Genomic DNA, 57,671 nt, shown 5'->3' with positions numbered 1-57,671 from the left:
ACTGGTCGAACGTCGAACTGGTAAAGGCCGAGGTCGAAAGCGCGGCACGCGCGCAAAAAGCTCGCACTAGAAATCGAGAAGCTGACAGCCGACGCCGAGCGCCAAAGCGCCAAAGTCGTGCGGATGCCACGGCAGAGCAACGTATACGGGCGGTCGCCCTCAGGAGATGCGAGCGTTGGTGCAAGGGAAGCCCGGCACTGAGGTCGTGTTTAGCAAGGGCAGGTGGTATCGCACGCCTCGCTATGCGCGACGGCAGGGGGGCGGTGGTCCTTCCTGGCTGTTCCTGCTCCTGGTCGGCGCGGCGGTGGTTTGGTGGGCGCTTCGTTGATAGGGGCGGAGGTTCTGCAGCATTCCGACCTACTGATAGCTGTCCAAGGCGACCATCGGCAGATGGGTGTCATTTCTCTGGCTTCGGGCCATCATGGACACTATTCAGATGCCTTCATCATCTGTCAACTAGCAGCTGGTTTGCTCGCGGCTGAATAGGCCTGACGCCCCTCCTCGCAACACGCGGAGTAGTAGGAATTGAGGTCCTGAGGCAAGTGCCTACATTGAGGTGAATCAAGCATTTCCTGTCCCACCTTCGAACGAACGTGCTCATAAAGTAATAATGTGGATACCAGTGCCACTTGCATACGAGGGATATTCATCACGCTGTGCGTATCCAAGTGAGCAACGAATTTGTCGCGATAAACACGCATCTCGTCTAAGTATCGCTTCCAGTTACTCTCGCTTAATTCGACCCGGCTCAACAGGGTGCCAAGAAACTGCTTTTGGTCCGAGTTGCCCCTCACGAAGCGTTTCCAGTGATGATGCGCTTTTCCGTCAGCAAACATCTTGCACCATTCAAGCACCGCAATATCGATCATATTGCCGTTCACAGTGGCGCCAAACTGAGATGCCTGCTTCAGCGCTCCGGTCCCTTCCTCGTTCGCGTATCCCATACGGTAGTAGGCGATGTTGCGAACACAGTGACAGCATAGGAGCATGAGTCGCCTTATAAAGCGGGCGTCAGGTTGTTCAGAAGCCATATTTCACCAATTTCTTATTCGTCACCAATATGACTCGCGTCCGCTCCAAGACAAGCGCGATGGAAAAGTTGGCCAAAACCGTTCAACCGGATAAACCAAAAATCAACTTCTGGCATGCCGGTCGTCACGGTTCCGTATTTCGAAGCCCATCGATGTTCGTTTGTGTAGGCGACGAGTCCGAGAGAAACAAGATGCTCGATATACGTATACAGTAAAGCCGGCTGTTGCAGGTCCTCGGGACGCACAAACAGCGTCTTCAACAACTCCTTCGAATCGTCCGCGCAATGCGCTTGCTCCACTGCCGCGTCGCGGTCCGCCCGCTTCATTACATTGTTGTTTCCCTTCCACCGTATGTAGGCTGATGGATCGTTTCGTGAGAGTTGCTCAATCAATCGAGCCTCGTCTGGTGCCAACTGGCCAATAATTTGCACAAACGCAGGATGCGCCTCCGAAACCCGCTCCTTGTCCATGGCGCGCGCCAACAAGTTGAGATACATCTCTGTCAACGGCGATCCATCCTCCTGAAATCTTAGCTTCTCTGCCACTTGAAGCGCCATCGATTCGACGGGAGCGATACGCCGCTCTTGCGGCACGCGTTCGAGTGAACTACGTAGATGACGCGCGAGCCGGTCCTGCAACATCGCGCCATATTGAATTGGAAAGAGCGCTAGACGTAGTGTCTTGACCAAATCGACGCCAAGCTTGCTGGCCTCCTTCAAGGTGTCGGCGACCGCATCGCTATAGACTTCTTTGACCACCTTCAGAAGGTACCACTTTGATCAATTCGTTCGCGTCCATTCTCGCATCTATCCTTCTGAGATCAGTTTTAGAACTGCGGCCATATCAACTCCGAACCGTTCGCGATTGCCTGGATCAAGATCAATCATGAACATCTCATCCCACACACGCTGCATCTCGTCCGAAGATCGGAACAGGGGTAACTCTATCAATCGACGTTCTATTTCGGCTGCTGCCAACTGCCCTTCTGCCAGCAATTGCTGCCGCAGCCTCTCTACCCGGCGCCGCTGTTCGTCAGGACGCCTGGAGATCATGAGGTGCTTCATCAATGCCTCAAAGGCAAGCACCACGAATGGCTCCCATTCAAATGCAACTGTCGTGGCCTCTTGAGACGCGCTTGCCGCTATGGCCCTAAGCGTGGGCTCTTGATCCATCCAGCGCCTATAAAACTCCTTGGTCCCTTGAAGCAAATTGGTTGGCGTCACTTCGGCATCAGGGCCAACCAGCGCAACGGCTGGGGCACGGGGTCCTTGACGGAAAGCTTTGATCCCGGCGAAACCAGTACAGGCTGCGACTACGACCACCAGATTGCAATGCGTCACCAGATTCAGCTGTTGCAAAGGGATGGTCAACTCCTCCCAGCTTAGCAATTCTCGCCCTCCGGTACCGTCCGGTCCTTCGAGGCCGGTGTCATCACCATGGGCTTCGAGATGGAGAACGGGGATCATTCCGGTTTGCTGCGTGCGCACGGTTGCGCAGTCAATTGCCGCGATGACTTCGGCCTTGTTCTTACAAGAGCGGTATGCAGACCAGCCCGGTCGGCGCTCCTCCATCCACTCGTGCAGAAGTCGCCCGGTACATTTCTCATCGGGATGCAGCCACTCGACAATCCAAACGTTGGTCGCTCGGATTGTCGCTACTGCGGGGGGGCCAGGTAGTCTCTCGAGGAGTTCCTGTTCCGCATCTGTGAGATCGTCTTCTTTCACACCCTCACCTCCATCCCTATCCATTGGCTTCCGAATGATCGCTCGTCGTCAATGGACGGTGAGGGTACGCACGAAGAGTTCCGCCCATTTCAGCGCATCGAACACCAGCGGTTTTAGGATGGGCTTGGTGCCATGCACGTCGCCCATCTTTGAGCGTAGGACCTGCATGACGTAGGCGCCCTGGTTCAAGGCTCCCTTGAAATTCTGTAAGAACGGCTTGAGGGTGCCGTCATCCCAGCCCAGCGCGCGCAAGGGGGCGTCAAAGTTAGCCACAGCCCCGAGTGCGACGTTGCATCCCTCTTGGAACGAGGCCTTGCTAGGGTCTCCCAAGCCGTGCTGGCGGTAGACGAGCGCCACCGCGCTGTCCACCGCACCGCAGGCGGCCGAGATCGCGCCGCCCAAGTCACCGTCCCGGAAGCGCTGTGCGGCCTTCACCAAATCAGCGCGAGGGATTTCCGGCAACGCGCCCAACTCGGCGGGGTCAAACAGTTCCAGCGGAATGAGCCGGTTGTCGGCTAGACCCCAGCCGTGCCGTCTGAGGTCATCTGCCAAGGCAGACTGCAACTCGGGCGCCCGGCGCAGCAATTCTTCCGCAATCAGGACAACGCTGTGTCGGCGCTGCTCGGGCATCATGCTGCCAAGTTCGCCTTCGATGGCCGCCATCAGCTGGCCCTTGGAAGCGCCGTTCTCCTGCTTCTGCACCAGCCGCGCCAGCGCAGGCGCGTACAGGTTCACACCGCCCAAACCGACGATGTCCTTGATAGTGTCAAATTTCTGGGCCCGTAGGTGAGCATGGAGCGTGCCCCATGCGGCTTCCAGCGTTGGTATCGTCGTCATCGCGTTTTCTCCTTGTTGGACTTCGCTCTGGACAAGTCCGAATGGGCCATTTTATGTCGGGGGCGCAGCGTCGCCGTTCCCAGCACTAGCTACACAAGACCTAGACTTACTTACACACGCGCACGTGCTAGAACCTCCAGAGTGTTCAGACTGGGGTGGCCCCATACGTGCGTTGGAGGCGAACCCACGTCGACTTGGAGACTTGAAACGCGTTGTCGGCGCGCATGGTCGCGATCATCCGCAGTTCACCCAATAAGTCCCGCGCTCCGTCCTCGACGACGATCAGCACTTCATTGCTGGCGACAAATCGGATCCAGAGTGAGCCGTCAGGGGTTCTAAAACGCGTCGCGTCTGCAGGCACAGTTCGCACGAGCTGCGCAACGTGACGCCGGGCGACACGTTTCGCCTCTTCACGCGCGGCGTATTCGCGCACCTGCTCCTGGAACGCTGTCTCGCACGCCTGCTCGAGTCGCTCGCGCTCCAGATCCAGCTTCCCGTTGACCAGCCACTGCTTTCGGGAATCATCACCGAAAAGGATGGCCGCGAGATCGCCGACGGTCTCAGGCCGCTCCCGTGTCAGGTCAATTTCGACTGCTGCATACCCGCGTGCTGTCAGTTGCGCCCGTTTTCCGCTGCTGACCTTGCTTCGAACGGCGATCTCGACCAATAGGCGGCGCTCTCCGATCCGCAGAACAATGTCCGGGCGATGCTTGAAGAGGATGTTTTCGAGCCCCACTGAATCCGGTCTTATGATTGCGGCGGCGCTCCTCGTCTCTTGTACGATTGGCCGGATGGGGCCTTCGCGACGCACGACTACGTGGCGCGGAGGCACCGCAAACACGCCCCCTTTTTCGATTAGGTGTTTGGCGATGTGATGAAGGATCGCCTCATGCGCCCACCGGCACTCAGCGCCGGAATCATGGGCGAAGGAGTGAGCCAGGATCTGCCCATGCCGCGCTATCAATGGTTCTCTGCACGCCGGGCAGAAGCAGCCGCACGCTTTGCCATTGGGGACGTGGTCAACGTAGCGAAGCCTGCCGCCAGCATCAAGCGCCCACACGAGCATGTCGCCGCGATGCAGGAACAGTTCGGGCGGGTACTCCAGATCGGCTTGTAACGCGGAAGGTCGAGTCGTTTCGGATTCCATGCGGCAGAGGAGTTTGCCAGTGCAGAGATTCTATTGGCTTGCGGGCATGTCTAGCAGCAAGAGCGCTGCGAACAAGTTGAACAACATACCCCACCAACGTGGGGTATGCGCGGCCTCAGCCCGGCAGACAGTATGGGGCGAAGACACAAATGCCTTCTCGGAACCACCAGGAACTGAGGGACGTGTCAACCACCACTATGAGCAATTCGACCCTCCTCGACATCGCCCGTCACTTCTGCGTGAGCGACATCGCCGGCGCGACCATCCCGGCAACCCGCCTCAGCAATATCTTAAACAGCATGCATCATGGGCGTCCGCTCACGGAACGGTCCCTGAAGTTCCTGCAGGACCAGAACCTAATCGGATTGCACCTATTGGCGACCGGCCAGATCACCTATGAGGCCTTCATTGCGGCCTCAAGCCTCGAACTGCAAGCCCGGATTCAAGCCGCCGAAGCAGCACGCCAGACCAAGGAAGCCGAACTTGTGGCTCGAGAGGCGGAGTGGGCGGCGAGATACAAGCGCGAGTGCGAGGCAGCGGAACTCGCCCGCAAAGTCCGCGAGAGCGATCCCAAGTACATAGCTAAGATGGAGAACCAAGCCCTACGGAGAAGGTACGGGATGGACTTCATTGAACAGCCACTGTTCGGACGGATGATGGACATCCTCAAGCGTATCGACTCTGGCAGTCGCCTGACCGTCGACGACTTTATCTGGCTCACGACCGCGGCAAGGGAGCACTTCACGGAAGAGTTGCAGTTTGCCTACCACCTGCGCGAGGCCGAGTTCTTCGCTGACGAGTACCGTCGCACCCAAGACCCTTGGAACGCGGTCAATGCCAGCGGCCACTATCGTAAATGCAATCAGACGGATGCGGCGCTCAAACTGCTCGACAGCGTGCCGGCCAACCGTCTCAAAGACCCCAAGACGAAGGCGGCCATGTGCACCACGCGCGGCGGCGTCATGCGCGACATGGGCCGGCTGAACGACGCTTGCCAGTTGGGCGAGCAGGGACATGCGTTCCAGCCGCGGGACTTCCGACCATGTACGCTGCTCGGCGCTGTGCATATGGAAATGGGTAACTTTGGCGAAGCTCGTAACTGGTATGCCCAGGCTGAGGAGCGCGGCGCTAGCGCGCGAACCATTGACTCAGAACTGCGAGGCATCTTCCTACGAGGGGACAAAGCAAGGCGCGAAGCCATGAAGGCTTTCTTGCTGACAGAAGATCCGAACCGATACCGCTGGGTGAATGACAACTGTATCTGAGCACTCGGTGACTCGCGGTCAGCTTGGAAGCTGTTGCACTGGCGAGCCTCAATCGTTCGATAACTGCTGGCCGGGCGGGTAGCTTCGGCCATTGAATTGGCAAAGTAGCGGCGGTCGCATGGCCGTGCCGGCTACCAAGGTAAAATGCCGCAACAATTTTTTCGCTGCAGGATCCCTTCTGATTGGCTCCCATCTGCACGTCCGAACGGCTCGGAATCCAGCGATAGGCACATCCACTGAAGTCATGAACCACCAAGCTCTCTCATCTTTCATCTGGTCCGTAGCTGACCTGCTGCGTGGCGACTACAAACAATCCGAGTACGGCCGAGTCATCCTTCCTTTTACCGTGCTACGTCGCCTGGACTGTGTTCTCGAGTCCACCAAGGCGGCAGTACTAGCCGAGTCCGATGCCAAAACCAAGGCCGGCCTGAATCCAGACCCATTCCTGACCCGTAAGGCCGGTCAGTCGTTCTACAACACATCCCCGCTCGACCTTGTCAAACTGTTGGGTGACCAGGACCACATCCGGCAGAACCTTTACGCCTATATCCAGGCGTTCTCGCCAGCCGCGCGTGACATCTTTGAGCGCTTTGACTTCGCCACCCAGATTGAGCGGCTCGCCAAGGCAAACCTGCTCTATCTAGTGACGGAAAAGTTCGCCAATGTCGACCTCCATCCGGCCACGGTGGACAATGCCCAAATGGGCCTGGTCTTCGAAGAGCTGATTCGCAAATTTGCCGAAATCTCGAACGAGACAGCTGGGGAGCACTTCACCCCACGAGAGGTCATCAGGCTGATGGTGAACCTGCTGTTCATTGAGGACGATGATGTGCTGACGCCCGGTAATGCCGTGGTACGCACCATCTACGACCCCACGGCAGGCACCGGCGGCATGCTCTCGGTGGCCGGCGAGTACCTGCTGGAACACAACCCGGCCGCCCGCCTGACCATGTTTGGCCAAGAACTCAACGACGAGTCCTACGCCATCTGCAAGGCCGACATGCTCATCAAGGGCCAAGACGTCGCGAACATTGTCGCAGGCAACACGCTATCGGATGACGGCCATGGAGGGCGCAAGTTCGACTACATGCTCTCCAACCCGCCGTTTGGCGTCGAGTGGAAGAAAGTCGAGAAGCCCGTACGCCAGGAGCACGAACAGAAAGGGTTCGACGGGCGCTTCGGGCCCGGCCTGCCACGCGTGTCCGACGGCTCGATGCTATTCCTGATGCACCTGCTTTCAAAGATGCGACCCGCGCAGGAGGGCGGTAGCCGCTTTGGCATCGTGCTGAACGGCTCCCCGCTGTTCACTGGCGGCGCCGGCAGCGGGGAGAGTGAAATCCGTCGTTACGTGCTGGAAAACGACCTGGTGGAGGCCATCGTCGGCTTGCCGACTGACATGTTCTACAACACGGGCATTGCTACCTATGTGTGGATTCTGTCGAACAAGAAGCCGGATGACCGCAAGGGCTACGTGCAACTCATCGATGCCTCAAGTTTCTGGCAGAAGATGCGAAAGAGCCTGGGCAGCAAGCGAAAGGAAATGAGCGACGAGCATATCGCCATGGTGACTCGGCTTTTTGGCGGTTTTCTCGAGGCGGATGATGCAACTGTGCTGGACGCTGAGGGCAAGGAAGTCGGTCGTTACGTAGTTGCCGCCACGGCAAACGCGCCTGATGTGCCTGCTGGCGGCCAAGTCAAGCTCACGCCTATCTCGCGCATCTTTAAGAACGAGGACTTTGGCTATACCACGATTACGGTCGAACGCCCGCTGCGCGACGAGCAAGGCCGGGTAGTACTCGGCCTGAAAGGTAAGCAGAAGGGCAAACCGCAGGCCGACAGCGCCCTGCGTGATACCGAAAGCGTGCCTCTCTCAGAGGACACTGGCGCCTATTTCAAACGGGAAGTGTTGCCGCACGCACCGGATGCCTGGATAGACGAAGAGAAGACCAAAGTCGGCTACGAAATCCCATTCAACCGGCATTTCTACGTTTTTGAGCCGCCGCGCGACCTGCATACGATTGACGAAGAGCTGAAGGCTGTGTCAGCCAACATCATGAAGATGCTCGAGGAGTTGGCGGAATGAGACTGCCCAAATACTCACTATACAAGGACAGCAGGGTGGCGTGGTTGGGAGACGTGCCGCAGCATTGGGAGGTTCTCAGCCTCAAGAGAATCGCCACACTCAAGAGTGGAGAAAGTATTACTGCTGAGAACATTGAAGAGGAAGGCGCATATCCCGTATATGGTGGAAACGGCTTGCGGGGATTCACCACATCCTTTACACACGATGGCCGCTTCGCTCTCATTGGGCGCCAAGGCGCTTTGTGCGGGAATGTCAATTATTCGAGCGGGAAGTTCTGGGCATCGGAGCATGCGGTAGTCGCCACACCAATCAGAGCCGTCTCGGCTACTTGGTTGGGCGAGTTGTTGCGGGCAATGAACCTGAACCAGTACTCCGTGTCTGCTGCTCAGCCTGGCCTGTCTGTTGAAATCATTTCGAATCTTGGCATTCCCTATCCGCCAATTGACGAGCAATTCGCCATTGCGACCTTCCTCGACCGCGAAGCGGGCAAGATCGATGTTCTGATTGCAGCGCAGGAGAGCCTCCTCAAGCTGCTGGCCGAAAAGCGCCAGGCGACCATCTCGCATGCCGTCACACGAGGCCTCAATCCCAGTGCCCCGATGAAGGACACCGGCGTGACGTGGCTGGGCGAGGTGCCGGCGCATTGGGAGACGCTCGCAACGAAGCGACTGTTTCGCCTAGTTGCGGAACCCGCCCCTGATGACAATAACGAGGAACTCTTGTCAATCTACACCGACATTGGCGTGCGTCCACGGAAGTCGTTGGAAGAGAGGGGCAACAAAGCTACAACAACAGATGGGTATTGGATAGTACGCAAAGGGGACATCATTGTTAACAAGTTGCTCGCTTGGATGGGGGCAATCGGTCTTTCGAATTATGACGGTGTAACGAGTCCAGCTTACGACATTCTGAGACAAACAAAGCCGCTTAATCCGCAGTACTACGACTATCTGTTCCGCTGCGGCGTTATGTTTACCGAATTCAGGCGACATTCGAGAGGAATTATGGATATGCGCCTTAGACTCTATTTCGAAGATTTTGGGCAAATCTACGTTCCATTTCCCTCAGAAGAAGAGCAGACGGAGATCGTTCGATTTTTGGAAAGTGAGACGGCAAAGCTCGACGCTCTAAGCGCCGACGCAGAGCGCGCCATTGGCCTGCTCAAGGAGCGCCGCAGCGCCCTGATTGCCGCGGCCGTCACTGGCAAAATCGACGTGCGCGAAGCGGTACCGGAGGAGCTGGCCGCATGAGCAATATCCAGCTGTTCCGCTTGGCCAACGCGTCGCAAGCGAGCTCCCCGGTCCCGCCACAAGGCTGGAATGACAGTAATTGGCGGACCTCGAGAGAGCCAAAACGCTTATAGAGCGCAGTTACGCTGAAGGCTAGGAGGCATCCGCCGCCTGCCCCCCTGTAAAGAACAATATCGAACGCATACGGGTCAACCATGGACCAGCTGCACCAAGAATACCACTTCGAAGCAGAAATCTGTCAATCCCTGGCGGCCAACGGTTGGCTCTATGCCGAAGGCGATGCCTCGCACTATGACCGCGCCAGTGGGCTCTTTTTGCCCGATCTACTGGCATGGATTGAGGCAACCCAGCTGGACTCATGGCAACGCCTGACCAAGACTCATGGCCCCACCCTTAAGGAGCGCCTGGCCGAGCGGGTGCGCAAGAACCTGAACGAACGCGGCACACTCGATGTGCTGCGCCGTGGCATAGAAATGCTTGGGTTGAAGGAGCCGCTTTCACTGGTGCAGTTCAAGCCCGCACTGGCCATCAACCCCGTCATCCAGGAGCACTACGCCGCCAACCGGCTGCGCGTGGTACGCCAGGTGCGGCACTCTCCAAACAACCCGCAGGACGCACTGGACTTGGTCCTGTTCGTCAATGGTATCCCTGTCGCCACAGCCGAGCTGAAGTCGGACTTCACGCAGAGCGTGCAGGATGCGGTGGACCAATACCGCTTCGACCGTCATCCGCAGCCCAAGGGCGGGCAGATGGAGCAGTTACTAAGCTTTCCTGGCGGGGCTCTCGTGCACTTCGCCGTGAGTCAAGCCGAGGTCATGATGACCACGAGGCTAGCCGGTTCGACCACGCAATTCCTGCCGTTCAACCGGGGCAACTTCGGTGCGGCAGGCAATGCGCCGAACCCGGACGGCTTTGCCACCGGCTACCTGTGGGAAGAGGTGTGGGCGCGCGAGAGCTGGCTTGACATCCTCCACCGTTACCTGATTGGCAAGCGCGACGAGAAGAAGCAGCCAAAGACCGTTATCTTCCCGCGTTATCACCAGCTCGATGCGACACGCAAGCTAGTGGCCGATGTACTGGCGCAAGGCTCTGGCCAGCGTTACCTGATACAGCATTCGGCGGGCTCGGGCAAGACCAATTCGATTGCCTGGACGGCACACTTCCTCGCCGACCTGCACAATGCCGAACACCAGAAGATTTTCGACAGCGTGCTAGTGGTGTCGGACCGCACGGTGCTCGACGCGCAGCTGCAGGAAGCGATCTTCGATTTCGAGCGGACCACCGGTGTGGTGGCTACCATCACCAACGAACACGGGAGCAAGAGCGCACAACTAGGCCAGGCGCTCAAGGATGGCAAGAAAATCATCGTTTGCACCATCCAGACGTTTCCGTTCGCCTTGCAGGCGGTGCAGGAGCTGGCGGCAACCGAAGGCAAGCGTTTCGCCGTCATCGCCGACGAAGCGCACAGCTCGCAGACGGGCGAGGCGGCGGCCAAGCTCAAGCAGCTGCTATCGGCCGAAGAATGGGCCGAGCTTCAGGATGGTGGTGAAATCGACAGCGAGGTGGTATTGGCCGCCCAGATGGAGGCCCGCACGGGCGCCAAGGGCCTGACCTATGTGGCCTTCACCGCTACCCCCAAGCAAAAGACACTGGAATTGTTCGGCCGAGTCGGCCCCGACGGACTGCCGCAGCCCTTTCACGTCTATTCGATGCGCCAGGCCATCGAGGAAGGTTTCATTCTCGATGTGCTGAAGAACTACACAACTTACAAGCTCGCATTCAAGCTGGCCCATGACGGCCAAGAATACGACGAACAGCAGGTCGAAAGTAGTGCCGCGACGAAGGGCATCATGCAGTGGGTGCGGCTGCATCCATACAACATCGCGCAGAAGGTACAAATCGTCGTCGAGCACTACCGCGAGAACGTCCTACCCTTGCTCGACGGCAAGGCCAAGGCCATGGTCGTCACAGCAAGCCGCAGGGAGGCAGTGCGATGGCAGAAGGCCATTCGCGCCTATATCGAAAGGCGGAACTATCCGCTAGGCGTCCTGGTGGCGTTCTCCGGCGAAATTAACGATACCGAGAGCTACCCAGCGCCGGTCACCGAGACCAGCAAGGAGCTGAATCCCGGTCTCAAAGGTCGCGACATCCGCGACGCGTTCGCCGAGCCCGAGTATCACCTCCTGCTCGTTGCCAACAAATTCCAAACCGGCTTTGATCAGCCCTTGCTGTGCGGCATGTATGTCGACAAGATGCTCGGCGGCATCCAGGCGGTCCAGACGTTGTCGCGCCTGAATCGAGCCCATCCCAGCAAGGACACCACCTACATCCTCGACTTCGTCAACGACCCCGTTGAAGTCCTGAAGGCGTTCAAGACCTACTACGAGACCGCCCAATTAGAGGCCACTACCGACCCACATCACGTCTACGACCTGCGCTCCAAGCTCGATGCTACCGGCTACTATGACGAATTCGAGGTAGATCATGTGGCAAAAGTTGAACTGGACCCGAAAGGCACACAGGCGCAGCTTAGCACCGCAATCGCGCCGGTGGCGGATCGTCTGCTCAAGCGTTACAAGGCAGCGCAGCAGGACAAGGCCGCCGCTGAAGCGCAACACGCCAACAAGGACGCGCAGGCGGCCAAGGATGCGCTCGAAGCCTTGGTGCTCTTCAAGAACGACATGGGAGCGTTTGTGCGGCTGTATGCCTTCTTGTCGCAGATTTTCGATTACGGCAATACCGGTATCGAAAAGCGATTCCTGTTCTATAAGCGTCTCATCCCGCTGCTGGAGTTCGGCCGTGAGCGCGATACTGTCGATCTGTCCAAAGTGGTGCTGACCCATCACAGCCTGAGGAATACGGGCCGCCAGCCGTTGAGCCTGAATTATGGCGAGGCGCCCAAGCTGCCGCCGATGGATGCCGTCGGCAGTGGCGCCGTGCAGGACAAACAGAAGGCCTTCCTTGACGAGATCATCCAGAAGGTCAATGGCCTGTTTGAGGGCGACCTCACCGATGACGACCAGCTCGTATACGTGAATGGCGTGCTCAAGGGTAAGTTGCTGGAGAACGATATGCTAGTGCAGCAGGCCATGAGCAATAGCAAGGAGCAGTTTGCCAACTCCCCCGACCTGAAGGATGCGTTGATGCACGCCATTATGGACGCATTGGATGCACACACCGCCATGAGTACACAGGCACTCGGCTCGGAACGAGTCCGCGAAGGACTGAGAGATATTCTGCTCGGGCCCGCACAGCTATATGAGGCGCTGCGTGCCAGGTCTAGTGGATCGCCGACAGCGCAGGCATAGGATTGATGGCTGAGGAGCAGAAGCGCACTGCCAGGAATAGGAAGGCTCTCGCAGAAGGGGCAGTCGACGGCCGCGAGACACACGTCGTCAGTTGATGGCCGTTGTACCAGCCATTGGCATATCGTGCTGCTCAAGGACGGCAATTGGTCAACTGCAGCCACTTCGCTTTATTCGTCTGCCTGGTACATGCGCAGCGGAGGCTAGTTAGATTGGAGGCTGTGTCAGCGTCGGGGGCCAGGTTGCCCTGCCACGCCACTCGTTCGGTCGCGCAGGAGCGGAAAAAATTCCGAGAGAGAAACGCTCACGGGACTGATGGGCGTAAAGCTCTTTCACCCTCGGTCTGCCTGCGGCATATCTCTCGGAGAGCACGCTACGAACAGCGTCAACGGTAGATGGTGTGACCTTGCATCCATAGATAACGTGGGTTAAGGCTTGAGGAAGGAATGGCAGAAATTTGCCGGCCCCGTTTGTGACCACGAAGCGCCGCTCTCGCTCATATAGCCAATGCGGCGATTTGGTGAGAAGGGCTCGTATAGTGTTCTGTGCGTAATCCGTAGATATCCAATCAATCACCGGGAACTGCTCGGAGTACTGTACCGCCAAAGCATGCAGAAACGTATCGGCATCCAGCGCGATTTCGAATCGCAGGCAGATTCCATTGTGAGACGAGGCATAATGAGACCACATCAGGATGTCCCGAGGATCTCCAGCAAATGAGAAAACTCCGGAACTATCGAGGTTGGAATTCAAGGTGAATAGCGCGCGCCTCTCAGCAAAAGCAGGGTCGGTCATCTGCTTCACAAAACGCTTCCTATCCTTATAAGTGACATTTTGTCCCTTGGCCAGATCGTGTGCCCAACGCATCCGCTTCGGCCCGTTGCTGGTGACGAACGGTACTGCCGTTGCATCAAATGGGTCGTTGAACTGTTTGCGAGATGAGAGGTAGAACTCAGAATCTACCAGGATGGTTCGGAGGCGAGCGACATCGACATCGGAGCCGACCGATCGGTACTTGTACAGGGCCAAAGGATAAAAATTCTTTGGCCCACGAGAGACAAGGCGTCTGACTTGACGGGGATCGTGCCTGGCAAGGGCCGATAGCCGGATATCAGGGTCGAAGAATACATACTCTTTTTGTTGTGTGCTCATTTCTTTGCGGCATTCTAATTGAGTTGTTCAATGCAAAATAGAGGGGCATTCCTGTCCTGAAATCGGCGCACACCGACGCGGCATATCGGTTGCGTCGCCCTACCGTCATGACAGCATTCTGCTTGCAGATGTAGGCGACCTTTTCGCTTCGATGACATAACGGATGAATGCAGTGGCGATATGCAGCACTAATTCCGCGTCCAACTCTGCGACCTTCGGCGTATGTCTGCTGCCATGGCGCACCCCTGGTTCATCGTTGGCGTAGTCGTACAGCTTCTGAAGAACCGTTAGGAGACGGGCCGGGAAGCCCGGATCCGCCTTCATGAAATCTAACGCCTTCCCGAGACTTGCTGCCTTCGGATAGAAGACGCGGCAAACGCTTTCGATTGCGCTAATCGATTCCTTGATCGAATTCTCAGGGTCCTTTCCCGTTCCTAGGATGTAAGTTCTGGCCTTGCTGTAGTGGATCCGCGCGGGTTCGAAGTCGTCGCTAAGCTTTTTTTCGACAGATGCGACTCGATCAGCCAGATCTTTTGGGAGCGCTGTCTCCAAATTCCCTTTCGAACTCATGCGCCAGCCAACGACGTGCTTTTGGAAAAGATCATTGACCGCCTCGCGATAATGACCGAAGGAAAAGTGCTCGTACGAAGGCTCGCCAAGAAAGTCGTTCAAGTCTTTGTCGATCTCATACTTTGATTCCGTATCCCGCAGCATTTCTCCGACAGTCTCGACGCTGTCATAGAACTGGTACCACTCACATGCCAATATCGTATTCTCTAGTGCTTCGTTGCAGTGCCAAGAGTCCCAATCGTTGTCATCCATGGTCCGCCGAGTATCGATGCTGATCCTCTCATGTAGAGCCTTTATGCCGAGCGGAGCCTTCTCTTCGTTCTTATAGCGGCTGTCCATGTCAACATAAGTCAACTTTGACAGAATCTTGACGAGATACTCACGCCGCAGCCAATCCGGCGCATCCTGCACGATTGGGCCGGCCGCGCGAGTCGGATCGAAACCATGACGCTGTGAAAACTTCATCCTTGGACCCCTGAGTATGATGGTGACAGATTCGGCGCCAGTGAGACCATATTGCGACTGGGGCGTGTGCATGAAACGCGCCGTCGCTGGTTGACCACCTCGACGGTGGAAGTCAAAGGGAAATATTGTAGGTGGAATGTGGGTGTGCCATAGCGTTGGCCCAAGCGGCGACGCCTGATACATGGTCGACCAGGCGTCGGTGGGGTTGCCTCGCAGCTTCGTACTAGACGGCCCGACTCGGCTGTTTCAGGCATGCCGAACCTAGTTGGTCCGGGCTACTCCCATGAATGCCCGCCTGGGCGTTTTGTTGGGGGCCATTTCCGCATGGCTATGCCAGGCTACCCCTTCAGTAGGGGGCAGCTTCACTCTGATCTCGATAACTCTGGAACAGTTTGGCGAGCAATCAGTAAAGTCTCGAACCTTGTGGCGAACGGCCTGCCGGCCAAGATGGCGAGAGTTTTCCTAAGCCATTGGCTGCAAAGAAGTTCCACTCTACGATGTGGTGGCAAAGGACATGAGGTGGCAACCGTCTGTTGCGCAAACAGGCAGGATTCGGAATGAGCGGGATTACGTTCCAGACTCGTTGCTGGACTGGCGTGCAGTCCGCACTACCGCGGCCCAGTTTCTTGGCGCGCGCGATGGTGGCATGCTTCAGTTTGGCCCGATGGACTTTCATAGATGGCTGAGGATTATTCTCATGACCTTCTGAACCAACTATGGTTTTTCACGAGGGGCACATAAAAAAAAGCTCCGGCACAAGGGCCGGAGAAAATTTCCCCGTCAGAGCACCACCAATGACGGACTGGAGACAATGTTTTCGCCCGTATTTATTGGACGATTGCTGCGTTAGAGCCATGACGGTAGCTGCTCATAATGAACACCGCCTGATGAGCCATCAGTTGTAGCCAAGGATTGGCGACCTTAGCTACATCCGCGCGGAGGTTCGAGTTCTCCACCAGCACTTGTTTTTAACGCTCCCCCGGATCAAGTCACCACCTAACGAGGAACCGTTGGTGGTGCTCATCCGCACGCGCGCACCGATGTCGTACCGCCCACAATACGGCGCGCACAGCTTTGCCACCGTCACGTTGAACCGTACGAGTACAGCGCTCGAACGTCTGATCGTCGGGAAAACAGCGCAACTCTGCGGCGCTGCCAAGAATTACTGCGATGTCGAGCGCCGACTCTTGCTGAATGGCCAAGGCCAGCAAGCGGCTGAGATGCCGCGTGACCGCATTGCAGTCGCCTGGACCCTGCCGCTTTGCCTCAAACAGTATGGCGCGCGCGGCTGCCCGGATGTGGTGAAGCATGTCTGCCACACCAATGGCACCCTGCGTTGACCGTACAGACTGAATCTCCCATCCCAAGTTTGATTCCTTTTCTGTTTCCCTTGCCTCCGAATTCGGCCCAAGGTCCAAATTATTTCTGGAGATGGCTAGCATCCCGCATGCAAAACCGATCGGCTGGCCCGCTCCCTGCACCATAGAAAATCAACAGCCGGTGAAGGCTCGTCATAAGAAGCGCTTATATTGCACACTACTTTTCGTAGCCTTAACAATTGGCTTTACGCTAAGGTGGAGCTAGTCATCCTGTCGTGTGGTTAGCACCCTTGGTCCTCCAGGATCAAATCCGCACCTTTCTCTGCCACCATCATCACCGCCCCCTGGATATTGCCGGACACCATCTTCGGCATAACCGACGCGTCCACTACGCGCAGGCCAGATAAGCCGCGCAGCCGCAGCCGCGAATCGACGACTGCCCCTTCGTCTTCTCCCATACGGCAGGTACCCAATGGGTGGTAGATCGTCTGACAGCGCGTGGCAGCGGCGCAAGTCCGCGCGCAATGCGTCGGGCGACGCGAACGAGCGCGCCGTGATGAAGCCCATCGCGCCCGCATTGACCACGGCTGCCACGAGGCCAGCCTCGCCAAGGATGTGCATGCCGCCGAGCAGCAACGGATGACGGATACCGAACAGGGCGGTGATGCGCGTGTGGATCGAGGGCGCGTGCTGCGAAGGGTGCATCAGCGCTCTCCTACGTGCCGGTCATCGTGACCGGATAGCGGAAGAAAGCCGCCTCGCCATCGGTACGGATCAGCCGGCGCTCGACGGCGTGACCGGAGGCGCGCAGTTCCGACGGTACCACGACTCGCGCTGCGGGAACGTCCGCCTCGTCGAGCAAGGCAAGCAACGTGTCGGCCTCGAACGTCGCCACCCGGGCGGCAATTGCGGCATTGATGCGCGGCGCATCGTGGACCCGTGCGGCGAGCCGCTCGTAGCCGGCAAGCGGCAGGTCCAGCGCAAGCACCGTTGCCAGCCGGCTCCAGAAGTGGTCCTCCAGCGCACCGAGCGAAACATTGCTGCCGTCCGCCGTGCGGAACACGCCGTAGGCCGGCTTGACGAGGATATCGTTGCGCTGCGCCGCCAGCTCGTCGAGGCCCGCCTCGTCGAAATGGCCGAGGCGGGGGTTCATCCAGTGCATCACGCAATCCGTCAGCGACACGTCCAGGTACTGTCCGACGCCTGTGGTCTGGCGCTGGAACAGGGCAGCAAGCGTGCTGGATAGTGCATACATCGCACCGCACAGGTCAGCCAGCGGCAGACCGGCGCCGTGGTCCGGCCGCTCGCGCTCGGAGCCCGAAAGCGCCAGGACGCCGGCGGTTGCCAGGTAGTTGATATCGTGGCCCGGCGACTTCGCCAATCGTCCGGTCTGGCCGTAGCCGCTCAGCGAGACATAGACGATGCGCGGATTCAGCGCTGCCAGCGCTTCGTAGCCGAAGCCGAGGCGGTCCATCACGCCCGGGCGGTAGCCTTCCACAACGACGTCGGTCTCGGCCACCATCTCTCGGATGCGCGCGGCCTGCGCGGGATCCTTGAGATCGGCCTTCACGCTTTGCTTGCCGCGGTTGACCGAGGTGAACAGGCCGGGCGCGATGATCCGGGCGTTGTCGCCGTGCGGCGGGCGCTCGATCTTGAGGACGGACGCCCCCAGTTCCACGAGGTTCTGGGTGAAGAACGGACCGGGCAGGAGTTCCGAGAAATCCAGGACCCGGATACCGGCAAGCGGCGGGGTGTGTTGAGTCATGTTGTGTGTGTTAGCTGAACGATGAAACAAGGCCGGTCATTCCGCTGACACGCGGGTAGTTTCCAACACGCGCTTCCACTTGCCCGCCTCGGCGTGTACGTAGTCGGCGAACTTCGCGCCCGGGAGCAGCAGCGGCGTGCCGCCAAACTCGCCGAATTTCGCTTGGATGGATTTCTCCTGTGCAGCGCTGCCGAAGGCTGCCTGCAGCTTCAGCACGACCGCTGGCGGTGTTCCCTTTGGCGCGAACACACCGATCCACGACTCCGACGTCGCCTTCGGCAGGCCAAGTTCGCGCAAGGTCGGCATGCCAGGCAGCGCCTCGGTACGGTTCTCGCCCGTGATCGCCAGCGCACGTAGGCGGCCGGACTTGACATGGGGTGCCGCCGACACGGGATAGTCGAACGCCATGTCAAGGTTGCCGCCGAGCAGGTCGGTGATCGATCCGGCGCTGCCCTTGTACGGCACGTGGCGCAGCTTGACGCCGGCTATCGTCTGGAACAGCTCGCCGGCAAGATGCGCGCCCGTGCCGACGCCAGGGCTGCCATAGGTGATTTCACCTGGATGTTGCTTCGCATACGCGATCAGTTCGGGCAAGGTCTTGTATGGCCGCGACGCATTTGCCACGATCACGTTAGGGATGGCGATCAGTCCCTGCACGGCCTGGAAATCGGCTTCCGGCTTATAGGAGAGCGACTTGTAAATGTACTGGTTGGTGACCTGCGTGCCCTGCGTGCCGAGGAAGATCGTGTAGCCATCGGCCTCGGCATGCGCCGCATAGCTGGCGCCGATATTGCCACCGGCTCCCGGCCGGTTGTCGATCACGATCGGCTGGCCGAGCAGCTTCGAGGTGTGCTCCGCGACTGCGCGGGCCACGTTGTCGGTGATGCCTCCCGCCGTGAACGGCACGATGAGCTTGATGGGACGGGTCGGGTAGGCCGTTTGCGCGTGCGCGGAGGCCACCACGCATCCCACGGTGGCGGCCAGCATGGCCATGCGTTTGAACATGAATATCGCTCCTTGTACGATGAGGTCGAGCGAAGGATCCGCTCAAGCGGACATGCCTTCGATCAGTACGGCATCCAGCGCCATGGCACCGGCCTTGCTGACGAGTACGGGGTTGAGGTCGAGTTCTTCCACCGGCGCGGTGCCGGCGCTGTGGCAGACGAAATCCGACACCGCCACCAGCAGCGCCTCGAGTGCCTCGACATCGACCGGCTCGCCGCCGCGGAAGCCCTTCAGCAATTCATGGCAGCGCGTCTCGCGCACCATCGCCGCGGCTTCGCGGCGCGTGAGCGGCAGCAAGCGACGGCTGACGTCCTTGAACAGCTCGACGAACACGCCGCCCATGCCGAACGTGATGACCGGCCCGAACAGCGGATCACGGTGCACGCCAACCAGCGTTTCCACCCCGCCCCTGAGGTCGGACATGCGCTCGATCAGCACACCATCCACACGCGCCTCGGGGTATGCCTTTGCGGCATTGGCGACAATCGTGCGGAACGCCTGGCGCACGGCCTCCGGCTCACGCAGACCGACGACCACGCCGCCGATGTCGGATTTGTGCAAAATGTCGGCGCTGGCAATCTTGGCGACCACCGGGCCGTCGAGACGCTGGGCGATCGCAGCGGCCTCGTCTTCGTCGCGCGCCACCTCGCCGGGCGGCACCGCCACGCCAGCGCGCGCAAGGATGGACTTGGCCTGCGCCTCGGACCAGGTGCGGCGGGCCTGCGGCTCCGTCACCGCCGTCGTGCAAATCAGCGGCGTCCACGACGGATCGAACGTCCTGCGCCAGGCGCCGCAGACATTCCAGCGCTGCATCGCCTTGATCGCCTTGCCGAGCGTGCGCACCGGCGGCAAGCCACCTGCGACCAGTACCTCGAAACCCTCTCCGAGCTTGTCGCTCATCCAGACCGGGATGATCGGCTTCGAGACTGCGGCCTGCACCCTGACCATGTTCTCGCAGGCCGCGCGCGTCACCTCGCCATATTCCATCGGCAGCGGGAACAGCACGGCATCCACGTTCGGGTCGTTGGCGACCGCCAGCAGCGAGCCGTAGCTGATCTCCGGCTTGACCAGGATCTCGGCGGTCGTATCGACCGGATTGCCGATGGCCGCAAAGGCGGGCAGCAATTCGCGCAGCGTGTCGGTCGTCGGCGGCGCCAGGCTGGCGAGTTCCAGACCGGCCGTGCCGAGCATGTCGGCGGCGAGCGCCACGGTACCGCCCGAGAACGAGTACAGCGCCGTGCGTACGGCCCGCTCGGGCACTCCGCGCGAGAGCAGCGCTGCGGTGTCTATCAGTTCGTCGATATCGTCGACTTCGACGATGCCGAGTTGCCGGAACGCCGCGCTGTTGATTTCCGCCGTGCCCGACAGTGCCGCCGTGTGCGACTGCGCGGCTTTCACGCCGTACTCCGACTTGCCGACTTTCAGCGCCACGATGGGCTTGCCAGCCGCCGCCGCGTTCAGCGCGGCACGCGCAAAGCGCGGCGGATCGTTGATGCCCTCCAGCAGCGTCACGATCACCTTGATCTCCGGCATCGCGGCCATGTGGTTGATGTAGTCGCTGACCGTCAGGTCCACCTCGTTGCCACTGGAGCACCAGAGGCCGATGCCGACGCCCCGCGCACACGCCTGCAGGAACGTCCGGCCGAGCCCGCCTCCCTGCGTGGCCAGGCCGATCGGACCCGGCATACGGTCGTGGCGCGACGCAGGCGAGAACGTGAAGCCCAGCCCCTTGTTGATGTTGGTCAGCCCGGGGCAGTTGGGACCATAGATACGGATTCCGGTCTCCCGCGCGACCTCCCGCATACGCGCTTCCAGCAGCGCGCCTTCTTCGCCCGTTTCGGAGAATCCGGACGTCAGCACCACCGCAAAGCGAATGCCCCGGCGACCACACGATTCGATGACGTCGTTGGCCACCGCTGCCGGCACCGCGACGATGGCGAGATCCGGCGCGTACGGCAAATCTTCCACGCGGCGGAACGCGGGGCGCCCCCCAACTTCGTCGCGCGTGGCGTTGACAAGAAACAGCTCGCCCTCGAAGCGAGAGTGTTCGACGATGTTCTCGAGCGCACGCTGGCCGAGACTCGCGGGCCGATCGGACGCGCCGACCAGCACCACCGACCGCGGGTCCATCAGCAGGCTCAGGTCTTGAAATGTCTCCATGTTTCCTCCAGTCATTCTTGTCGGGACGGCGCGCTCATGCCTGCTTCGGCTTGCGCACGGGCAACTCATTGCGCGGGTCCTGCGCCAGCACGAGGTCCCATAACTGCTGGCCGATGGGGTTCTGGCGCTCCTCGTAGAGGTGCGCGAGCAGGCCGGCAGCGCGGCCGACGAGCATGAAGCCGCGCGCCAGAAGCGGCTCCAGCCCCATGTCGCCGACGATGGCGCCGATGGCGCCGACTGCGTTCATTGGCAGGTTCTTGCCTATCTCCTCGCGGAACACCTTCTCGATCGCATACATCAGGCGCCAGTGCTTGCCGAAGTAGCCGTTGTCGCGCGACGCCTGAGCCAGCGTGGGCACGCGCGGGTCGCCTTTCACATGGATTGGATGCCCGACGCCGTAGATCGGCTGCTTCTTCTCGCGAGACTGCCGAATGGCTTCGCGGGCGCACGCCAGCACCGCCTCGTCGGTGGCATCGTCGGCCAGGTCGCGCGCGGCATGGATCAGCAGTTCGGCCGAGTTCTGCGTGGTGCCCAGGAACACGCTGCCGGCGCCGAGCAAGCCCGCGGCCACTGCTGCCTGCATGGCCTCGGGCGCACCGAGGTAGGTCAGGCGCGCGCTCATTGCGCTAGGCGTGAGGCCGTGGTCGCAGGCCGTCACCAAGATCAGGTTGATCATCCGCTTCTCGCGCGCGTCCGGCAGGCGGCCGAGGATGGTAAGCATCATCATCTCGACAAAGTCGAGCTTGCCGAGCAGTTCCTGCGAGAGGTCCTTGCCACGCACGGTGATCCTGTCGACGGTGGTGTATCCGATTTCTGTGGTGATCATTTGGGGTTCCTCGATCTGTCTATCAGGCGGTCTGGCGGCGCAGCACCATCATCCGGGTGTCGCACTCGCAGACCACTTCATTGCGTTGGTTAATGGCCTGACGGCGGAACTCGACGATGCCGCGCGCGGGGTTCGACGTTTCGCGGCGTCCGCTCACTTCGATGCGGCCATGGATGGTGTCGCCGATCAGGGTCGGCTTGGGAAAGCGCAGGTTCATCTCTAGCAGCCCGACCAGTGACGCTTCGAGCATCTGGTTGACGACCGTGCGCGTGTTCAGCCCCGACAGGATTGAGGCCACCAGCATGCCGTGAGCAATGCGATTGCCCCAGGCCGTGCCGGACGCATACTCGGCATCGACGTGAAGCCGGTTGTAGTCGGCACTCAGCCCGGCAAAACCCACCACGTCGGTTTCGGTGATCGTGCGGCTGGCGGTTTCGAATACCACGCCAGGCTCCAGGTCCTCCCAGTAATACCGGAGGGTGGACAGCCCCGCGAGCGACGGCGTAGATGCGGTGTGCATGGCGATCTCCCTCAAACGATGGCCGACACGCCGAGCACCTCGCGCCCGACGATCAGGGTCTGTATCTCGGCCGTCCCCTCCGGGATGCTCGCGCCGCTGGTGTCACGAAAGATGCGTTCGAGCGGGTACTCGGTCGAATAACCGAGCCCGCCGTGCACACCGATGGCAATCTTCGCCACCTCGTGCGCCGCCTCGGCCGCGTAGAGCTTGGCGATCGAGCACTCGATGCGCGACGGCAGGCCCTTCTCCAGCGACGCCGCCGCCTTGTAGCCCAGTGCCCGCGCGGCTTCCACGCGCACCATCATATCGACAATGTGCTTTTGCACGAGCTGGAAATGGGCGATGGTCTTGCCGAATTGCTTGCGCGTCTTTGCGTACTCGATAGACAGGTCCAACGCCGCCTGCGCCGCGCCGACCGCGCCCATCGCGATGTTGAGACGGCCATAGTTCAGACCGACCGACACGGCCTTCAGCGCGCCGCCCTCCTTGCCGAGCAAGCTGGACTTCGGCAGACGGATGTTGTCGAGGAACAGTTCCGACGTGCCCGACGCCTTGAGCACCATCTTGTCGACCAGGCGCGCCTCGACGTGCGTCTCGGATTTGTCGAGCAGGAACAGCGAGTGGCCGCCGTCGCAGGTGGCGCTGTAAGTGCGCGCCAGCACGAGCGCATAGTCGGCTGCCACGCCGTTGGTGATCCACAGCTTCGTGCCCGACAGCAGATAATGGTCGCCCTTGTCGTCGGCGCGGGTTTCGATGCCGGCCGGATTTGAGCCGTGGTTCGGCTCGCTCAGCGCCACGCAGACGCCCTTGCCACTCGCCAGCACCGGCGCGAGGAAGTGAGCCTTCTGCTCCGGCGTGCCGTGCCGGCTCACCAACCTCACGAAAACGTTGGTGATGTTGACGATGGTGCGCAGCGAGCCCCAGAAGTAGCCGGCCTCCTCCAGCATCATGGCCCACGTGACGGCGTCGAGGCCGAGGCCGCCATCTTCTTCCGGGAGCGTGCCGCCGATGTAGCCGAACTGTCCGACGCCGGCCAGCACGTCGAGCGGAATGCGGCGGTCGCGCTCACATGCGTTGATGCGGGGCACCACCTCGTTGCGCATATAGCGGCGAATGCTATCGCGCAAAGCGACCTGTTCAGTGCTGAACTCGAAATCCATGCTTGTTGCCTTTTCGGGGAATCAGGAAGAGAAGCGGCCGCCGGTCACGAACAGCGTAACGCCAGTGATATAGCGGGCGCGCTCCGAAGCCATGAAGGCCACGGACGACGCGATGTCCTCGGGCATGCCAAGGAAGCCGACAGGAATCTTCTCCAGCGCCGCCTCGCGCAGCCTCTCGTAGGTAGGGTTGGCGCGCATCAGTTCGGTTTCGACGAAACCCGGTGCCACCGCATTGACCGTGACGCCGAACTTCGCCTGCTCCTGCGCCAGCGCGCGAGTGAAGCCAACGAGCCCGAGCTTGGCCGCGCTGTAGTTGGTCTGGCCCGGATTGCCGAACACCGAGCGCGACGAGATGTTGACGATGCGGCCCCACTTTCGCGCCATCATCCCGGGCAGCACGGCGCGCGTGCAGTGGAACGCGCCCTTCAGCACCACGTCGACCACCGAATCCCATTCCGGCTCGGTCATCTTCGTCAGGTAACGGTCCTTGTTGAAGCCGGCGTTGTTCACCAGGATGTCGACGCCACCAAAGGCTTCGGTGGCGTCCGCCACGACTTGCTGGACGTCGGACAACTCACATACGTCGCCCCGCGAGGCAATGGCCTCGCCTCCGGCCGCCACAATCTCCTTCGCCACCTGCTCGGCCACCGCCCGGTCGATATCGGAAACGACCACCTTCACCCCCTCCCGGGCCAGCATGCGTGCCGTCTCTGCCCCGATTCCCCGGCCGCCGCCCGTCACGACGGCGACCTTGCCACCAATGCCCAAATCCATTTCTTCCTCCTTTGACAGTCGTCATGTCGCGTCGCATCTCTGCGGCATTTCGCTGAAGTCTACGTAATACCGCAGAGATGGTCAACTCACGAATGGTGCACCGAGAACCGGCTTTGGTGTGCCAATGGTTTCATGAATGGCCGAACAAATCGTTTATTTTCAATAGGTTATCCGCACATTCAATCGCCAAAAAATGAAAAATTCCGCACATCAAAAAAGATGGCTTTGCTCTTCCCTGCGAAATCCCGCAGAATCCATCCATTACATCCCTCTTGCCACGCATGCCGAACTTCGTCCCCGCGTCCGCCCGCACCATGGCGGTCTTCGAACTTTTTGCCCGCGAACAGCGCGAGCTTTCCAATTCCGAGATCTCACGACTGCTCGAACTGCCCGAAAGCACATGCACGGACTTGCTGCATACGCTGCTCGAATTGGGCTATTTCGCGCGGACGGCACAAACGCGGCGCTTCTATCCCACGGCAAAGCTTGGCGAAGTACTTGAGCGGCTGGAGCAGAACGATCCGGTGCTTTCAGCGGGAACGGAGGCTGCGACCCTGCTGGCGGAGCGCACGGGCGAAACGGCGTTTGTCGGCCGGCTGGAAGTGGCCACCGTGCGGGTGGTCGCGGTGCAGCAGGGCAGGCACCAATTGCGCTATGTCCTGACGGCCGGCGAGCGTATTGCGCTGCATACTTCGGCGATGGGTAAAGCCCTCCTTGGCGCACTGCCCCCGGACGAAGCCTTGCGAAGGCTTCGGCTCAAGCCGCTGCGCAAAGTGGTCTCGGGCACGGTAACCGATGCGGAAGCGGTGGCGCACGACGTCGACGAAGGCCGCAAGCGCGGCTGGTACGCGGCACGCAGCGAAGGCAGCGAAGGCGTGGATGCATTGGCTGTCTCCGGCTTTCTTGGGCCGGAGCCGCTGTCGCTGTCGCTTGCAGGACCCGCCGACCGTATCGCTCGGCATCATGAGGATTACCTGGAAGCGCTGCGCGAGGTCGCGGTAGCGATGTTCTCGAAGCGGGCCGCGTAGGACACGGATCGGGCGGCGGGCATGGCCTCGGCATCTTCCCGGACCATGCTACCCGTTCAGGTAGGTCCTGCCACCAGCCGATCCTGGGCTACCCCCTTCTGGCACTGCGGGTCGGAGCCGGTTCCCCTATGCTGCGGCCCATCGCAAATGGATTCGGGGAATACGCCCCATGTAAATTTCGGTTGTGACGAACAACCCACCGGGGTGTCGGGCGTGTTCCGCTCCGACCGTCAGATACCTTGAACGCCTGTTGATGAAATTCTCCGTGTCAAACCGCTTTAAGCTGAGCCCCGTCGGGGATAACGCCGTACGTCAGATAGCGCCACAGTGCGATGACGAGGCGCCGTGCGAGCGCGACGACGGCGATGCGCCGGGCCCGACAGTTTGGTCCGGTGCCCTGCGTACGCCGGTTGAACCACTGGGTCAGTGCGCTGGTGGGCTGATGGCGTAACCACAGCCACGTCATTTCGATCAGTTGCGTGCGCACCCTTCGGTTGCCTTGTTTGCTGATGCCTTGGTCCACTCGGCTCTCGCCACTGTCGTACGGCTGCGGCACCAGTCCAACACTGGCTCCGACCTGCCGACGATTACCCCAAGCCTTATCCAGGGCACGGCGGATGCGGTGAGGCCCCCAACCGTAGGTGAGGGGCTTCGCCGCGGCTGCGGTGGCCGGGCGGAGTTCACGTGGCAGCTCAGCGGCTGCCGCGAGAATGCTGCCATTCGTGCAGCACCTCATCGGTCTGTTCGCCGCAACGCGGGATCGGACCGGGGCGGCCGGTCGGCGTCGCCGAAAACCGCGGGGCCGGATTGGCCTGCAGCATGCCGCCCTCACGGCCGTACACGCCTCGCGCCGCCATGTGCGGATGGTCCGCAGCCTCGTCAGGTGTCAGCACGGGGGCGAAGCAGGCGTCTGTCCCTTCCAGCAGCGCAGTCCATTCGGCGCGCGTCCGGCTTGCAAACAACTCGGCAAAGCGATCGCGCAGGTGCGGCCAGACCCGGACGTCGTAGCCGTTGTCGAAGGCGGGATCGCCGGCAAGGCCAAGGCGATCTTGCAGCTCCCGGTAGAACTTGGGTTCGACCGAGCCGACCGAGATATAGCCGCCATCCGCGCAGCGATAGGTGTTGTACCAGTGGGGGCCGTCCAGCAAGCTCTGACCGCGTGCTGGCCGCATCTGCCTGGCGGCCTGGAGCGCAAGCAGCAGGTTGGTCATATGGGCGCTTCCGTCGACGATTGCCGCGTCCACAACCTGGCCTTGCCCGGTGGCGCGCGCATGCATGATGCCCGCCAGCAGGCCGACGGCCAGGTACATGGCCCCGCCGCCGATGTCACCTACCAGGCTCGGTGGCGCCAATGGTGGGTGGCCGGGCTGCCCGGCATACCAGAGTGCACCGGACAGTGCGACATAATTCAGGTCGTGGCCGGCGGCGTGCGCCATCGGGCCGTCCTGGCCCCAGCCGGTCATGCGCCCATACACCAGCCGTGGATTGCGTTGCAGGCACACATCGGGCCCAAGACCAAGGCGCTCCATCACGCCAGGACGCATGCCTTCGATCAGGGCGTCGCAATGCGGGACGAGTCCGAGGACGGTCTCAATGCCTTCGCAGGTCTTGAGGTCGGCGACCACCGAGCGCTTACCGCGATTAGTGATGGCGTGCTTGTCCAGGTCGAGCCCTTCGGCTTCCTGCCGCAGGCGGTCGACGACGACATCGGCGCCCAAGTCTGCTGATATGACTCCCCGTGTCAATCGACATTGGTTGGTTTAGTTTCAGGTTCCCATGTTGGTTCCAATTTCCTGAGGGCGACGTAGCAGTAAGTCTCGACGGTGGATCACGCTGATATCCGCGGGTTGGTTACCGCATTACAGATGTCCGCCCAATGAGCCAGCCGCTATCTAACGTCGCAAGTCGGATGCAATCCGTTGCCTAGCAGACCCGCGGGTTGCTCGTGTTGCCGGGCTACGCCGCCTTCAGGAAACTGGCCTCGCAGTAGTGTCATAGGTTGATACCGGTCTGGATTACGCTGCGCGCGCTTCGTTCGGTACGCCAAGAGACATCGCGAGTTGGCTGATATCCCAGATAAATCCGCTCAGTTCGCGGGCCACTGCGACCACCGCAATGTTCGGGTTCTTGCCGCGGGCGGCAAGTTTCCGATAGCGCCGGCACAGTCGAACCTGAGCGTCCCAAGACCGGTCAACGATGGCCTTTGGGAGGCCTTCGTGCCGGCGCTGGATCTGGGGACTCACACGTGCCGGGTGCCGGTAGCTCCAGGCGGCTTCTATCAATAGCTTTCTTGCATAGCTATTGCCGTTCTTTGTGATGCTGCTCTGGCGCCGCTTTTCTCCCGATGAGTGTTCAGCGGGCGTCACGCCGAGCCAGGCCATCAGTTGGCGCGGATGGGCAAAGCGCGAGAGGTCGCCCAACTCGGCGAGAATGCCTATTGCCGTAGTCAATTGCACGCCGCGCATGGACTGCAAGCCCACGCCCGTGATAAATCCCGGAACGCTTCGTCTTCCACGCTGGGCACGTACACCGCCGAGAGATCGCCGGCGCGCAGCGATCGCACGAGTTTGAGCGCATCGCGTCGATCGGTCTTGATGCGTTCCCCAGGCCTTTTCGGGATCAACGACGGCGCACACACCATGCAGTCGAATCCATTTTGTGTGAGCTCGCGGTAAAGACCATAGCCACAAGGGCCGGCCTCGTAGACGATTCGGATGTGGCGTGCTTTGGACTGCAGGCGCTTGCACAAGCGGTCGGTATCAGCCTTCGACGTACCGATCTTGCCAAGCTGTTCCACCTCACCCATGCCGAGTGCATAGGCAACCGTGATCGAGTCTTTATGAACGTCCAGACCGACATACAAAGTGATATCGTTTTCCATGCTGGCCTCCGCGCTGGAAATCGCCGGGTGTGGCACTGTCCACACCGTGCGGCTCTGGCAGTCATGCTAACCCGCGTTTGATTCCTCACGGCGGGCCAGCCCTCCTTGCTCCAGGGGAGTCATACTGACTAACAGCATGCCGCAAAACGGTCCGGGGCCGATGCCGGCAATTTCCAGGATCCTGACGCCGGCCAGCGGGCCGCGACGGGTTGTGTTCATGAAGGCTCCTATCGCTGGTTCACGGCCGGACGCTGGTCGAGGGAAGCGGCCCGCGCCGATTCGGCCGTACTGGTGAAATATCGCTGCTGCAGGCCGCGGATAGCGGCATCCCGATCTTGAGCGGCAAGGCTGGCTCCCTCGAGGGCAGCGCGTTCGCTCGCATACCGGTCGTATTTTTCGCGCCAGGCAGCCTCGGCGCGCCGCATGGTCTCGACGCGCTCGGCGGCTTCCGCGCCAAGTGTCTGCGCGATCCTCGCGATTCCCTCGGATTCCGAAATCCTTCCGGTATTGATCGCGGAAACTGCCTCGGCGGCTTCCTGCTGTCTTGTCCGGGCAGCCACTCCGATTCGCAGATCCGACGGCAGTTGTTGCTCAAGCGCGGCATAGCGCGCGGCCTTTTCTCCGGCGCTGAGCGTGGCGTCTTGTGCGATCTCTAGGCGGCCAAGGTCATAGCGCTGCCGCGCAAACTCGTCGCCAAAAAATGCATCGCTCCAGTCCCCGAGTTCGCGCCGGGCGAGGCCTTCCCGCTGGTCCAGCAGAAGCCGCAGCGCCGCAAAGTCGAGGTCGGATGTGCCGCTCCGGTTCCGGTCGCCCGCCTGGACCATCCGCTCCACTGCGGTCAGATACCCGCGGTACCGTTGCCAGACAACCCCGGCTTGCTCGAACGCCGGCGCATCCCCAAGCTGGGCGGACAGTTCGCGCTGCACGAGCGCATCGAGGCCAGCGGGACTGAGCGAGCCTCGTGCAATCAGGGGTCGCTTCAGAAAACGGAAGATATTGCACGCTAAGCCATGGGAACCCCGGCCGAGCGCCGGTTACCGGGCGGCGAAGGCCTGATTCATCTGGCGTGCCCGTTTGACCTCGTCGCTTTGCAGATAGATCGAGGTCGTGACTACTGAAGCGTGACGAAGGTTGTCGCGCACGCTGGTCAATTCCGCGCCGCGGGCCAGCGCGTGTGTGGCATGGGTATGGCGCATCCAGTGTGGGCTAGCCCGGCGCAGCTTCTCGGCCACTGCTGGGTTGTCGGGAGCAATCACATCGGCGGCCTGGACAAAGAAGCGCCGCAGCACGTGCCAGAGGCGAGTCCCGGTAATGCTGGCCGCGCTATCCTGTTCCAGGCTGGCGAGCAGCGGGGTCTTGGGATCCCAACGGGCCGGCGTCACCGGCAGCCCCGTTGCACGAGGTACTGGTCGAGCGCCGTGCGTGCCAGCAGCGGAAGCGCCACTTTTCCGGGCCGACTCCCCTTGCCGATTAAGTGCAGCCAATGGTCGTGGTGTTCATCGACGTGGATGTCGCCCAGGGTTGCGCCGACCAGCTCGCTGGCGCGCAAGCCGGTCGCATAAGCGAAATCCAGGATAAAGCGCAGGCGCTGGGCCGCGGAGGCATCCCAGCCATAGGACCATTCCAGACCATCGGCAATGGTACGCACCAGCAGCCATTCGCCCTCGGTAAATCCTCTGGAGGTATCGAGGGCGGCGACGCGGGTGCGGCCACGTACCTTGATCCCTGCAAACGGATTGGCCAACACATAGCGTTGCTCGATCAGCCAGCGGAACAACGCGCCCAGCACGGATAGCGCGTATGCCGTGGAGCGAGCCGAAAGCGCTCGCGCAAACGGCCGCCAATCGGGGGCGCTACGTGCTCGCGGCGGCCCGACCCAGCGCTCGCGCGGCGTTGGCCGTCTCAGGAAAGCGCGATAGGCGATGGCGTCTTCTGTCGTGAGCGATGACAGCGCCCGACCGCGTTCGACGAGCGCCCAAAGGATCAGCCGCTCGGCTTCCTTCCGGTAGGCGCGCTGCGTGGTGGGGGCCTCATGCAAGGAGAGCCACGCCTGCACTGCCTCGTAGTCGTTGGAGGCGTCGAGCGTGCAGGCCTGCCGCGGCGCCCGGAAACTGCCCCGCGAGCCGTCCACCTCGTGCGGCAGCCGCAGGACCACCGCGCTCGGCGCCGCGCTGACGATCAGCGCGGCCCCCGCTCGGTGAGCTGTGGGTGTTCGGCAAAGAAATCCTCGATATGCCGCGCACTCGCCTGCCCCAAATCGGGGATCGCGCTCCACCAGCGGCGCCGGCGCGGCACCCGCACGGTCAGGTCAGCCAGGGTCTGGATGCCGTGGGCGCGCAGCGCACGTACGGCCCGGGGCGCCAGCCAAAGCCCGATGTCATCCGTGACCCGGGGCTCCGGGGCCGGAAGAGAGCGCAGGCTCTCAATCGCGTGCCCCACGGCGCTCGCCTGCTGCAGCCGTTCGCTCACGGGATGCCGAAGCAGGTCGGCGAGGTCGTCGCGCTGGCGGTGCTGCGCGAACGCGATCACTTGCCGGCGGATTCGGCCGAGGATGCCGCGCGCCGACTGGCCCGGCGCCTTGGCATGGGTCAGATAGTGCTCCACCGCGGCGCGGGACGACAGGCCCGCATACCACGCGCGCAACGCGGCAAGCGCGGCTTCATCTGGAAAGCGGGGAGATTCGGAGGCGCTGGGGATGGGAGGCGGGATCTGGCGCGTTTTCATGCCTGTCAGTTTATGCCGGAAACAGTTCCATTACGATAAGAAGGATTAGCGATATGGGCACATTTTTCTGGCAAACTGCCGTCTTGCGATTTTCGCCTCACCTGCGGCACGCCGCTTGACCACCGTCAGATAGGACTGATCGCGCTCCAATCGACGCTCGATGCAAGACGCTTCCATCCCATCCGATTTCCCCGACACGGCTTCCCTGGCCGCGCTGCGTGCCTGGTACCCAGGTGCCTCATCGCGGCAGGCGGTCGAACGGTATTGCCCCGACGCGCTGGGAACGGGCCGCACGGCGCGCGGCGTGATCGGCGAACTCCGCCGTCAGCTGGCGGAGTTAGCCCGACGCCGGCGGCGCGAAGACCTGGCGGCGCTGTTCGGCTGTGACCCGGCGAATCGCGCCGGTCACGCAAGGGCGGCTGCCCGGGCCCTGGAAGCGTTGCGGTCGCTGCCGCTGCCCGAGCCGCAAATCAGCGATCCGATCGATTCGTGGCTGTCCGGCCGCGCGGTCAAAGCCCTGCGCGCCCATGGCATCCGCACGCTCGCCGACCTGACGGTGCGCATTCCGCGCCGGCGGCGCTGGTGGTCCACCATCGACGGGCTGGGCGCCCGCAGCGCCCGGCATATCGAGGTCTTTTTCGTGGCGCACCCCAAGCTCACCGAACGCGCACGCGCTCTCGTCACAGCCGCGCCGCCCGATCCGGTCGTGCCCTGGGAGCGAATCCGGTTGCCGCAGGAGCTCGACGGGACAGCCGGTACCTTTCGGGCACCCCATCAGATGTGTACGCTCGACGCCAGCAATGACTACGAGGCCATCAGCGCCTGGCTGGCCCTGCACGAATCGACCGAGACCGAGCGCGCCTACCGCAAGGAAGCCGAGCGCCTGCTCTTGTGGGCTGTCCTCGAGCGCGGCAAGGCGCTGTCGTCGCTGGCCACGGAAGACGCCGCGGCTTACCGCGCATTCTTGCGCCGGCCCACGCCGCATCACCGCTGGGTGGCGCCGGCACGGCCGCGCTCGTCGCCGGAATGGCGCCCCTTTACCGGCGCCTTGTCGCCACGCTCGATCGCCTACGCCCTGTCCGTGCTGGGTGGCATGTTCCGCTGGCTGATCCAGCAGCGCTACGTGCTGGCGAACCCGTTTGCCGGCCTCAAGGTGCGGGGCGGCCAGCGGGCAGCCGGCCTGGACGCTTCCCGCGCGTTCTCGGCGGGCGAATGGGAGCTGGTGCGGACCATTGCCGACGGGCTGGAATGGTCGCACGGGTGGACGAAGCCGGCCGCGCAGCGCCTGCGGTTCCTGCTGGACTTCGGCTACGCCACCGGCTTGCGTGCTGCCGAGCTGGTGACGGTGACGCTCGGTGGCATCGAGATCGGCGCGCGCGGCGAGCGGTGGCTGCACTTGGTCGGCAAGGGGGCGAAGCCTGGCAAGGTCGCGCTGCCGCCCTTGGCTCGTCACGCGCTGGATCAATACCTGGTGCAACGTGGCCTGCCGGTAACGCCCTCGCATTGGAAGCGGGACACGCCCCTGCTCGCCAATCTGGACGGCGCCACGCCCATCACCACACCGCGGCTGCGTGACGTGTTTCACCGCTTCTTTCTGCTGGCCGCAGAGCTTATCCAGGGCGACCATCCGGCACTGGCGGACAAGCTGCGGCGCGCCACCCCCCACTGGGTGCGCCACACCCATGCAACCCATGCCCTGGCGCAAGGCGCCACGCTGACGACGGTGCGCGACAACCTGCGGCATGCCTCCATTACCACGACCTCGATCTATCTGCACGATGACGAAGTGCAGCGGATACGGCAGCTTGAGCAGGCCTTCGGGCGGCGATAGGCACCATGCGGGTAATCCACGATACCGCCTATCCGGCGCTGCCGGCCGAGCCCACCGTGGTTGAACTGAAGACCGCGTTCACGCCAACTGCCGCGGAGATCCGCTTCGCGCGCAGCCAGGCACGCCAGCCTTCGACCTCTGTGCTGATCCTCGTGCAGCTCAAATTGCTGCAGCGTCTCGGCTATTTTCCGATGCTGACCGAGGTGCCGGATACGGTGATCGAGCACATTGGGGCGGCTCTGCAGGCCCGCCCGCTGTCGCGTGCCGCGGTGGCGCGCTACGATGTTTCGGGCACGCGCGCCCGGCATCAGAAGTTGTTGCGCGCCTATGTTGGCATCCGGCAGGTGGACGCCAACGCGCAGAAATGGCTGGCGTCCCTGGCGACCGATGCCGCACGGACCAAGGCGGAACTGCCGGATATCGTCAATGTGCTGATCGAGGAGCTGATCCGGAAGCGGTACGAATTGCCTCCGCTGGCGGGTCTGCAGCGGACGGCGGCACAGGCCAGGGCCCGGCTCAACGAGCGATCTTTCGCGCCATCACGGGGGCGCTTGATGACGCGCTGAAGGCCCGCATCGATGCGCTGTTTGACGGTCAGACCGGCAAGTCCGGCTGGGACCAGCTCAAACGCGAGCCCAAGCGTCCGGCCACGCGCGAGATCGCGAGCTTTCTGAAGCATATTCATAGCTTGCGCAAGCTGGCCGATGGCTTGCCGCCAGCGCCGCCGATGCTTTCGATCACCAAGCGAGCCCAATTGATCACGGAGGCGCGGGCGCTGGACATCACCAAGTTGCGCGCACTCAAGCCCGTCAAGCGCTACACCCTGGCGATGCTCTTCATTCAGGCGCAACTGCAGAAGGCACTCGACGATGTGGCGGAGATGTTTATTAAGGTGATGCGCAAATTCGAGCCCATCGCCAAGACTCGGCTGCAGCAATATCAGCTCGCGCATGCCGACGCACTGGAAGGCCTGGTCAGCCAGTTCCGTGACGTGCTGCAGGTGCTGCAGGACGACGGCATTGCTGACATCTTCCGTCTCCAGAAAGTGCGAGAAGCGCTCGGCGACGATGCCGCCGGCGCGCTCGCCCGCTGCAACGAGCATATCGCCTACGCCGGCAACTTTGATCTGCCGTTCATGTTGCAACCCTATCGCCAGCAGCGCTCCTTGCTGTTTCAGTGCGTTGAGGTGCTGCCGCTGTGCTCCAGTTCCCAGGACAAGGCGATCCTGGCGGCGCTGGCCTGGATGCAGGGCTATCGAACCTCGCGCCGCGAGTATCTGCAACTCACCGAGGCGGAATACGCCAATCTGCCTCTCGACTGGATTCCCGACAGGTGGAACAAGGCCATCTTCCCGGACGGCCGGAATTCGCGGCTTCTGCATCGCCGGTACTTCGAGCTGTGCGTGTTCCACCAGTTGATGCAGGAACTGAACTCCGGCGACCTGTACGTCGAAGGCAGCGATTGCTTTGACGATTTCCGCGTGCATCAGGTCTCGCACGAGGAGTTTCTGCGGGAGGTGCCGTGCTACTGTGAGATGGTCGGCTTGCCGTCTGATGGCAAGAGCTTCGTCAAAACGCTGCGGGATAACCTCAGCACCGCGCTTGATGAGGTAGACACCAATTTCCCGGCGAACGACGCTATCGAGTTCGGCGAACAAGGCCTGATCATCCACAAGCCGGGCAAGGAGCCGGAGCCGCCGAACAAGACGCTGATCGACCAGGCCATCACGGCATCGATGCCGCAAATCAGTATCCTGGACGTATTGACCGAAACCGAGCAATGGCTGGACCTGCACAAGCTGTTCGGGCCGCTGTCCGGGTTCGATGCCAAGCTCGACGAGCCGCGCAAGCGCTTTATCAGCACGCTGTTCTGCTACGGCTGCAACCTCGGGCCCAGCCAGACGGCCCGTTCCGTCAAGGGGCTGAGCCGCAAGCAAATCGCCTGGCTGAATCTGCATCACGTCACGGAAGAGCGGCTCGACAAGGCGATCGTGAAGGTTATCAATGCCTACAACCAGTTCGCGCTACCGAAATACTGGGGCCGCGGCAAGCGCGTGTCCGCCGACGGCACCAAGTGGAGCCTGTACGAGCAGAACCTGCTGTCGGAGTACCACATCCGCTATGGAGGATACGGCGGGATCGGCTACTATCACGTGTCCGACATGTACATCGCGCTCTTCAGCAACTTCATTCCATGCGGCGTGCATGAGGCCGTGTATATCCTGGACGGGCTGATCTGCAATAGCTCCGACATCCAGCCCGACACCATTCATGGCGACACCCAGGCGCAGAGCGGGCCGGTGTTTGGTCTGTCCTACCTGCTGGGCATCAACCTGATGCCGCGCATGCGCAATATCAAGGGACTGGTGCTGTTCAAGGCGGACCGGCGCCGGAAATACGCTCACATCGAGTCCCTTTGCCGCCAGTCCATCGACTGGAATCTGATTCAGCGGCACTATCCCGACATGCTGCGGGTGGCGGTCTCGATCAAGGCCGGCAAAATGACGCCATCAACCATCCTGCGGCGGCTGGGTTCGGCAAGCGCCAAGAACAAGCTGTACTTTGCGTTCCGCGAGCTTGGTCGTGTCATCCGCACTCTGTTCTTGCTGAAGTATCTGAACGAGCCGGAGCTGCGTCGCACGATTCACGCCGCGACGAACAAGGGCGAGCAGTTCAATGACTTCGCGCAGTGGCTGATGTTCGGCGGGGACGGCACCATCGCAGAAAACGTCCGGCACGAGCAGCGCAAGGTCATCAAGTACAACCATCTCGTCGCCAACATGGTCATCCTCTACAACGTCCAGTGGATGTCGCGCAAGCTCAAGGAACTGCAGGAGAAGGGACATCCCGTTGATGCCGAGGTGCTGAAGGTGCTTTCCCCTTACCGGCGCGAGCATATCAATCGGCTCGGGGACTACCTGCTGGACCTCCAGAGACGGGCTCCGCCACTCGATCCAACGATCGATTTTCTTTTCAAATCAGCCGCGTAGCGGAGATGCGGCGGATTTTTTACGAATAGCGGCCAACCCTCATCAATACCTTGACCTGAACAACGCCAACCCCACGCCTTTCGCGTGGACGAAGTCCGCCGATGACATCCTCGCCAGCATCAGGCGATTTTGTCTACGAATTTCTGACGCAGGACACTAGGCGTCCTTCGGCGGAGTGCTGCCCCGCTCGGGGGGACGCATAGCCATCGCCGCCCCCACACCCACCTCGCTTGACAAGCAACTTCCTGAGGGTCAAAATACTTACGCGTATAAAAATCTTCTGTTACGTATTTTATGCTCCGGATGTGCATGGTGATCAGAGGCCAAGCGCGCCCCGGGGAATTCCGGAGTCTGTAACGCAACGCTTGCAAGAACGGAGGAAGTCAACATGCATGTAGGTGCCGGTTTTTTCTTTCAGGGCCTCAGCCACCCCAGTGACGAAGAGGTGTACCGAGTCCAGATGCCGCTGGTGGACCGGGCAGAAGCCATGGGCTTCGAATCGATCTGGACGGCGGAGCATCATTTCACCCGCTATCACATGATGCCCAATCCGGCACAGTTTTTGACATGGGTGGCAGGAAGAACAGAGCGCGCGCTACTCGGAACGATGGTGATGGTCATTCCTTGGCATAACCCGATCCGCGTCGCCGAAGAAATTTCAGCACTCGATATCCTTTCGGGCGGGCGTGCAGTGCTTGGCGTCGGACGTGGCTTGGGCGCAGTGGAATTCGATGCTTTCGGCCTTGAGATGGGCGAGTCTCGGCAGCGGTTCATCGAATACGCTGGGGCGATCTCCGACAGCCTTGAGACCGGCGTTATCCGTAGCGACGGTGAGCTGTATAAACAGCCGCCAGTCGATATCCGCCCACGCTCTTCACTGACGTTCCGGGGCCGCAGTTATGCATCGGCCGTGTCCCCGGAGTCGGCCAAGATCATGGCCAAGTTAGGCTACGGGCTGATGCTCATTGCCCAGAAGCCATGGGAAACGGTCGTCAAGGAAACCAGGCAGTACGCGGAGCTCTTCGAGTCCATGAATGGGTATCCGGCCCCACGCCCGATCCTGGTCAACCTGACCACCGTGGACGAAGACGCCGGCCGAGCTCGCGAGCTACATGACCAGTACACCATGGCATACGCCCGCTCGACCATTGAGCATTACGAGTTCGAGAATCCGCGGATGGAGACCATCAATGGTTATGAATACTACGCAGGCCTGCGACGAAACATCGAGAAACACGGCGTGCTGCAGTTCAACCGCTTCCTTGCCGACCTGCAGATCAGCGGAACGCCCGATCAAGTCGTCGATGCGACAGTCGATCGCGTGCGGGCACTGGACTGCGCCGCTGTCATTAACGTGCTGACGATGGGCGGAATGTCCAAGGAAGTCGCCACACGGAACTTCAGCGTTTACGCAGAAAAGGTGCTCCCGCGTCTTAAGGCCATCGATACGTTCCGGACGATCGGCCTCAACCGCTAAACGCCGGAACACGCGCTTTGCGAACCAACCGGCCTTGGCCATAGAACGGCGTCGAAATCATGAATGAGACTGGTAACAAGATTGCGGGAGGCTTCTTTGCGGAGTTTCCCGCAGGGGTTGCTGTGGTGATTGGCGGTAGTGGAGGAATCGGGCGGGCCGTGTGCGTACGGCTCGCCCAGTGCGGCTGCGATGTCGCGTTCACATACCAGCGTAACGAAACCGCAGCCAAAGAGACTGCCGGACTGATCGAATGCCTGGGAAGAAAGGCGTTCTACGGTCAACTCGACCTGACCGACGCCCAGGCGACTGGCGCCTTCTTCGACAAGGTCGGCGAGCGTTTCGGGCGCATCCATACCCTGGTAGTCGCCACCGGCGCGAATATCCGCATGGCCTATGTCGCCGACGTCACCGTTGAAGAATGGCGCGACACGATCAATAACGATCTCGTCGGCTTCTTCAGCGCCTTGAAGCATGCGATTCCTCACCTTCGCGCCGGCGGCGGCGGCTCGATTGTTGCGTTGAGTTCGGCAGCAATCATCCGGCACAGCCCCATGGACATCCTGTCGACCGGGCCCAAGGGCGGCATCGAGGCGCTCGTGCGCGCAGTGGCTCGCGAGGAGGGCCGGTCCAACATCCGGGCGAATGCGGTGGCGCTTGGCGTGATTGACGCAGGGCTGATGGACCGGGTCTGGAGCCAGTTGCCACCGGCCGCAGCGGAGGCAATGCGCAAGGGCGCGCCGCTGCGTCGGGTCGGCACTGCCGACGAGGCCGCGGATGCGATCGTCTTCCTCGCATCATCGCGCTCTGGCTTCACTACGGGACAACGCCTCGTGCTGGACGGTGGATACAGCGCTTGACATCGCAAGGAACCGTCAATGGAAAATCATGGACTCTGGCGAAGCCTGCTCTTTGCCCCCGCGAATCGCCACGACCTGCTGTCGAAGTTCGGACGAACCGGCGCCGACAGTTATGTCGTGGATCTCGAGGATGGGACCCCGGCGGAGCACAAGCACGAAGCGCGCATGCGCTTACCGGAAGCGCTGGCCGCTGCCCGCTCCGGCAATCTCAACGGCCGGTTGCTGGTACGCATCAACCCGCTTTCCGATTGCCTGGGGCCATTAGACCTGAAAGCCGTGGCTGCGTGCGATGCGGACGGTATCGTCGTTCCAAAGGTGGAAGGTCCGGAAGAACTGGAACGGCTCAGGCGCGAGCTGGACAAGGATGGCTCGCGACGCGTGATAGTCGTCGGCATTGAGTCCGTCCGCGGCGTCATGGCGGTCCACGCCTGTGCCGCGGCCATTGCGCAAAGGGGCGCGCTCTACTTCGGTGCCGAAGATCTCGCGACGGAAATGCATGTGCGGCGCACGAACGATGGCGACGAGTTGCTTTACGCCCGCCAGCGTGTCCTGCTCGCGGCGAAGGCAGCCGGCATCGCCGCCATCGATCAGGCGGTCACCAATGTAACTGACGTTTCCGTGTTCGAAAAGGATGCCGTGCGCGGAAGGGACTTCGGCTACGGCGGCAAGATCTGCCTCACTCCGCGGCAGGTAGAAGCGGCGAACCGCTGCTTCTCACCAAGTTCGGAAGAAATCTCCCATGCGCAACGGCTTCTGCAAGCGGTCGCGCTCGCCGCCGCCGAAGGCCGCGGAACGATCTCATTCGAGGGCAGCATGGTGGACGCTCCCCTGATCAAGCGTGCCGAGGCCATCCTGGCCGCTGGAAGAAACCTGGCATGAAGCGATGACTAAACTACGTGAATTGACGCTCGACGAACTGGATTTCTCCGAGTTCGTTCGCGCCGGCGACGGGGTGGTGTGGGGCCAGGTGACCAGCGAGGCGATCCCGCTCACCTCAAGACTTATGGCACAGCGGGCCAACATCGGAAGATTCTCTGTTTTCCTAGGCGCGACATTCTCCGGAACGATCGATCCCGCGCAAGCCGAGCATGTACGGTTCTATGGCATCGGCGGCATCGCAAACAACCGGAAACTCGATCGGGAAGGCGTGCTGGAAACCGTGCCGGCACAACTGTCCATCCTGCCTCAGTACATCGACCAGGGCCTGATCGCTTCCGATGTGGCAATCGTCCAGCTGGCCGAGGACGACGATGGCAATTTCCGGTTTGCTGTTGGTACCGACTATATTGTTGCGGCAGCCTGCAAGGCTCGCACGGTCATCGGCGAGGTCAATGCACAGGCGCCAAGGACCGCTGGGCCGCACACCATTCCGCGCGACAGGCTTGCCTGCATCGTACGCACGGACCGGCCCGTGCTTTCAATCCCGGCGACAGCGGCGGGAACCACAGAAGACCACATCGCTGCATTTGCCAGCGACTTCATTCCGGACGAAGCGACGATCCAAACCGGTATCGGCGCCGTACCTGAAGCCATCATGGCACGGCTCTCCGACAGGCGTGATCTCGGCATCCATTCAGGAATGATCGGGGATAGCGTCGTGGATCTGGTAGAGCGTGGCGTCATTACCAATGCGCGCAAGCCGATTGACACGGGCCGGATTGTCACAGGCATGCTGGCAGGTACCGAGAAGCTCTACCGATTTGCCGACCGGCGTCCGGAGCTCCAGATGCACACCATCAATTACACGCACGGTTCGGCCATCCTGGCGAAATTGCCACGCCTTGTCTCGATCAATTCAGCGATCGAAGTCGACCTGACCGGCCAGGTGAACGCTGAAGTGGCCAACGGGCGCCACATCGGCGCGGTGGGAGGCGCCATCGACTACGTCCGGGCGGCCCACCGCTCTCCGGGTGGCTGCTCGATCATCGCGTTACCGTCGACCGCAGCAGAAGGCACCATCAGCCGGATCGTCGGCGCATTGAATGGCCCGGTCAGTACGCCGCGCAGCGACGTCGACGTCATCGTCACCGAGTTCGGCGCGGCCAGGCTCAGAGGCCTGTCGTTCAGGGAACGGGCCAAGGCAATGATCGATATCGCCCATCCGGCATTCAGGGAGGCACTCTCGCGAACCGCCTATGAACTATTTGGGCGCCTTTAACCGCGCATGACGCTTCAGGAGCTTAAATGCCAGAACTTCTCTATGAGCAGGTGGGTCAGGTGACCATCATCACGCTGAATCGCCCTGAAAAAAGGAACGCCATCAACCACACCATCCGCGAAGGCCTTTACGGGATGCTCCGGGAGTTCGAGCGCTCGCCGTCTCCGGTTGCCATCCTGACGGGGGCGGGAGATAAAGCGTTCTGCGCGGGCATGGACCTGGTTGAAGCCGCAGAGCTTGGGGTCGGGGTACCGCCGCCGGGCTTCCTCCCAGTTATTGGCGACACGGTTCAGGTCTCCAAGCCGGTCATCGCCGCGGTCAATGGCATCGCGCTGGCCGGCGGGTGGCTGTTTGCCCAGATGTGCGACCTGTGCGTCGCCAGCGAGAATGCGACATTCGGCATTACCGAGGCGAAAGTCGGGCGGGGCATGCCTTGGGCGACTCCGTTGATCCACATGATCCCGCAGAGAATCGCGATGGAACTTCTGCTGACGGGGAATCCGATTTCGGCGCGACGCGCTTATGAAGTGGGCTTCGTCAATCATGTGACGACACCGGAAGACCTGATGCCAAAGGCGATCGAGCTGGCCGAGACCATCGCAGGCTGCGCTCCTCTGACCGTGCGCGCCGCCAAGAAAGCCTTGATGATGGCGACGGAAATGGGAAGAAGCGCCGCGCTGCAGGCAGCCACCAGCATTTTCGAACCCGTCTACCGCAGCAATGACGCCATGGAAGGGCCACGGGCCTTCCGCGAGAAGCGCAAGCCGGTCTGGACCGGCGGCTAAGGCAACGCTTGCGACGGAAAATCGTGGACTTGTCCATCTGGACCGCCAGCAGCGCAATCCTCGAAGCGCTTTGCGATCTGCGCCATGAAGTCCGCGCGCTGACCCGGCAGGCACTGGTGGACGCGAAGCGCCAGTGCCGCGTTGGTGGATACAGCCATGACGAGGCCCTGGCGCAATTCTACGAGAGCGTCGCCTTACGGGGCGACGCACAACACCTTGTGGTCAGCTTTGCTTCCGCCGTTGAACTCGGCCTTGCCGAGGCGATGACGCTGGAGGCGCGCTGCCTGCAGCGGGGCTGGAACTCCCGGGCCGTTGGCATCCTCTTCTGGTCCGCATCCTTGCGCTTGCGAGGTCAGGCGCAGGCACCACGTTCCGGGCATGGCCTCGCGCAGTTGCGCCACCAGTCCGGACTGAAATCCATCGGATAGGAACCGCGATCGCCCGAGAGATGCCGATACCGGACGATCGAACCCTGGCCAGCTCACGACTCCAGGAGTGCCGACATCCCCGGCATGCGAGCGGCCCCGACACGAATCCGGTACTCGATAAGGTCCTTGATCGTGATCAACGGGATTCCGTGGCGCTGCGCGAACACGAGCAACTCTGGTGTCCTGGCCATCTGCCCATTCTCGCCCACAATTTCGGCAAGAACGCCGCCAGGGCGCAATCCCGCCAGCTTTGTCAGGTCCACCGCAGCTTCCGTATGTCCCGGCCGTTCCAGCGTACCGCCGGGCATGGCCCGCAGCGGAAAGATATGACCCGGGCAGCTGAAATCCCGTGCGCTTGTGTTGGGATTCACCAGTGCACGGATGGTCGCAGCCCTGTCTGATGCAGAAATGCCTGTTGAAGTGCCATGCCGGTAGTCGGTGCTCACCGTGAATGCCGTCAGCATCGAGTCGGTGTTTCGCGGCACCATCAGGGGCAACTCCAACGCATCCAGGCGCTCGCCCGGCAGGGCAACACAAAGCACGCCACTGGTCCACCTGACCATGAATGCGATGGCATTCGGCGTTGCAAACTGCGCGGCCATGATGATGTCACCCTCGTTCTCCCGGTCTTCGTCATCCACCACTACCACCATGGACCCGGCGGCGATGGCAGCCACGGCATCTTCTATCCGGTTGGCGTTCATGTTTTTCCCCTCCTTTCGTTGTCCCGTCGAGGCACGGCCCGGCGCGTGCTCACCCCACAGACTATATCACGCATATACTCATGCGTATAAAATAATACGTTGAAAGTAGATCGACATGGCGGAGAATTCATTGAGATTTTTGCCAAATGTCGGCATGTCGGCACGGAACAAGATAGATGACTTGCAATCCAAATATACGCCGTAGTATAAATAAAGTATCGGCGGGACGCCACGGATGATCCTGGAGGGAACCTGATGTTCTATGAGGACGTTGAAGTTGGCGGCACTTTTTCAGTGCCGGGCAGGACGATCTCTGCGACAGACCTCACCCTGTTCGCCGAGGTATCTGGTGATGCGCATCCGCTGCATACCGATGAGGCATACGCGGCCCAGACTGCATTCGGGCAGCTCGTCGCACATGGTCCCTTTGGCATCGCGTTGGCAATCGGCTTGTTCGGCCGCATTCCGGACTTTGCCGAGACTGCGCTTGCGATGACAGACTATCAAGGACTGGGTATTCCGTGCGCCGCTCTTCATAGGAGACACCGTGAACCTCGAGATGGTCATCACCGGAAAACGCCTCACCCGCTCCGGCCGCGGCTTGATCGACAGGCACATGAAGCTTGTCAAGACGGATGGAACAGTCGCGCAGGAGGGGACATCTGGCCTGTGGGTCGCCCGCCGACCATAACCGCTGCCCGAAAAAGCAGACGGAGCAATTCTTAAATCTGGAGAAGAGACAATGCCTGTCGTTTCATTCGTACAACCCAACGGCGATCGGGAAAGCATTGAAGTGGACGCCGGTCTTAGTGTCATGCAGGGTGCGACCATGCACGGCATCGACGGAATTGCCGCAGAATGCGGCGGCAATGCAATGTGCGCGACCTGTCATGTGTACGTGGAATCGCACCACGATGTTATTCCCCCTATGCAGGAAGACGAAGACGCGCTCCTCGGGGGGACGTCGAGCGAGCGGCGAGACAACAGCCGACTCAGCTGCCAGCTCGTTGTCACGTCAGATCTCGACGGGCTGGTCGTCCGCATTCCTGAGGTCATACTGTAATGTCTCGGCCGGTGGTGGTAATTGGAGCGGGTCAGGCCGGCTACCAGGCAGCCGCGTCGCTTCGCCAGGGCGGATTCGAGGATGAGATTTTCATGGTAGGCAATGAGCCCGGGCTACCCTACCAGCGTCCTCCGCTTTCCAAGGCATACTTATTGGGCAAGGTCAGCGCCGAAGCCCTGGCATTCAAACCGGCCAGGTTCTTCTCGGAGCATCGTATCGAGATGATCACGGAAAGCGCCGTCGAGATCCAGCGATCGGAAAGGCGGGTGGTACTGGAAGGCGGTGCCGCCATCCAGTACGGGCACTTGATTCTTGCCACCGGCGCGCGAAACCGGCCCCTGGAGATGCCGGGAAGCGACCTGGATGGCGTATTCGGTCTGCGCACCTTGCGCGAAGCGGCTTCGCTCAGCGCACACATCAGACAGGCGTCCGCGGTCGTGGTGCTTGGCGCGGGCTTTATCGGACTGGAATTCGCCGCGGTCGCGCGCGCGCTGGGCGTGTCTGTCCATGTTGTCGAGATCGGAACCCGCCCAATGGCGCGCGCGGTTTCGCCGGCGACTTCCTCCCATTTTCAACGAGCGTTGGAAGCAGCAGGCGTAACGTTCGATTTCCAGACAAAAGTGGAACGGATTCTGGGCTGCCAGGGCCGGGTCGCTGGCGTTCAACTGGCCGATGGTCGCTTGCTGGAGGCGGACACCGTGGTATTCGGCATCGGCGTATTGCCAAATGTTGAGCTTGCCGCGCAAGCCGGACTCCGTTGCGAGAATGGCATTCAGGTCGACCGCCATCTGGTGACCACCGATCCGGCCGTCTCCGCCATAGGGGACTGTGCCAGTTTTCCCGATCCGAGATCCGGTCGCTGGATCAGGCTGGAGTCAGTGCAAAATGCGGCGGACCAGGCAAGACATGTTGCTGCCAGATTGACCGGTCGGGTCGAACCGTTCGAAGCAGTCCCGTGGTTCTGGAGTGAGCAGGGCAGCCTGAAGCTTCAGATCGCCGGCCTTGCATCCGTCATAGATGAATTCGTCACCATCGGAGACACCGCCGGGCAGAGGTTTTCGATATTGTGTTATCAGGGAGGCCGCCTGGTAGCGGTGGAGTCGACAAACAGCCCGATGGATCACATGGCCGCCAGGCGACTGTTGGCCAGGGGCGCGCGCACGCCTTCCGTTGCCGAAGCGGCGCAACCAGGCTTCGCCCTGCAGCACTGGCAGGTCAGTGTCCGAGGACGACCGGACTGAGTGGCACCCGCGACCGCCATGCTTGCGGAAAGATACCGGATGGTACATATAATCTCCGGCGGAGTATTTTACAATACTGGCATAACTAACCTTTGATCTCCACAACGCAAAGAACAGCATGAGCACCGAAGTGAAACCAAAGCCCGCCGCCAGGAGAACACAACGGCCAGCCAGTTCGACCCCTGCGCAGCCGAAGACCAGCAGGGCTTCGCGTGGCGGCGGAAAGAATCCGGGTCTACGCGAAGAGGTCAATGCCTACAAGCGGGAACTGATTCTGCGCGCGGCGTGCGAGACGTTCTATGAGCGCGGATATCATGACACGACCGTCGACATGATTACCGACAAGCTGTCGGGCACGAAGGCAATCTTCTACTACAGCTACGCCGACAAGCAGGCTGTCCTGGTCGAGATCTTCAAGCGCGCCCTGGCTGCTGCGCAAGCGGTAATCCTGCGCGCGATCGATGAGGGCGGCACGCCGCCCGAGATGCTGTCGGCATTCGCGCGTTACTACGCGGAATGGGTCATCGACAATCAAGTTCTCGTCGGCGTGTTCTGGCGAGAGGAGCGGTGCCTGTCGAAAGATGCGCGCGCTGCAGTGGCAGCCGAGCAGAAGAAATTTGACGACATGGTCGCTCGTATCATCCAGGATGGCGTGGCGTCGGGCGACTTTGTCGTTGACGATGTCCAGATGACATCGAGGGCGATTTCGGGGATGATCTCGTTCGCCTACACATGGTGGCGCTCGGACCGGAGGCTGAATCGCGAGGAAACGGCCGACTACTATGCCACCATCGCGCTGCGAATCGCCGGCGCCAGCGCCGGCAACACCCTGACGCGCGAAACCGCATGAGCGTTGCGTGCCGGACGGCAGCACTCGTCCGTACTCTTTTTCCCCTCTCGCTTAGGAACTCCGTCGACACGAGCCGGGCTTCCGCGCCCGGCTCCGGCCATAGCTTAGCTACCCGGTTCGCGTCCACCGTGGCTTCAGTCGGACAGCGACGCGATGCGGCGAGGGTCCTGGCCGCGTTTTGCCGGGATCGACCCAAAGCAATATGGAGCCCTGATTCCAGGCACGTATCAGGACGGGACTACTCAAGCTTATCCAGCCCTTTCTCTGCGATGATCCGCTTCCATAGCTCGGTTTCGGCGCTGATATTTTTCGTGAAGCCGTCCGCATCAAAGGTCGAAGGGATCAGGCTGAATCCCTTGACGCGGCGGATGACCTCAGGATCCCGCATCGCCAGCACAAATTCGCGCCGGAGTTTGTCGACAATGGCTGCGGGCGTCTTTGCAGGAACGAATACGCCGAACCAGTATGTCAGCTCATAGCCGCCCGGAATCGCCTGGGACTCATTGAGCGTCGGCAGATCAGGCAGGTACGGATCACGGTTCGCCCCCGTTGTCGCCAGTCCTTTCACCAGCTTCGCAGCCACTTGGTCCTTCTGCGTGGTAAGCACATCAATGGCGAAGTCAATCTGGCCGGCCATCAAGGCCTGCGATAGCTCGTTATTGCTCTTGAACGGCACATGCAGTGTCCTGATACCAGCCTTGGCATTGAGCAGTTCCCCGCCCAGATGATTCGCGGAACCCACGCCCGCTGAGCCATAAGTGAGCGTACCAGGGCTGGTCCTGGCCTTATCGATGAACTGCTGCACGTTGTTCACCGCCATCTTGGGATTCACGACCAGCACGAACGACCCCACGCCCACCTGGCCAATCGGGATGAAGTCCCGCGTCAGCTCGAACTTTGTCTTGCGAGTGTAGGGCAGTGTGAGGATCGACGACGACGAAAACAGGACGGTGTAGCCATCCGCCGGCGATGAGGCGACATATTCGGCGCCCAGCTGGCTGCCGCCGCCAGGCTTGTTCTCGACAATGACCGGCTTGCCAAGATTCGTGGCGAGCTTCTGGGCGAAGACGCGGGCCACGACATCGGTTCCGCCGCCTGCCCCATGCGGGACAATGACCCGAACGACGCGGGCCGGATAGTTATCTGCAGCCACGACGGGCACTGCAACGCAAAGGCTTGCGAAGACCACTACGCGTTTGACGATTGTGAACACTTTGATTTCTCCTCTGGTGGTGCCGCATCCGTGTCGGGATGCGGCGGATCCATGTGATTCAATGCACAACGGGCGGCTGAAGCGTTGCCGGCATTGTTCGCGTCGACGTTCCGGTTGGCGGCGCGCGCTGCGCTACGACAAACCGGCTTTCAGAAGATGTGCCGGATACCCAGCGCGACGCCGGTCTGGTTGGTCTTCCCGGCGGCGAGCGCGCTCAGCGGCGCAAAGTTCAGGCCCGCTTGCTGGGCAAACGCCACAGCGCCGTAGAGGTCGGTTCGTTTTGAAACGGAATAGATGGCCTGCAGGACGTACTGCCTGGGATTCGGTGGATGACTCACCGGACCAGCGACCTTCACATCGTCGTAGTAGAAGGCGGCGGTGAGTTGCAACGACTGCAGTGGCTGGTATCCGACACCAACCCAGAACAGGTCGTCACGCCGCGCTGTTTCCCCGGGGCCGGACACATCCTTCTCCCAGCGGTAGCCGGACGTCAGCTTGACCGCCCCGGTCCGGTACATCGCCGACACAGCAGCCCTGCGGCCTTTGGAATAACCGTTGTCGGTGGGGGCACCATTGTTCTGGTCGTAGGTCAACACCAGCGACAGTGGACCCGATGTATAGGCTGCACCGGCTCCCATTGCCGCACTCGCCCCCAGCGAACCGGCCCGCTCGCCGAACGCGTAGTGAGCCTGCAGAGTCAGGCCTCCAAGGCCGACCTTGTACTTGATGCCGTTATCAAAGCGAAACGGGCCAGTGACAGCACTGAGCGGCTCGTACGTTGGAGCAAAGTACTGTGGCATCAGGTTCGCGAGCGTGTCGAACATGGTCGTGTACTGGCGCCCGAAGGTGAGCTGGCCGAACTTGCCCTGAATGCCGACAAAGGATTGCCGATTGAAGATGCGGGAGCTGTCGAACATAGTCCCGTTATCGACATTGAAGCCGTTCTCGAGGACGAACACCGCCTTGAATCCTCCGCCCAGGTCTTCCACGCCGCGCAGACCCCATCGGGATCCGGCCAGCCCTCCGGAGGTCAGCCGGACGACAGACTTTGCGCCGGACTGGCCGGCGACCGCGGCGGCATTGTTCGTCGTGAAATCAAGGTACATGTCAGTCAGGCCATACAGCGTGATGGAAGACTGCGCATGAGCTTGGGCAGCCGCCATGCCTATCCCCAGTTGCGTCGAGTACGCCAACAACCATACGAACTTCCTCCGGCTCCGCTTCATCCTGTCTCCTCCTTCCGTTGCTCTTCTGGTTTGGTCTTGTTGCAGCGTGCCCCTGCGCTCGGCAAGGCATGCGCCGAAGTACTTCGCGCATGCCCTGAAACCCATGCATGCGTGCGCGTCGCGCCCCTGCCCGCGTCGGGCTTGAGCGCAAGAATACGTATGCGTATATTTTTATGTTATCGGGTATAGTACTAAGGCGGTCAGTAGATCGCAGCGTTATTTGCCCCGGACCATGCGCGGCAAAGCATGCTCGGTCGCGTTGCCCGGTCGCGCCAACTCCGGCCTTCACCTCGCGACGCACTGCATCACAAAAAAAAGGAGACGCTTATGAATGTGTTCGCTCACCCAACCGCAACTGCAGCCGCTGTCGAGCAGCGATGGAATACACGCCTGCTGGTCGCAAATGTATTCCAGTCAGGAGACGGCCCCGCGATCGAGGTCGTGAATCCAGCAACGGAGGCAGTCCTGGCGACCGTATCGTCGGCGTCGCTCGCCCAACTCAACGACGCCGTTGGCAGCGCGCGCGATGCCCTGTCGAACCCTGCCTGGGCAAATCCGGCGCTGAGGCGCGATTGCTTGCACCGCCTGGCCAACCTGATGGATCAGCATGCCGACACGCTGATGGCGGCATTGGTGGACGAAATAGGCACACCCATCGGCCACAAGGGAATGCAGGTCGATGCCGCGCTTGCCTTCCTGCGCTGGTTCGCCGATGCATCGACGCTCGAGCGCGCCTATCAGTTGCCCGCCCTGGCCGGCTCCAGCGGCACCAGCAACCGCATAGAGTTCCGGCCCTCCGGCGTCGTGGGGGCGATCATTGCCTATAACTATCCCCTGATCCTGTTTGCCACTAAGGTAGGCGCTGCGCTTGCTGCCGGCTGCACGCTGGTACTGCTTCCTTCCCCGCAGGCGCCGCTGACCATCCTGCTGCTCGGGGAGCTCATCCGGCAAGCCGGTTTCCCCCCTGGTGTTGTCAACCTCCTGGTGGGCGGGCCCGACGTCGGCAAGGCGCTCTGTGAGCATCCCGGCGTCGACAAGGTCTCGTTCACCGGCTCCGTCGGCGTTGGAAAAATGATCATGCAGCAAGCGGCAACCGGGATTCGCGGCGTGGTGCTCGAACTCGGCGGAAAGTCTGCTGCCATCATGATGCCCGGTGTCGATTACAGGAAGTACGCGCTTCGTCTGCATTCGCGCTATCTCCAGAACGCCGGCCAGGGCTGCGGATCTCCCACGCGTATCCTGGTCGAGCGCTCGCGCCTGGACGAGTTCATCGAGGAAAGCGTACGGGCCTACCGGGAAATTCGTGTTGGCAACCCATGGCACCCCGATACGCTGGTCGGACCGGTCATCAGCGCCGTGCATCGGCACCGCATCGAGCATCTTGTGCGGGAGGCGGTGAGCGAAGGGGCGGAAATTGTCGCTGGCGGCAGCGCTCCCACCGAGCAATGCGGCTGGTATGTCAACCCCACCCTGATCGCCAACGTCACCAACCGCGCGAGAATCGCGCGGGAGGAAATCTTCGGTCCGGTCGGCGTCGTCCTGCCCTATGACAGCGTCGACGAGGCGATTCATATCGCCAACGATTCCGAACTGGGGCTCAAGGCCTACCTCTACGGACGCGCCGAAGATTGTCTGCAGCTCGCCCCGCGCCTGCGGGTCGGGACCGTGACCATCAACGGCGGCGCCGGTTTGCGCGCCGACGCACCCATGGGTGGCTTCAAACAAAGCGGACTCGGCCGGGAATGGGGTGAGGAAGGGGTCAGGGAATTCCTGGAGACCCAGCATATCGATTGCGCCGAGTTGCGCGGTTGATCCGGCGCATCGCATGCATGGCAATCCAACCAATGGGAGTTCACTTTTGAACAACTTTGACTATGTCATCGTAGGCGGGGGCGCAGCTGCGAGCGTCGTGGCCTATCGGCTCGGGGAGCGCGGCCACAGGGTGTGCGTCCTCGAGGCAGGCCCGCTGGACACCAATCCATATATTCGGATCCCTGCCGGATTCATCAAGACGCTCGGCGACGCCCGTGTCACCTGGCAGATGATGCAGGCAGGTTCGCCTGGGACGAACGGACGTCCCATCCCCATGATCCAGGGCAAGACTCTGGGTGGATCCAGTGCAATCAATGGCGCGGTGTATAGCCGCGGCCAGGCACTCGACTTCGACACCTGGGCAGAGCTGGGCAATGAGGGCTGGGCCTACCGGGATGTACTGACCTACTTTCGTCGCAATGAGCAGTTCCTCAGCGGCGGCGATTCGCACTATCGCGGCCGGCATGGAAGCATTCCGGTCACGACGACAGGCTGGCGCGACGAAATCTGTGAAGCGTTTGTCGAGGGCGCGGTGTCGTGCGGCATCCCGAGGAACGACGATTACAACGGCCAGGACCAGACTGGCGTCGGCTACTGCCAGAGCTACATCTACAACGGCAGGCGCTGGAGCGCCGCGCATGGTTACCTCCATCCCGCGCGCAAGCGCCATGGCGTCGTCGTCATGACCAACGCAAAGGTCACGCGAATCCTGGTCGAAAACCGTCGTGCCACTGGCGTAGCGTACCGGCTCGGCGACAGCACGACGACCGTATCCGTGGCCGCCCGGCGTGCGGTCATCGTCTGTGCCGGCTCAGTCCACAGTCCCAAACTGTTACAGCTCTCCGGTATCGGGCCTGGCTCTCTGCTGCAGTCCCTCGGTATTCCGGTTGTCCACGACCTGCCCGGAGTCGGCGAGAACCTGCGCGACCACTACACCGCGCGCCTGGTGACGCGGGCACGGCCCGGGATCGACAGCATCAACGGGCGGGTGCGCGGACTGCGGCTGGCCAGGGAGGTTCTCGCGTGGGCGTGCCGGCGCAACAGCGTGCTCGCGCTCAGCCCTATCCTTCTCTATACCTTCTGGAAATCGGTGGCCACGCTCCCAAGCCCCGATTTCGCGATCACCTTTACCCCCGCAAGCTACAAGCAAGGCATGCTCGGCAGGCTTGACGATTACCCGGGTCTGACCTGCGGCGCCTGGCAGCTCCGCCCGGAAAGCCGCGGGCACGTGCGCGCCTTCTCCGCCGATGATCGCGTCGATCCGATCATCCAGCCAAACTTCCTGGACGACGAGCGGGATCGCCAGGTCATCGTCGCCGCGCTTAAGTGGGCACGCAAGCTGCTGAAGACGGAATCCATGCAGCGCATCGTCGAAGCCGAGTTGCTACCCGGAAGCGACGTGCAATCCGACGACGAATGGCTCGACTTCATGCGCCAATATGGCATGACCGGCTATCACCTCGTCGGTACCTGCAAGATGGGCAATGCGGCCGACCCGATGGCGGTTGTCGACAGCCAGCTTCGCGTGCACGGTATCGGTAGCCTGCGCGTCATCGACGCCTCGATCATGCCGACCATTCCGTCGGCAAACACCTGCGCATCGACGATGATGATCGCCGAGAAAGGCGCCGACATGATTCTCGCCGCCAATTGATCTGCCCAAGGCTGCCGCCTCTTATATTCCGTAGCGGGAGACGGCAGCAGCGGCGGCCAAAGGGGAACCGGCCAGCACAAGGCCGGCCGGTAGTTACTTGCGGCCTGGCTGGCATGCTCGCGTCGCGCCGGCCTGAGCGCGTGCCAGGACACGCTAGCCAGCTACAGCTGCGCGTCCATTGTTGAACACTATCTTTCCCCGTTCGACCGCGATCGCCCTCAGGCTGAACGCGTTGTCTCCATCGTTCCAGATCTCGACCCGGATGGTTTCACGCGGAAAAACCGGGGCGGAGAAGCGTCCGCTTAGTGCGCGCAGCAACGTACTGTCCTGTGTCGGCAGGCTTTGCACGAGTGCCCGGCCGACGATCCCGAACGTGGCGAGACCGTGCAGGATCGGACGTTCGAAGCCAGCCTTGCTGGCCGCAGCTGGTTCCACATGCAGCGGGTTGACGTCGCCTGAAAGCCGATAGATCAGGGCCTGTTGTGGCAGGGTCCGGATGTCGACGCTGAAGTCGGCATCCCGCTCCGGGATCGGATGGGGCATCGGCGCGGAGGTCACCGTGCCGCCGAATCCGCCGTCGGCCCGACAAAGCACCGACATGCCGACCGTCGCAAGCAGCTCGCCCGTCGCCGCTGCCGTGATATTGCGCTCCAGCATGACGAGCGCGCCCTTCTCGCCACGGTCAATGATCTCTGTCACGCGCGTCTTGGCGCTGACCGTGCCGGCCGCCGGCAGGGGCGCGTGCAGGACAAGACTCTGCTCACCGTGCACCATCTGGCCGTAGTCTATGCCCAGGTCGATATCCCGCATCGACGTGAACGCGAGTACAACGGCCATCGTAGGAAATGCCAACAGGTCCCTCTCGTACACGTAGCGCAACTCGTGCGCGTCGAGTGGATTCTCGCCGAAACCCACGCCGAGCGCGTACAGGATCGTATCTTTCTCGGAGTACGTTTGCACACGGGCCGGAATGTCAAGGGCCAGCGCTTCCGGGTATTGGATCGTCATGTTTGGTTTCCTTCCATGTCAAACGGTATCGGGTGATCCGAGAATCAGCGTGGCCTGACTGCTCAGTACACCACCGTTCCCGTGCGCGAGCGCCAGATTGACATCGCTCACCTGTCGCGCGCCGCAAGTGCCGGCAATCTGCCGGGCCGCCTCGACCATGGTGAACAACCCATACATTCCAGGATGGACGCAGGAGAGCCCGCCACCATTGGTATTGACCGGCAAACTTCCGCCCGGCGCGATACGCCCCCCCTCGACAAATGCTCCGCCCTCGCCCTTCTTGCAGAATCCGAGGTCCTCCAGGAACAGGATGGGATTGATGGTGAAGGCATCGTAGAGCTGCAGCACGTCAATATCGGCGGGGGTAACGCCTGCCTGGGCAAATGCCCGCTGGCCGGATTGAACCGCGCCGGTCACCGTAGGGTCGGGCATCTGTGCGATGTAACGGTGGGTTGTGGCTTCCGCGCCGCCGAGGAGGTACGCGGGCCGCGGCACGAGATCGCGGGCACGCGCGGCGCTGGTCATCACTACCGCTGCGGCACCATCGCAAACCAGGCAGCAATCGCGAACCGTGAAAGGCGTCGAAACCGGACGCGCCGCGAGACAATCGTCTATCGACAGCGGCTCGCGCATATAGGCTTCGGGATTCAGGGCAGCCCATTGCCGCGCCGCCACCGCCACCTCGGCAAGCTGCCGTCGGGTTGTCCCATACATGTGCATGTGCCGGGCCGCGGCCAGCGCGTAGGAAGAGGCCAGGCTCACGCCATAGGGCGTCTCGTAGATCGAGGAACCGGGCGGCGGCACGAGTTTGCCCGCACCCGTGCGGGTATTCGCGCCGTAGGCGATCACCGCTACTTCGCACAGCCCTGCGTCGATGGCCAGCGCCGCTGCCGTCGCATGGGTCAGGAATGCCGAGCCGCCCGTCCGGTTGTTGCTGGTGATGCGCGGACTGATCCCGAGATACTCCGCCAGGCTTAGGCCCGATAGCATGTCATCGGGCAGGCAGACAAACAATGCATCGGCATCGCCGAGCTTCAAGCCCGCGTCCTGGAGCGCCATCAGGCTGGCAGTCGCTGCCAGGTCCATCGAGGTCAGGCCGGGCGCTTCGCCAATGCCATAGGTGGCCGTACCGACGATTGCGGTCTTCCCGCGCGGAAATCCCTGACTCATTGCCGCCCTCCGGTAGCGCTGCCAGAATCCTCAACGGATTCATCCAGTTCAAAAACGAGACAAGGATCTCCGTCGGTGGCCAGGATCCGGGCCTTCACAGCGGCGCCGATCGGTGGGACCGTGGCAGCAGCATTGGCCAGCCTCGAGAGTATGCGCGGGCCCTCGGCAAGATCGACGAGGACGAGGATGTTATCTGGTGCGGGCGACTTCCTCGAAACCGCCGTCAACGAATAGATCGTACCGAGTCCGCTTGCCTGAACCCACTCGAGATCGCGTGATCCACTGGCGGGCTCCGCAATACGAGGAGGAAACACGTAGTGGCCACTGGAGCGCGATCGTTGGATCATGAATCGCCCCGCGGCCAGAAAACGCTGGAAGTCCTGGTCTGGGTGCAGCATCGCCGTCATCGCTCAGCTCGCCATGTGGTAACCGCCGTTGACGCCGATATGCTGCCCGATGATGTATGAGGCTGCGTCCGACACCAGGAAACACACCGTCTTGACAACTTCTTCCGGCTGCGCCCAGCGTCCCATCGGAATCTGCGCGAGCGCACCATCGCGGAATCGCTCTCCCCGAATGACTTCGGTCATGGGTGTCTCCACGACACCGAAACATACCGTGTTGGTCCGGATCCCGTATTTGGCCCATTCGCGCGCCGCGCTCATCGTCATTCCCAGCATGCCGGCCTTCGCAGCGGAATAATTGATCTGGCCGATCGATCCCTTGCGCCCGGCATCCGACGAGATGTTCACAATGGAACCCGGCGCTTCCTCTCCGCCCCGGGCTCGTTGCAGCAAGTGCCGCCCCACCGCCTGCAACCACAGGAAGGGCGCGGTCATGTTGACGTCGATGACCTCCTGCCACTGCTGCAGTGTCATTTTCTCGATCATCGCGGGCCGGCCGATCCCGGCGTTATTGACAAGACCGTCGATCTTTCCGAACCGCTCAATGATGGCGCTGACAGACTCGGAGACAAAGCCGGCATCGGCAACATTGCCCGTCAGAGCCATGACCCGTGACGGCTGCTCGGCCTCCAGGGCCTGTAATGGCTCGGCCTTCATATCAACTACCGCAACCGAGGCGCCGAGGTCCAGCGCCAGACGCGCGACGGCATTCCCGATACCCTGTGCCGCGCCGGTAACGACGACGACCTTGTCCTGAAGAGAAACGATATTCCGCATGGCTTAGTCTCCTTGATCCTTCTTGTCCGTGAAATCTGCGATCCGTTGAATGCCGGTTATGCCAGCACAGTCTGAATGCCGGCGCAGCAGGCTGCCGCTAGCGGCGTACACCATCCTCGACAGCGAGGGCGCCCTGGCCGGCCATCTCCGCCCAGGCGCGGAACGGCTCCGACGCCTCGATCTGCCCCGTTCGCATCAGATGCAGCCACACCTCGGACGCGTCAATGGTGCGATTGATGCCCGCCGCCCACATCGGCAACGACGCACTTTCAGCGAGCTTGCCTTCATGAGCGCGCAGTGCGTATGCGGCTAGCAGGTCCTGCTGGATGCCCCACTTCTGGCCCAGGGTCGTGTGAATTGCCAACATCGTCATCCAGGCAAGGTCGAGCGGCACGGTCGACCCCGCGATCAACGACTCGACGGCCTCTGTATAGGCGGCACCGGCCGCCATTGGCGCGAAGTGTTCAGCCCAGTGCCGATCCAGGAACTCAAAGGAATGCCGCGTGCCGCTTGCGAGCGCGACGAGCCGGAAAACGATTTCCGCCTGTTCCCGGTCGCCACCGGTATCGAAGAAGTACTTCACATGATGCGTTCCGATACTCTCGCCCGCCGCCACCAGGATGCCGAGCCAGACAAACTCGCGTTCATAGGCGCTCAGATGGTTCTGCTGCACAGTCAGGGCTGAGTACATCACCATGTAGGCATCCTGGAGATCCGGCATCGCTACGGCCATCAAACCTTGATGTGGCAGCAGATACCCGCGCCGTTTCAGATTCCCTTCAAGACGCTTCCTGACTTCGTCGGGCGTCGACAAACCTGTCGTCATCTTGTTCACCTTTACTGAGATCGTCATCTGCAAATGCCGCCGGTCACTCCTGCGAGGTCAAGCCCTTTTCCGCAATGATCTTCCGCCAGGTCTGGGATTCGCTCTCCAGGCTCTTGCGGAAGGCAGCCGCGTCCAGGGTCGACGGCCGCAGGCTGAAACGGCCCAGTGCACTCGTAAAGGAAGGATCCTTGGCACTCGCCACGAACGCCCGTTGTAGTTGCTCGACAATCGCGGCTGGCACCTTGGCCGGGAGAAAGAGCGCAAACCAGTAAGTGATTTCATAGCCCCCTGGTATCGCGCCCGTCTCATTGAAAGTCGGCAGCGATGGCAGGAACGAGTCGCGCTCGGGACCTGTCGTTGCCAGACCCCGCACCTTCCTGGCCTCGATCTGTGGCTTCTGCACCGTCAGGACGTCAATCGACAGATCGATCTGCCCTGCGATCAGCGCCTGAGACATTTCGCTGCTGCTCTTGAACGGCACATGCATCAGTTCGATGTGAGCCTTGCTCTGCAGCAATTCGCCCGCGAGATGGCCCGCGGAGCCGCTTCCGGCGGAGCCGTAGGAATACTTGCCTGGATTGGCCTTCGCGGCGGCAAGGAACTCCCGCAGGTTATTGAACGGAAGCTTGACATTCACTACCAGCGAGAAGGTGCCGTCCCCGACCTTGCCGACCGGCACGAAATCCCTGAGCAGGTCGAACTTGGTCTTTCTCAGATATGGCAACGTCAAGACGGACGACGATGTGAACAGCAACGTATATCCGTCTGCAGCCGACGCCGCGACGTACTCCGCGCCCAACTGCCCGCCGGCACCCGGCTTGTTCTCCACGATAATCGTGGCTCCGAGCGTAGTCCCCATCTTTTGCGCCAGCACCCTCGCGACTGTATCGGTCCCGCCGCCCGCGCCCGCCGGCACGACAAACCGGATGGGCTTCGACGGGTAGCCATTCGCATGGGCAGCGCCGGCCATGCAGAATGCCGCCAGGGAGCATGCTGTTATCTGGAAGATAGTCCTGAGCATTTTTTCCTCCTAGTGTGCGCCCCGCAGTGGGGATGAGGACAGCGCGCGCGCCTGCTCGCTGTCGTGCTGACCTGCCACCGGCGCGGCTTCAGCCAGTCTTCGGCGCAGGACTTCCTTCTGGACCTTCCCCGTTGGCGTCACCGGCAAAGCGTCGACGACGATCACGCGCGCGGGAATCTTGAAACTGGCAATCTTGCCCCGGCAGAACGCTTTGACGGCGTGCTCGCACACCGGCGTGTCGGGAGCGGGCACGATGAATGCGACCGGAATCTCCTGGAGCCTGCCGTCGGGTTGCCCCACGACCGCCGCGGCATCGATTCCCGGCATCGAGAGCAGCACCGCCTCCACCTCCGCCGGCGAGACGTTCTCCCCCCCGACCTTGAGCATGTCCTTGTAGCGGCCGACATAGCGAAGGTGGCCATCACTGCGCAGGATCCCGGCATCACCGGTATGGAACCATCCCTCTTCATCGAGCGCGCGCACGGTCGCCTCTGGCTGGTTGTGGTAGCCGATCATCCGCGTGAAGCTCCGCACGTGAATCTCGCCGATCTCGCCCGCCGGCACTGGCTGTCCTGTCCCGATATCGACGACACGTATCTCGACGCCCGCCTGGGGAATTCCGCTTGCCTCGCAGCGTTGCGCCTCTGTGGCGCCCTGCGGCGTAATGGTGACCGCGCCCCACATTTCCGTCATGCCATAGCCGGACAAGGTCGGACATAGCGCTCGTTGCACTTCGCGTGCCAGCCCAATGCTGGAATCCGCGCCGACTGTCAGCGTACCGAATCTGAGGCTCCCAATGTCACGGGCGACCTGGCGCTGGGTCGACAGCAGGTCACTGAAATGCGCGTCGAAGCCGTGCACCACGGTGACACCCTCCGACTCGATCAGACGCAGCGCCTCGCCGGCATTGAAGGCATCCATCAGGACCTGCCGGGCGCCGCTCATGAACGACGCCAGCACCGAATAGCAGAGCGCGTACGTGTGAAACAGCGGCAAGTACGTAAGCTGAACGTCGTCGCGGCGAAGGCCCATGATGGCGGTACGCTCATGGCAGAGCCGCATGCCGTTGTGATTGAGCAGCACGCCCTTCGGGTCGCCAGTGGTGCCGGATGTGTAGATCAGGAGTACCGGATCGGCCGGGTCGGCAGCCACCGCCGGTTCGTTGGCGGGCAGGCCCTTCCCGCCC

The 57,671-nt window shown here is 61.5% G+C and carries 46 protein-coding genes and 8 pseudogenes; 22 read left to right on the top strand and 32 right to left on the bottom strand.

Annotated features, from left to right (window positions below; translation table 11 throughout):
• Nucleotides 1–452: 452 nt before the first annotated feature.
• The 5 genes from AC3WRR_RS00270 to AC3WRR_RS00250 all read right to left on the bottom strand — a co-directional run bounded on the left by AC3WRR_RS00270 (nucleotide 453) and on the right by AC3WRR_RS00250 (nucleotide 4,739).
• Nucleotides 453–1,031 (bottom strand): hypothetical protein, encoded by a 579-nt coding sequence (locus AC3WRR_RS00270; RefSeq protein WP_492295538.1) that lies wholly within the window; start codon nucleotides 1,029–1,031, stop codon nucleotides 453–455.
• Nucleotides 1,032–1,045: 14 nt separating this feature from the next.
• A complete protein-coding gene (locus tag AC3WRR_RS00265; protein WP_492295537.1) occupies nucleotides 1,046–1,789 on the bottom strand; it encodes a DUF4393 domain-containing protein in 744 nt (247 codons plus the stop codon).
• Between the two features lie 48 nt (nucleotides 1,790–1,837).
• Nucleotides 1,838–2,755: a hypothetical protein gene (locus AC3WRR_RS00260; protein ID WP_492295535.1), complete on the bottom strand. Its 918-nt coding sequence runs from the start codon at nucleotides 2,753–2,755 to the stop codon at nucleotides 1,838–1,840.
• A gap of 48 nt (nucleotides 2,756–2,803) precedes the next feature.
• Complete coding sequence (locus AC3WRR_RS00255) at nucleotides 2,804–3,592, bottom strand: hypothetical protein (protein WP_492295533.1); 789 nt, start codon at nucleotides 3,590–3,592, stop codon at nucleotides 2,804–2,806.
• Nucleotides 3,593–3,737: 145 nt separating this feature from the next.
• The gene (locus AC3WRR_RS00250; RefSeq protein ID WP_492295531.1) at nucleotides 3,738–4,739 is read right to left on the bottom strand and encodes a competence protein CoiA family protein; all 1,002 of its coding nucleotides are present in this window, start codon (nucleotides 4,737–4,739) and stop codon (nucleotides 3,738–3,740) included.
• 182 nt (nucleotides 4,740–4,921) lie between these two features.
• Here AC3WRR_RS00250 and AC3WRR_RS00245 point away from each other — a divergent pair, with 182 nt between their 5' ends.
• The 4 genes from AC3WRR_RS00245 to AC3WRR_RS00230 all read left to right on the top strand — a co-directional run bounded on the left by AC3WRR_RS00245 (nucleotide 4,922) and on the right by AC3WRR_RS00230 (nucleotide 12,645).
• On the top strand, nucleotides 4,922–6,004 hold the full coding sequence (locus AC3WRR_RS00245) for a hypothetical protein (protein ID WP_492295529.1): 1,083 nt from the start codon (nucleotides 4,922–4,924) through the stop codon (nucleotides 6,002–6,004).
• 244 nt (nucleotides 6,005–6,248) lie between these two features.
• Nucleotides 6,249–8,087, top strand: coding sequence for a type I restriction-modification system subunit M (locus tag AC3WRR_RS00240; RefSeq protein ID WP_492295527.1), 1,839 nt, complete (start codon nucleotides 6,249–6,251; stop codon nucleotides 8,085–8,087).
• Nucleotides 8,084–9,337 (top strand): restriction endonuclease subunit S, encoded by a 1,254-nt coding sequence (locus AC3WRR_RS00235; RefSeq protein ID WP_492295525.1) that lies wholly within the window; start codon nucleotides 8,084–8,086, stop codon nucleotides 9,335–9,337. Before AC3WRR_RS00240 ends, AC3WRR_RS00235 begins: the two co-directional genes overlap by 4 nt.
• Before the next feature lie 194 nt (nucleotides 9,338–9,531).
• On the top strand, nucleotides 9,532–12,645 hold the full coding sequence (locus AC3WRR_RS00230; protein WP_492295523.1) for a type I restriction endonuclease subunit R: 3,114 nt from the start codon (nucleotides 9,532–9,534) through the stop codon (nucleotides 12,643–12,645).
• A gap of 204 nt (nucleotides 12,646–12,849) precedes the next feature.
• Here AC3WRR_RS00230 and AC3WRR_RS00225 read toward each other — a convergent pair whose 3' ends face one another.
• Both AC3WRR_RS00225 and AC3WRR_RS00220 read right to left on the bottom strand, forming a co-directional pair.
• Nucleotides 12,850–13,794: a DUF2971 domain-containing protein gene (locus tag AC3WRR_RS00225; protein ID WP_492295521.1), complete on the bottom strand. Its 945-nt coding sequence runs from the start codon at nucleotides 13,792–13,794 to the stop codon at nucleotides 12,850–12,852.
• A gap of 105 nt (nucleotides 13,795–13,899) precedes the next feature.
• On the bottom strand, nucleotides 13,900–14,829 hold the full coding sequence (locus tag AC3WRR_RS00220) for an AbiJ-NTD4 domain-containing protein (RefSeq protein WP_492295520.1): 930 nt from the start codon (nucleotides 14,827–14,829) through the stop codon (nucleotides 13,900–13,902).
• A 1,013-nt stretch (nucleotides 14,830–15,842) separates the two neighbouring features.
• Between AC3WRR_RS00220 and AC3WRR_RS00215 the strand changes: the two genes are divergently transcribed.
• Nucleotides 15,843–16,169 (top strand): hypothetical protein, encoded by a 327-nt coding sequence (locus AC3WRR_RS00215; protein ID WP_492295519.1) that lies wholly within the window; start codon nucleotides 15,843–15,845, stop codon nucleotides 16,167–16,169.
• A gap of 260 nt (nucleotides 16,170–16,429) precedes the next feature.
• On the opposite strand, the pseudogene AC3WRR_RS00210 reads toward AC3WRR_RS00215, so the two are convergent.
• The 9 genes and pseudogenes from AC3WRR_RS00210 to fabG form a co-directional block, all read right to left on the bottom strand.
• Nucleotides 16,430–16,639: pseudogene (locus AC3WRR_RS00210) on the bottom strand (GMC oxidoreductase); the annotation flags it as partial.
• Nucleotides 16,640–16,676: 37 nt separating this feature from the next.
• Nucleotides 16,677–16,769 (bottom strand): annotated as a pseudogene (locus AC3WRR_RS00205) (hypothetical protein); the annotation flags it as partial.
• A gap of 94 nt (nucleotides 16,770–16,863) precedes the next feature.
• Entirely contained in the window at nucleotides 16,864–17,913 is a 1,050-nt protein-coding gene (locus tag AC3WRR_RS00200; protein ID WP_492295517.1) for a CaiB/BaiF CoA transferase family protein, read from the bottom strand.
• A gap of 36 nt (nucleotides 17,914–17,949) precedes the next feature.
• Nucleotides 17,950–18,906, bottom strand: a complete 957-nt coding sequence (locus AC3WRR_RS00195) for a Bug family tripartite tricarboxylate transporter substrate binding protein (protein WP_492295515.1) — start codon at nucleotides 18,904–18,906, stop codon at nucleotides 17,950–17,952.
• 54 nt (nucleotides 18,907–18,960) lie between these two features.
• Nucleotides 18,961–21,078 carry an acetate--CoA ligase family protein gene (locus AC3WRR_RS00190; protein WP_492295513.1) on the bottom strand — a complete coding sequence of 706 codons (2,118 nt, stop codon included), beginning with the start codon at nucleotides 21,076–21,078 and terminating at the stop codon, nucleotides 18,961–18,963.
• A gap of 34 nt (nucleotides 21,079–21,112) precedes the next feature.
• Nucleotides 21,113–21,904, bottom strand: a complete 792-nt coding sequence (locus AC3WRR_RS00185; RefSeq protein ID WP_492295512.1) for a citryl-CoA lyase — start codon at nucleotides 21,902–21,904, stop codon at nucleotides 21,113–21,115.
• 22 nt (nucleotides 21,905–21,926) lie between these two features.
• Entirely contained in the window at nucleotides 21,927–22,424 is a 498-nt protein-coding gene (locus AC3WRR_RS00180; RefSeq protein ID WP_492295510.1) for a MaoC/PaaZ C-terminal domain-containing protein, read from the bottom strand.
• Between the two features lie 11 nt (nucleotides 22,425–22,435).
• A complete protein-coding gene (locus tag AC3WRR_RS00175; RefSeq protein ID WP_492295508.1) occupies nucleotides 22,436–23,584 on the bottom strand; it encodes an acyl-CoA dehydrogenase family protein in 1,149 nt (382 codons plus the stop codon).
• A gap of 21 nt (nucleotides 23,585–23,605) precedes the next feature.
• On the bottom strand, nucleotides 23,606–24,358 hold the full coding sequence (gene fabG, locus AC3WRR_RS00170; RefSeq protein WP_492295506.1) for a 3-oxoacyl-ACP reductase FabG: 753 nt from the start codon (nucleotides 24,356–24,358) through the stop codon (nucleotides 23,606–23,608).
• A gap of 281 nt (nucleotides 24,359–24,639) precedes the next feature.
• Between fabG and AC3WRR_RS00165 the strand changes: the two genes are divergently transcribed.
• Nucleotides 24,640–25,386: an IclR family transcriptional regulator gene (locus tag AC3WRR_RS00165; RefSeq protein ID WP_492295505.1), complete on the top strand. Its 747-nt coding sequence runs from the start codon at nucleotides 24,640–24,642 to the stop codon at nucleotides 25,384–25,386.
• A gap of 268 nt (nucleotides 25,387–25,654) precedes the next feature.
• Here AC3WRR_RS00165 and AC3WRR_RS00160 read toward each other — a convergent pair.
• From AC3WRR_RS00160 to AC3WRR_RS00135, 6 genes and pseudogenes are all read right to left on the bottom strand, one after another.
• A pseudogene (locus tag AC3WRR_RS00160) lies at nucleotides 25,655–25,978 on the bottom strand (transposase); the annotation flags it as partial.
• Nucleotides 25,979–26,078: 100 nt separating this feature from the next.
• Complete coding sequence (locus AC3WRR_RS00155) at nucleotides 26,079–27,131, bottom strand: CaiB/BaiF CoA transferase family protein (RefSeq protein ID WP_492295503.1); 1,053 nt, start codon at nucleotides 27,129–27,131, stop codon at nucleotides 26,079–26,081.
• Nucleotides 27,132–27,401: 270 nt separating this feature from the next.
• Nucleotides 27,402–28,267: pseudogene (locus AC3WRR_RS00150) on the bottom strand (IS110 family transposase).
• 66 nt (nucleotides 28,268–28,333) lie between these two features.
• Nucleotides 28,334–28,486: a hypothetical protein gene (locus AC3WRR_RS00145; protein ID WP_492296048.1), complete on the bottom strand. Its 153-nt coding sequence runs from the start codon at nucleotides 28,484–28,486 to the stop codon at nucleotides 28,334–28,336.
• Between the two features lie 8 nt (nucleotides 28,487–28,494).
• Nucleotides 28,495–29,193 (bottom strand): lipase secretion chaperone, encoded by a 699-nt coding sequence (locus AC3WRR_RS00140; RefSeq protein WP_492295501.1) that lies wholly within the window; start codon nucleotides 29,191–29,193, stop codon nucleotides 28,495–28,497.
• Between the two features lie 108 nt (nucleotides 29,194–29,301).
• Nucleotides 29,302–30,991, bottom strand: a pseudogene (locus AC3WRR_RS00135) (site-specific integrase).
• Between the two features lie 160 nt (nucleotides 30,992–31,151).
• Here AC3WRR_RS00135 and AC3WRR_RS00130 point away from each other — a divergent pair.
• The 9 genes and pseudogenes from AC3WRR_RS00130 to AC3WRR_RS00090 all read left to right on the top strand — a co-directional run bounded on the left by AC3WRR_RS00130 (nucleotide 31,152) and on the right by AC3WRR_RS00090 (nucleotide 41,516).
• The gene (locus tag AC3WRR_RS00130; protein ID WP_492295499.1) at nucleotides 31,152–32,822 is read left to right on the top strand and encodes a site-specific integrase; all 1,671 of its coding nucleotides are present in this window, start codon (nucleotides 31,152–31,154) and stop codon (nucleotides 32,820–32,822) included.
• 5 nt (nucleotides 32,823–32,827) lie between these two features.
• Nucleotides 32,828–35,811: pseudogene (locus AC3WRR_RS00125) on the top strand (Tn3 family transposase).
• Between the two features lie 40 nt (nucleotides 35,812–35,851).
• Nucleotides 35,852–35,971 (top strand): annotated as a pseudogene (locus tag AC3WRR_RS00120) (IS630 family transposase); the annotation flags it as partial.
• Between the two features lie 228 nt (nucleotides 35,972–36,199).
• Complete coding sequence (locus AC3WRR_RS00115; RefSeq protein ID WP_492295497.1) at nucleotides 36,200–37,288, top strand: LLM class flavin-dependent oxidoreductase; 1,089 nt, start codon at nucleotides 36,200–36,202, stop codon at nucleotides 37,286–37,288.
• Between the two features lie 59 nt (nucleotides 37,289–37,347).
• Nucleotides 37,348–38,145 (top strand): SDR family NAD(P)-dependent oxidoreductase, encoded by a 798-nt coding sequence (locus AC3WRR_RS00110; protein WP_492295495.1) that lies wholly within the window; start codon nucleotides 37,348–37,350, stop codon nucleotides 38,143–38,145.
• An 18-nt stretch (nucleotides 38,146–38,163) separates the two neighbouring features.
• Nucleotides 38,164–39,024, top strand: coding sequence for an HpcH/HpaI aldolase/citrate lyase family protein (locus AC3WRR_RS00105; protein ID WP_492295493.1), 861 nt, complete (start codon nucleotides 38,164–38,166; stop codon nucleotides 39,022–39,024).
• 4 nt (nucleotides 39,025–39,028) lie between these two features.
• Nucleotides 39,029–40,303 (top strand): acetyl-CoA hydrolase/transferase family protein, encoded by a 1,275-nt coding sequence (locus tag AC3WRR_RS00100; protein ID WP_492295491.1) that lies wholly within the window; start codon nucleotides 39,029–39,031, stop codon nucleotides 40,301–40,303.
• Nucleotides 40,304–40,329: 26 nt separating this feature from the next.
• Entirely contained in the window at nucleotides 40,330–41,088 is a 759-nt protein-coding gene (locus AC3WRR_RS00095; protein WP_492295489.1) for an enoyl-CoA hydratase-related protein, read from the top strand.
• A gap of 29 nt (nucleotides 41,089–41,117) precedes the next feature.
• Nucleotides 41,118–41,516, top strand: a complete 399-nt coding sequence (locus tag AC3WRR_RS00090) for a hypothetical protein (protein ID WP_492295488.1) — start codon at nucleotides 41,118–41,120, stop codon at nucleotides 41,514–41,516.
• Nucleotides 41,517–41,569: 53 nt separating this feature from the next.
• Here AC3WRR_RS00090 and ribB read toward each other — a convergent pair whose 3' ends face one another.
• Entirely contained in the window at nucleotides 41,570–42,220 is a 651-nt protein-coding gene (gene ribB, locus AC3WRR_RS00085; RefSeq protein WP_492295486.1) for a 3,4-dihydroxy-2-butanone-4-phosphate synthase, read from the bottom strand.
• Nucleotides 42,221–42,475: 255 nt separating this feature from the next.
• Between ribB and AC3WRR_RS00080 the strand changes: the two are divergent.
• From AC3WRR_RS00080 to AC3WRR_RS00060, 5 genes and pseudogenes are all read left to right on the top strand, one after another.
• A pseudogene (locus AC3WRR_RS00080) lies at nucleotides 42,476–42,664 on the top strand (MaoC family dehydratase); the annotation flags it as partial.
• A 103-nt stretch (nucleotides 42,665–42,767) separates the two neighbouring features.
• Nucleotides 42,768–42,911 carry a hypothetical protein gene (locus AC3WRR_RS00075; protein WP_492296046.1) on the top strand — a complete coding sequence of 48 codons (144 nt, stop codon included), beginning with the start codon at nucleotides 42,768–42,770 and terminating at the stop codon, nucleotides 42,909–42,911.
• A gap of 51 nt (nucleotides 42,912–42,962) precedes the next feature.
• Nucleotides 42,963–43,283 (top strand): 2Fe-2S iron-sulfur cluster-binding protein, encoded by a 321-nt coding sequence (locus AC3WRR_RS00070; RefSeq protein ID WP_492295484.1) that lies wholly within the window; start codon nucleotides 42,963–42,965, stop codon nucleotides 43,281–43,283.
• Nucleotides 43,283–44,524, top strand: coding sequence for an NAD(P)/FAD-dependent oxidoreductase (locus tag AC3WRR_RS00065; protein WP_492295482.1), 1,242 nt, complete (start codon nucleotides 43,283–43,285; stop codon nucleotides 44,522–44,524). The genes AC3WRR_RS00070 and AC3WRR_RS00065 overlap by 1 nt, the downstream gene beginning before the upstream one ends.
• A gap of 118 nt (nucleotides 44,525–44,642) precedes the next feature.
• The gene (locus AC3WRR_RS00060) at nucleotides 44,643–45,374 is read left to right on the top strand and encodes a TetR-type transcription factor C-terminal domain-containing protein (protein WP_492295481.1); all 732 of its coding nucleotides are present in this window, start codon (nucleotides 44,643–44,645) and stop codon (nucleotides 45,372–45,374) included.
• Nucleotides 45,375–45,612: 238 nt separating this feature from the next.
• Here the strand turns inward: AC3WRR_RS00060 and AC3WRR_RS00055 are convergent, their stop codons facing one another.
• Both AC3WRR_RS00055 and AC3WRR_RS00050 read right to left on the bottom strand, forming a co-directional pair.
• Nucleotides 45,613–46,587 (bottom strand): Bug family tripartite tricarboxylate transporter substrate binding protein, encoded by a 975-nt coding sequence (locus tag AC3WRR_RS00055; protein WP_492295480.1) that lies wholly within the window; start codon nucleotides 46,585–46,587, stop codon nucleotides 45,613–45,615.
• Between the two features lie 149 nt (nucleotides 46,588–46,736).
• Nucleotides 46,737–47,750: a porin gene (locus AC3WRR_RS00050; RefSeq protein WP_492295479.1), complete on the bottom strand. Its 1,014-nt coding sequence runs from the start codon at nucleotides 47,748–47,750 to the stop codon at nucleotides 46,737–46,739.
• A gap of 390 nt (nucleotides 47,751–48,140) precedes the next feature.
• On the opposite strand from AC3WRR_RS00050, the gene AC3WRR_RS00045 reads away from it, so the two are divergent.
• A complete protein-coding gene (locus AC3WRR_RS00045; RefSeq protein ID WP_492295477.1) occupies nucleotides 48,141–49,625 on the top strand; it encodes an aldehyde dehydrogenase family protein in 1,485 nt (494 codons plus the stop codon).
• 13 nt (nucleotides 49,626–49,638) lie between these two features.
• Nucleotides 49,639–51,279 carry a GMC family oxidoreductase gene (locus tag AC3WRR_RS00040; RefSeq protein ID WP_492295475.1) on the top strand — a complete coding sequence of 547 codons (1,641 nt, stop codon included), beginning with the start codon at nucleotides 49,639–49,641 and terminating at the stop codon, nucleotides 51,277–51,279.
• A 153-nt stretch (nucleotides 51,280–51,432) separates the two neighbouring features.
• Here AC3WRR_RS00040 and AC3WRR_RS00035 read toward each other — a convergent pair whose 3' ends face one another.
• The 7 genes from AC3WRR_RS00035 to AC3WRR_RS00005 all read right to left on the bottom strand — a co-directional run.
• Entirely contained in the window at nucleotides 51,433–52,287 is an 855-nt protein-coding gene (locus AC3WRR_RS00035; RefSeq protein ID WP_492295473.1) for a MaoC/PaaZ C-terminal domain-containing protein, read from the bottom strand.
• An 18-nt stretch (nucleotides 52,288–52,305) separates the two neighbouring features.
• Nucleotides 52,306–53,457 carry an acetyl-CoA acetyltransferase gene (locus AC3WRR_RS00030; protein ID WP_492295471.1) on the bottom strand — a complete coding sequence of 384 codons (1,152 nt, stop codon included), beginning with the start codon at nucleotides 53,455–53,457 and terminating at the stop codon, nucleotides 52,306–52,308.
• The gene (locus AC3WRR_RS00025; RefSeq protein WP_492295469.1) at nucleotides 53,454–53,864 is read right to left on the bottom strand and encodes a Zn-ribbon domain-containing OB-fold protein; all 411 of its coding nucleotides are present in this window, start codon (nucleotides 53,862–53,864) and stop codon (nucleotides 53,454–53,456) included. The genes AC3WRR_RS00030 and AC3WRR_RS00025 overlap by 4 nt, the downstream gene beginning before the upstream one ends.
• Before the next feature lie 3 nt (nucleotides 53,865–53,867).
• Nucleotides 53,868–54,638, bottom strand: coding sequence for an SDR family NAD(P)-dependent oxidoreductase (locus AC3WRR_RS00020; protein ID WP_492295468.1), 771 nt, complete (start codon nucleotides 54,636–54,638; stop codon nucleotides 53,868–53,870).
• Between the two features lie 97 nt (nucleotides 54,639–54,735).
• Entirely contained in the window at nucleotides 54,736–55,497 is a 762-nt protein-coding gene (locus AC3WRR_RS00015; RefSeq protein ID WP_492295466.1) for a hypothetical protein, read from the bottom strand.
• Nucleotides 55,498–55,507: 10 nt separating this feature from the next.
• The gene (locus tag AC3WRR_RS00010) at nucleotides 55,508–56,485 is read right to left on the bottom strand and encodes a Bug family tripartite tricarboxylate transporter substrate binding protein (protein ID WP_492295465.1); all 978 of its coding nucleotides are present in this window, start codon (nucleotides 56,483–56,485) and stop codon (nucleotides 55,508–55,510) included.
• Nucleotides 56,486–56,494: 9 nt separating this feature from the next.
• Nucleotides 56,495–57,671: class I adenylate-forming enzyme family protein (locus tag AC3WRR_RS00005; protein WP_492295464.1), on the bottom strand; the 1,177-nt coding region annotated here is incomplete at its 5' end.

It is taken from the genome of Cupriavidus sp. FW305-3-2-15-C-LB2 (assembly GCF_058787575.1).
This window is presented reverse-complemented; position numbering and strand designations above follow the sequence as displayed.

Bases quoted from the DNA above. Each gene is read 5' to 3' on its own strand.
- AC3WRR_RS00270 (WP_492295538.1), bottom strand. From the start codon at position 1,031: ATGGCTTCTGAACAACCTGACGCCCGCTTTATAAGGCGACTCATGCTC.
- AC3WRR_RS00255 (WP_492295533.1), bottom strand. From the start codon at position 3,592: ATGACGACGATACCAACGCTGGAAGCCGCATGGGGCACGCTCCATGCT.
- AC3WRR_RS00250 (WP_492295531.1), bottom strand. From the start codon at position 4,739: ATGGAATCCGAAACGACTCGACCTTCCGCGTTACAAGCCGATCTGGAG.
- AC3WRR_RS00240 (WP_492295527.1), top strand. From the start codon at position 6,249: ATGAACCACCAAGCTCTCTCATCTTTCATCTGGTCCGTAGCTGACCTG.
- AC3WRR_RS00235 (WP_492295525.1), top strand. From the start codon at position 8,084: ATGAGACTGCCCAAATACTCACTATACAAGGACAGCAGGGTGGCGTGG.
- AC3WRR_RS00230 (WP_492295523.1), top strand. From the start codon at position 9,532: ATGGACCAGCTGCACCAAGAATACCACTTCGAAGCAGAAATCTGTCAA.
- AC3WRR_RS00225 (WP_492295521.1), bottom strand. From the start codon at position 13,794: ATGAGCACACAACAAAAAGAGTATGTATTCTTCGACCCTGATATCCGG.
- AC3WRR_RS00220 (WP_492295520.1), bottom strand. From the start codon at position 14,829: ATGAAGTTTTCACAGCGTCATGGTTTCGATCCGACTCGCGCGGCCGGC.
- AC3WRR_RS00200 (WP_492295517.1), bottom strand. From the start codon at position 17,913: ATGACTCAACACACCCCGCCGCTTGCCGGTATCCGGGTCCTGGATTTC.
- AC3WRR_RS00195 (WP_492295515.1), bottom strand. From the start codon at position 18,906: ATGGCCATGCTGGCCGCCACCGTGGGATGCGTGGTGGCCTCCGCGCAC.
- AC3WRR_RS00190 (WP_492295513.1), bottom strand. From the start codon at position 21,078: ATGGAGACATTTCAAGACCTGAGCCTGCTGATGGACCCGCGGTCGGTG.
- AC3WRR_RS00185 (WP_492295512.1), bottom strand. From the start codon at position 21,904: ATGATCACCACAGAAATCGGATACACCACCGTCGACAGGATCACCGTG.
- AC3WRR_RS00180 (WP_492295510.1), bottom strand. From the start codon at position 22,424: ATGCACACCGCATCTACGCCGTCGCTCGCGGGGCTGTCCACCCTCCGG.
- AC3WRR_RS00175 (WP_492295508.1), bottom strand. From the start codon at position 23,584: ATGGATTTCGAGTTCAGCACTGAACAGGTCGCTTTGCGCGATAGCATT.
- fabG (WP_492295506.1), bottom strand. From the start codon at position 24,358: ATGGATTTGGGCATTGGTGGCAAGGTCGCCGTCGTGACGGGCGGCGGC.
- AC3WRR_RS00165 (WP_492295505.1), top strand. From the start codon at position 24,640: ATGCCGAACTTCGTCCCCGCGTCCGCCCGCACCATGGCGGTCTTCGAA.
- AC3WRR_RS00145 (WP_492296048.1), bottom strand. From the start codon at position 28,486: ATGAACACAACCCGTCGCGGCCCGCTGGCCGGCGTCAGGATCCTGGAA.
- AC3WRR_RS00130 (WP_492295499.1), top strand. From the start codon at position 31,152: ATGCAAGACGCTTCCATCCCATCCGATTTCCCCGACACGGCTTCCCTG.
- AC3WRR_RS00115 (WP_492295497.1), top strand. From the start codon at position 36,200: ATGCATGTAGGTGCCGGTTTTTTCTTTCAGGGCCTCAGCCACCCCAGT.
- AC3WRR_RS00110 (WP_492295495.1), top strand. From the start codon at position 37,348: ATGAATGAGACTGGTAACAAGATTGCGGGAGGCTTCTTTGCGGAGTTT.
- AC3WRR_RS00105 (WP_492295493.1), top strand. From the start codon at position 38,164: ATGGAAAATCATGGACTCTGGCGAAGCCTGCTCTTTGCCCCCGCGAAT.
- AC3WRR_RS00100 (WP_492295491.1), top strand. From the start codon at position 39,029: ATGACTAAACTACGTGAATTGACGCTCGACGAACTGGATTTCTCCGAG.
- AC3WRR_RS00095 (WP_492295489.1), top strand. From the start codon at position 40,330: ATGCCAGAACTTCTCTATGAGCAGGTGGGTCAGGTGACCATCATCACG.
- ribB (WP_492295486.1), bottom strand. From the start codon at position 42,220: ATGAACGCCAACCGGATAGAAGATGCCGTGGCTGCCATCGCCGCCGGG.
- AC3WRR_RS00070 (WP_492295484.1), top strand. From the start codon at position 42,963: ATGCCTGTCGTTTCATTCGTACAACCCAACGGCGATCGGGAAAGCATT.
- AC3WRR_RS00065 (WP_492295482.1), top strand. From the start codon at position 43,283: ATGTCTCGGCCGGTGGTGGTAATTGGAGCGGGTCAGGCCGGCTACCAG.
- AC3WRR_RS00060 (WP_492295481.1), top strand. From the start codon at position 44,643: ATGAGCACCGAAGTGAAACCAAAGCCCGCCGCCAGGAGAACACAACGG.
- AC3WRR_RS00050 (WP_492295479.1), bottom strand. From the start codon at position 47,750: ATGGCGGCTGCCCAAGCTCATGCGCAGTCTTCCATCACGCTGTATGGC.
- AC3WRR_RS00045 (WP_492295477.1), top strand. From the start codon at position 48,141: ATGAATGTGTTCGCTCACCCAACCGCAACTGCAGCCGCTGTCGAGCAG.
- AC3WRR_RS00040 (WP_492295475.1), top strand. From the start codon at position 49,639: ATGCATGGCAATCCAACCAATGGGAGTTCACTTTTGAACAACTTTGAC.
- AC3WRR_RS00035 (WP_492295473.1), bottom strand. From the start codon at position 52,287: ATGACGATCCAATACCCGGAAGCGCTGGCCCTTGACATTCCGGCCCGT.
- AC3WRR_RS00030 (WP_492295471.1), bottom strand. From the start codon at position 53,457: ATGAGTCAGGGATTTCCGCGCGGGAAGACCGCAATCGTCGGTACGGCC.
- AC3WRR_RS00025 (WP_492295469.1), bottom strand. From the start codon at position 53,864: ATGACGGCGATGCTGCACCCAGACCAGGACTTCCAGCGTTTTCTGGCC.
- AC3WRR_RS00020 (WP_492295468.1), bottom strand. From the start codon at position 54,638: ATGCGGAATATCGTTTCTCTTCAGGACAAGGTCGTCGTCGTTACCGGC.
- AC3WRR_RS00010 (WP_492295465.1), bottom strand. From the start codon at position 56,485: ATGCTCAGGACTATCTTCCAGATAACAGCATGCTCCCTGGCGGCATTC.